The sequence below is a fragment of the Sulfuritalea sp. genome (assembly GCF_031426875.1).
Taxonomy (GTDB): domain Bacteria; phylum Pseudomonadota; class Gammaproteobacteria; order Burkholderiales; family Rhodocyclaceae; genus Sulfuritalea.
This window is the reverse complement of the sequence record NZ_JASJPC010000058.1, coordinates 1-45,830: the sequence shown is the minus strand read 5'-3', so window position 1 is coordinate 45,830 and position 45,830 is coordinate 1. Positions and strand designations below refer to the sequence as shown.

General features: G+C 63.9%; 39 protein-coding genes and 1 pseudogene. 15 read left to right on the top strand and 25 right to left on the bottom strand.

Going from position 1 to position 45,830, the window contains the following annotated elements; genetic code table 11:
- Positions 1 to 138: 138 nt before the first annotated feature.
- Genes RMO95_RS21145 through RMO95_RS21135 form a run of 3 tightly spaced genes read right to left on the bottom strand, consistent with a single transcriptional unit; the run spans position 139 to position 2,126 of the window.
- Positions 139 to 567: a universal stress protein gene (locus tag RMO95_RS21145; protein WP_310452665.1), complete on the bottom strand. Its 429-nt coding sequence runs from the start codon at positions 565 to 567 to the stop codon at positions 139 to 141.
- Positions 564 to 1,280 (bottom strand): TerC family protein, encoded by a 717-nt coding sequence (locus RMO95_RS21140; RefSeq protein ID WP_310452664.1) that lies wholly within the window; start codon positions 1,278 to 1,280, stop codon positions 564 to 566. The genes RMO95_RS21145 and RMO95_RS21140 overlap by 4 nt, the downstream gene beginning before the upstream one ends.
- A 51-nt stretch (positions 1,281 to 1,331) precedes the next feature.
- A complete protein-coding gene (locus tag RMO95_RS21135) occupies positions 1,332 to 2,126 on the bottom strand; it encodes a FadR/GntR family transcriptional regulator (RefSeq protein ID WP_310452663.1) in 795 nt (264 codons plus the stop codon).
- Positions 2,127 to 2,282: 156 nt separating this feature from the next.
- Here RMO95_RS21135 and RMO95_RS21130 point away from each other — a divergent pair, with 156 nt between their 5' ends.
- The 6 genes from RMO95_RS21130 to RMO95_RS21105 all read left to right on the top strand — a co-directional run bounded on the left by RMO95_RS21130 (position 2,283) and on the right by RMO95_RS21105 (position 9,001).
- Complete coding sequence (locus tag RMO95_RS21130) at positions 2,283 to 3,449, top strand: C4-dicarboxylate ABC transporter (RefSeq protein WP_310452662.1); 1,167 nt, start codon at positions 2,283 to 2,285, stop codon at positions 3,447 to 3,449.
- Positions 3,450 to 3,540: 91 nt separating this feature from the next.
- Positions 3,541 to 4,197: a TRAP transporter small permease subunit gene (locus RMO95_RS21125; protein WP_310452661.1), complete on the top strand. Its 657-nt coding sequence runs from the start codon at positions 3,541 to 3,543 to the stop codon at positions 4,195 to 4,197.
- Positions 4,194 to 6,257, top strand: a complete 2,064-nt coding sequence (locus RMO95_RS21120) for a TRAP transporter large permease subunit (protein ID WP_310452660.1) — start codon at positions 4,194 to 4,196, stop codon at positions 6,255 to 6,257. The genes RMO95_RS21125 and RMO95_RS21120 overlap by 4 nt, the downstream gene beginning before the upstream one ends.
- Positions 6,258 to 6,269: 12 nt before the next feature.
- Positions 6,270 to 7,244, top strand: a complete 975-nt coding sequence (locus RMO95_RS21115) for a D-glycerate dehydrogenase (protein WP_310452659.1) — start codon at positions 6,270 to 6,272, stop codon at positions 7,242 to 7,244.
- A gap of 120 nt (positions 7,245 to 7,364) precedes the next feature.
- Positions 7,365 to 8,633 (top strand): MFS transporter, encoded by a 1,269-nt coding sequence (locus RMO95_RS21110; RefSeq protein WP_310452658.1) that lies wholly within the window; start codon positions 7,365 to 7,367, stop codon positions 8,631 to 8,633.
- Positions 8,630 to 9,001 carry a CbiX/SirB N-terminal domain-containing protein gene (locus RMO95_RS21105; RefSeq protein WP_310452657.1) on the top strand — a complete coding sequence of 124 codons (372 nt, stop codon included), beginning with the start codon at positions 8,630 to 8,632 and terminating at the stop codon, positions 8,999 to 9,001. Before RMO95_RS21110 ends, RMO95_RS21105 begins: the two co-directional genes overlap by 4 nt.
- A gap of 151 nt (positions 9,002 to 9,152) precedes the next feature.
- On the opposite strand, the gene RMO95_RS21100 is transcribed toward RMO95_RS21105, so the two are convergent.
- Together RMO95_RS21100 and RMO95_RS21095 are read right to left on the bottom strand one after the other, a co-directional pair.
- On the bottom strand, positions 9,153 to 10,865 hold the full coding sequence (locus tag RMO95_RS21100) for a nitrite reductase (protein WP_310452656.1): 1,713 nt from the start codon (positions 10,863 to 10,865) through the stop codon (positions 9,153 to 9,155).
- 63 nt (positions 10,866 to 10,928) lie between these two features.
- Entirely contained in the window at positions 10,929 to 11,312 is a 384-nt protein-coding gene (locus RMO95_RS21095; protein WP_310452655.1) for a hypothetical protein, read from the bottom strand.
- Here RMO95_RS21095 and RMO95_RS21090 point away from each other — a divergent pair.
- From RMO95_RS21090 to RMO95_RS21075, 4 genes are all read left to right on the top strand, one after another.
- A complete protein-coding gene (locus RMO95_RS21090; protein WP_310452654.1) occupies positions 11,301 to 12,209 on the top strand; it encodes an efflux RND transporter periplasmic adaptor subunit in 909 nt (302 codons plus the stop codon). The two genes, RMO95_RS21095 and RMO95_RS21090, sit on opposite strands and share 12 nt — an antisense overlap.
- Positions 12,210 to 12,315: 106 nt before the next feature.
- A complete protein-coding gene (locus RMO95_RS21085; RefSeq protein ID WP_310452653.1) occupies positions 12,316 to 13,590 on the top strand; it encodes an FAD/NAD(P)-binding oxidoreductase in 1,275 nt (424 codons plus the stop codon).
- A 131-nt stretch (positions 13,591 to 13,721) separates the two neighbouring features.
- Positions 13,722 to 16,907: an efflux RND transporter permease subunit gene (locus RMO95_RS21080; RefSeq protein WP_310452652.1), complete on the top strand. Its 3,186-nt coding sequence runs from the start codon at positions 13,722 to 13,724 to the stop codon at positions 16,905 to 16,907.
- A gap of 118 nt (positions 16,908 to 17,025) precedes the next feature.
- Positions 17,026 to 17,253, top strand: coding sequence for a DUF2892 domain-containing protein (locus tag RMO95_RS21075; RefSeq protein WP_310452651.1), 228 nt, complete (start codon positions 17,026 to 17,028; stop codon positions 17,251 to 17,253).
- Here RMO95_RS21075 and trpC read toward each other — a convergent pair.
- From trpC to RMO95_RS21020, 11 genes are all read right to left on the bottom strand, one after another.
- Positions 17,250 to 18,050, bottom strand: coding sequence for an indole-3-glycerol phosphate synthase TrpC (gene trpC / locus RMO95_RS21070; protein WP_310452650.1), 801 nt, complete (start codon positions 18,048 to 18,050; stop codon positions 17,250 to 17,252). The genes RMO95_RS21075 and trpC overlap by 4 nt on opposite strands.
- Positions 18,050 to 19,075, bottom strand: coding sequence for an anthranilate phosphoribosyltransferase (gene trpD, locus RMO95_RS21065; protein WP_310452649.1), 1,026 nt, complete (start codon positions 19,073 to 19,075; stop codon positions 18,050 to 18,052). Before trpD ends, trpC begins: the two co-directional genes overlap by 1 nt.
- A 2-nt stretch (positions 19,076 to 19,077) precedes the next feature.
- Positions 19,078 to 19,644: an aminodeoxychorismate/anthranilate synthase component II gene (locus tag RMO95_RS21060; RefSeq protein WP_310452648.1), complete on the bottom strand. Its 567-nt coding sequence runs from the start codon at positions 19,642 to 19,644 to the stop codon at positions 19,078 to 19,080.
- Positions 19,645 to 19,732: 88 nt separating this feature from the next.
- Positions 19,733 to 21,220, bottom strand: coding sequence for an anthranilate synthase component I (trpE, locus tag RMO95_RS21055; RefSeq protein ID WP_310452647.1), 1,488 nt, complete (start codon positions 21,218 to 21,220; stop codon positions 19,733 to 19,735).
- A gap of 198 nt (positions 21,221 to 21,418) precedes the next feature.
- Entirely contained in the window at positions 21,419 to 22,105 is a 687-nt protein-coding gene (locus RMO95_RS21050; RefSeq protein WP_310452646.1) for a phosphoglycolate phosphatase, read from the bottom strand.
- A gap of 94 nt (positions 22,106 to 22,199) precedes the next feature.
- Positions 22,200 to 23,264, bottom strand: a complete 1,065-nt coding sequence (locus RMO95_RS21045) for a diguanylate cyclase (RefSeq protein ID WP_310452645.1) — start codon at positions 23,262 to 23,264, stop codon at positions 22,200 to 22,202.
- Between the two features lie 259 nt (positions 23,265 to 23,523).
- On the bottom strand, positions 23,524 to 24,396 hold the full coding sequence (locus tag RMO95_RS21040) for a 3-keto-5-aminohexanoate cleavage protein (RefSeq protein ID WP_310452644.1): 873 nt from the start codon (positions 24,394 to 24,396) through the stop codon (positions 23,524 to 23,526).
- Entirely contained in the window at positions 24,357 to 26,453 is a 2,097-nt protein-coding gene (locus tag RMO95_RS21035) for a biotin carboxylase N-terminal domain-containing protein (RefSeq protein WP_310452643.1), read from the bottom strand. Before RMO95_RS21035 ends, RMO95_RS21040 begins: the two co-directional genes overlap by 40 nt.
- Positions 26,450 to 27,598 (bottom strand): acyl-CoA dehydrogenase family protein, encoded by a 1,149-nt coding sequence (locus RMO95_RS21030; RefSeq protein WP_310452642.1) that lies wholly within the window; start codon positions 27,596 to 27,598, stop codon positions 26,450 to 26,452. Before RMO95_RS21030 ends, RMO95_RS21035 begins: the two co-directional genes overlap by 4 nt.
- A gap of 158 nt (positions 27,599 to 27,756) precedes the next feature.
- Positions 27,757 to 29,460 (bottom strand): acyl-CoA carboxylase subunit beta, encoded by a 1,704-nt coding sequence (locus RMO95_RS21025; RefSeq protein ID WP_310452641.1) that lies wholly within the window; start codon positions 29,458 to 29,460, stop codon positions 27,757 to 27,759.
- Entirely contained in the window at positions 29,460 to 30,338 is an 879-nt protein-coding gene (locus tag RMO95_RS21020) for an SDR family oxidoreductase (protein WP_310452640.1), read from the bottom strand. The genes RMO95_RS21025 and RMO95_RS21020 overlap by 1 nt, the downstream gene beginning before the upstream one ends.
- Before the next feature lie 177 nt (positions 30,339 to 30,515).
- Here RMO95_RS21020 and RMO95_RS21015 point away from each other — a divergent pair, with 177 nt between their 5' ends.
- The 4 genes and pseudogenes from RMO95_RS21015 (at position 30,516) to RMO95_RS21005 (ending at position 33,047) form a co-directional block, all read left to right on the top strand.
- Positions 30,516 to 30,995 (top strand): MerR family DNA-binding transcriptional regulator, encoded by a 480-nt coding sequence (locus RMO95_RS21015; protein ID WP_310452639.1) that lies wholly within the window; start codon positions 30,516 to 30,518, stop codon positions 30,993 to 30,995.
- An 85-nt stretch (positions 30,996 to 31,080) separates the two neighbouring features.
- A pseudogene (locus RMO95_RS23155) lies at positions 31,081 to 31,290 on the top strand (Ada metal-binding domain-containing protein); the annotation flags it as partial.
- Between the two features lie 72 nt (positions 31,291 to 31,362).
- Entirely contained in the window at positions 31,363 to 32,568 is a 1,206-nt protein-coding gene (locus RMO95_RS21010) for an AlkA N-terminal domain-containing protein (RefSeq protein WP_310452638.1), read from the top strand.
- Positions 32,565 to 33,047: a methylated-DNA--[protein]-cysteine S-methyltransferase gene (locus tag RMO95_RS21005; RefSeq protein ID WP_310452637.1), complete on the top strand. Its 483-nt coding sequence runs from the start codon at positions 32,565 to 32,567 to the stop codon at positions 33,045 to 33,047. Before RMO95_RS21010 ends, RMO95_RS21005 begins: the two co-directional genes overlap by 4 nt.
- A gap of 16 nt (positions 33,048 to 33,063) precedes the next feature.
- On the opposite strand, the gene rpe is transcribed toward RMO95_RS21005, so the two are convergent.
- Positions 33,064 to 33,753, bottom strand: a complete 690-nt coding sequence (rpe, locus tag RMO95_RS21000) for a ribulose-phosphate 3-epimerase (protein WP_310452636.1) — start codon at positions 33,751 to 33,753, stop codon at positions 33,064 to 33,066.
- 122 nt (positions 33,754 to 33,875) lie between these two features.
- Between rpe and galE the strand changes: the two genes are divergently transcribed.
- Positions 33,876 to 34,886 carry a UDP-glucose 4-epimerase GalE gene (galE, locus tag RMO95_RS20995; RefSeq protein ID WP_310452635.1) on the top strand — a complete coding sequence of 337 codons (1,011 nt, stop codon included), beginning with the start codon at positions 33,876 to 33,878 and terminating at the stop codon, positions 34,884 to 34,886.
- Between the two features lie 30 nt (positions 34,887 to 34,916).
- Here the strand turns inward: galE and RMO95_RS20990 are convergent, their stop codons facing one another.
- From RMO95_RS20990 to RMO95_RS20955, 8 genes are all read right to left on the bottom strand, one after another.
- The gene (locus RMO95_RS20990; protein ID WP_310452634.1) at positions 34,917 to 36,122 is read right to left on the bottom strand and encodes an ATP-binding protein; all 1,206 of its coding nucleotides are present in this window, start codon (positions 36,120 to 36,122) and stop codon (positions 34,917 to 34,919) included.
- A gap of 211 nt (positions 36,123 to 36,333) precedes the next feature.
- Positions 36,334 to 37,101, bottom strand: coding sequence for a prepilin-type N-terminal cleavage/methylation domain-containing protein (locus tag RMO95_RS20985; RefSeq protein ID WP_310452633.1), 768 nt, complete (start codon positions 37,099 to 37,101; stop codon positions 36,334 to 36,336).
- On the bottom strand, positions 37,098 to 40,160 hold the full coding sequence (locus tag RMO95_RS20980) for a hypothetical protein (protein WP_310452632.1): 3,063 nt from the start codon (positions 40,158 to 40,160) through the stop codon (positions 37,098 to 37,100). The genes RMO95_RS20985 and RMO95_RS20980 overlap by 4 nt, the downstream gene beginning before the upstream one ends.
- 8 nt (positions 40,161 to 40,168) lie before the next feature.
- On the bottom strand, positions 40,169 to 40,603 hold the full coding sequence (locus RMO95_RS20975) for a hypothetical protein (protein WP_310452631.1): 435 nt from the start codon (positions 40,601 to 40,603) through the stop codon (positions 40,169 to 40,171).
- On the bottom strand, positions 40,600 to 41,211 hold the full coding sequence (locus tag RMO95_RS20970) for a hypothetical protein (RefSeq protein WP_310452630.1): 612 nt from the start codon (positions 41,209 to 41,211) through the stop codon (positions 40,600 to 40,602). Before RMO95_RS20970 ends, RMO95_RS20975 begins: the two co-directional genes overlap by 4 nt.
- Before the next feature lie 31 nt (positions 41,212 to 41,242).
- Complete coding sequence (locus RMO95_RS20965; protein ID WP_310452629.1) at positions 41,243 to 42,793, bottom strand: hypothetical protein; 1,551 nt, start codon at positions 42,791 to 42,793, stop codon at positions 41,243 to 41,245.
- Positions 42,793 to 43,995, bottom strand: a complete 1,203-nt coding sequence (locus tag RMO95_RS20960; protein WP_310452628.1) for a type II secretion system F family protein — start codon at positions 43,993 to 43,995, stop codon at positions 42,793 to 42,795. The genes RMO95_RS20965 and RMO95_RS20960 overlap by 1 nt, the downstream gene beginning before the upstream one ends.
- 34 nt (positions 43,996 to 44,029) lie before the next feature.
- Positions 44,030 to 45,733 carry a GspE/PulE family protein gene (locus tag RMO95_RS20955; protein ID WP_310452627.1) on the bottom strand — a complete coding sequence of 568 codons (1,704 nt, stop codon included), beginning with the start codon at positions 45,731 to 45,733 and terminating at the stop codon, positions 44,030 to 44,032.
- Positions 45,734 to 45,830 lie beyond the last annotated feature (97 nt).

The following is a 45,830-nucleotide window of genomic DNA, read 5'->3' as shown; positions in this document are numbered from 1 at the left end:
GATTCAATGCCTATGATTATAGCATAACATTGGTGAAGTCCGACAGGCTGCTAGGTGTGCGCTGACCACGCGGGGTTCGCGTGGCCGTTTGACGCCGAATCGGCCGGCGACTGCAGCCGGTTTGGTCGGGAGCGGGGATCAGCGGATCAACAGCACAGGTATTTTCGCCCGGTGCACCACTTTCATCGCCACCGATCCCAGCAAGGTGCCCGTGAGTCCGCTGTTGCCGTGCGTACCTATCAGGATCTGGCTGCAGGCGTGGCTGTCGGCAAATTCGGTGATGGTCGATGCCGGGTCGCCCACCATGACGTGCAATTCAGGGCTGAGCCCGGCGGCGACCAGCCGGTCGCGCGCCGCGGCGAGCGCCGCCATGCCGGTTTCGAGATGAAACTCGCGCAGCGTGTCGGCGTTGATGAAGCGGCCGATATCGTTGGGCAGCGTCACCTGGACGTTGATCAGCAGGATCTGCGGCGGCTCGCGGCAATCCGCGGCGTGCTTGATGATCCAGTCTATCGAGTGCAATGCGATCTCGGAGCCGTCGATCGGTACCAGCCATTTTTTGGTCATGATTTCTTATCCTCGGTGGTGAGTTCGACAGCGGCGCGCGGCGTCGAGCGCAGCGACAGCCATTTGCCGATGGCGACCACCAGCGCGGCGCCGATCGTCGCCGCAATCGTCTTGACATAGGGTATGCCGTCGAGCAGCCCGGCCGGCACGGCCGGATCGGAAACCATCATGCCGCCGCCGATCCAGCCGAGCAGCGCGCCGCCGGCATCGATCACGATCGGATAGCGGTCCATCAGCTTCAGCACCAACTGACTGCCCCAGACCACGATCGGGATCGAGACCAGGATGCCGAGGGTGACCAGCAGCATGCTGCCGTTGGCGGCGCCGGCCACGGCGATGACGTTGTCCAGGCTCATCACCGCGTCGGCAACGATGATGGTCTTGATCGCGCCGGCCAGCGAGGTCGATGCGGCGACGTCACCATGGCCTTCATCTTCGGGCAGCAACAGCTTGACGCCGATCCAGAACAGCAGCAGGGCGCCGACGATCTTGAGCCAGGGCATCGCCAAGAGTTGCAGGGCGAAGAAGATCAGCACGATGCGCAGGCCAATGGCGCCCATGACGCCCCAGAAAATGCCTTTTTTGCGCTGCTCGTCGGGCAGTTTGCGACAAGCCAGCGCAATGACTACGGCATTATCGCCGCCGAGCAGGATGTCGATCAGGATTATTTGCAGTACGGCGATCCAGAATGCGGCGGTCGAAATGTCGAGCATGGAGGTGGGGAGTGGGGAGGTGGTTATGCGGGGATGGGCGCGGCCGCCAGTTTAGCGTTTGCGACGGGTTTCTTCCGGCATTGGCGGGTTTCTGTCGAGATCGAGTGCCAGCTTGATGCCGAAGCGGCCGGCGGTACCGCGCAGATGCTCCTGTGCACAGCGGCGCGCCGCTTCGGCGTCGCCGCGCGAAATGGCGTCGAAGAGGGCGCGATGCTCGTTCTGGGCTTCGTGCGGGTGAGCCAATTCGCGGCGCGTTCCCTGCCAGGAGAGCTTGCGCGAATCGGAAAAATGGCGCCCAAGAAATTCCACCAACTGGCTGACGTAGGCATTGTGCGTGGCCCTGGCCAGCGCGATGTGAAAATTGTCGTCCGCTTCCGTTCCGTCGTGGCCGGCGGCCATTGCTTCGTCCATCGCCTGCAGATGTTCGGCCATGGTCTTCAGGTCGCTTTCATCGCGGCGCTGCGCCGCCAACTCGGCCACGGCGCCCTCGACCATGGCCCGCAGTTCGAAGATGTCGCGCAGTTCGTCGAGTTCCGGCCCCGCGCCCTGCCAGAAGCGCAGGTTGATGGTTTTGGGCGCCTCGACGACAAAGGCCCCCGAGCCCTGACGGGTTTCGATCAGACCGTCGGCCTTGAGCCGCGCAATCGCCTCGCGTACCACGGCACGACTGACGCCAAAGGCGTCGCCCAACGCCTTTTCGGTCGGCAGCCGGTCTCCCGGTTTCAGCTCAGCGCGTGCGATACGGCGCTGCAGATCACCGGAAACCTCTTCGGAAAGGCGCAAGGGCCGAGCGATGCGGCTTAGTTCGGAGCCCGGTTCCGTAGTTTTCGGGGGTGTGGTCGGCATGGATAAATATTAATAGTTGTCCTATTGTCAGACAAATTCTCTTTCTGGTAAAGTGCCTTCGTCAGTCGCAGCACCGATGGTTCAAAAACAGGATCGCAGATCGCCGTGGCAATAGCCCAGCGACTGCCAAATCTCAAATTATCCCAGGAGGAGACTATGTCCGATACCAAGCAGACCGAGCAAAAACCGTCCCGCCGCAAGTTCCTAGCTGCTGCCGCCACCGGCACAGTGGGTGCCGTAGCAGCGGGTTTCCCGATGATCGCCGCGGCCCAGGCCGGGCCGATCAGCATGCGCTGGCAGAGCACCTGGCCGGCCAAGGACATTTTTCACGAATACGCGCTGGACTTCGCCAAGAAGGTCAACGACATGACCGGCGGCGACCTCAAGATCGAAGTGCTGCCGGCCGGTGCGGTCGTTCCCGCCTTCGGTCTGCTGGAGGCTGTGTCCAAGGGAACGCTGGACGGCGGCCACGGCGTTCTGGGTTACCACTACGGCAAGCAGAACGCGCTGGCGCTGTGGAATTCCGGTCCGGCCTTCGGCATGGACGCCAACATGTTGCTGGCCTGGCACAAGTACGGCGGCGGCGCCGAATTGCTGGCCAAGCTCTACGCGTCGATCGGCATCACCACGGTGCAGTCCTTCCTCTACGGCCCGATGGCGACGCAGCCTCTCGGCTGGTTCAAGAAGCCGATTACCAAACCGGAGGATTTCAAGGGCCTGAAGTTCCGCACCAACGGTCTGGCGATCGATCTGTTCACGGCGATGGGCGCCGCGGTGAATGCGCTGCCCGGCGGCGAGATCGTGCCGGCCATGGATCGCGGCCTGCTCGACGCCGCCGAGTTCAACAATGCCACCTCCGACCGCCTGCTCGGCTTCGCCGACGTGTCCAAAGTCTGCATGCTGCAGAGCTACCATCAGAGCGCCGAGACCTTCGAGATCATGTTCAACAAGCCCAAGTACGATGCTTTGCCGGCGAAAATGAGGGCGATCATTGCCGGTGCGGTGGAAGCGGCGTCGGCCGACATGTCCTGGAAGGCGATCGACCGCTATTCCAAGGACTACATCGAGCTCCAGACCAAGGACAAGGTCAAGTTCTACAAGACCCCGGATGCGGTACTGCAGAAGCAGCTCACGCTGTGGACCGACATCATGGCAAAGAAGTCGGCGGAAAACCCCATGTTCAAGGAAATCGCTGCCTCGCAGAAGGTGTTCGCCGAGCGCGCGGTGAAATGGGACCAGGACACCTACGTCAGCCGCCGCATGGCCGTAAGCCATTTCTTCGGAGGCAAAAAAGCGGCAGCTGCGCCCAAGAAGAAGGGTTGAGAGAGAAGGGTCGAGAAGTTCCCGTACCATGATCATCCTTCAACCATCCGGACGGGCTCCGGGTGGTTGATTTTTTTCTGCAGGCCAAGCTATGCAAATTCAGAATATTCTGCTGACGATAGACAAGATCAGCACCTTTATTGGCCAGGCCTTTTCCTGGCTGATCGTCTCGCTTACCTTCATGATCACCTGGGAGGTGATCTCGCGCTATGCGTTCGACAACCCGCACCCCTGGGCATTCGACGTCATGATCATGATGTACGGCAGCGTGTTCATGATGGCCGGCGCCTATACCCTGTCCAAGAACGGCCACGTGCGCGGCGACGTTCTGTATGGATTCTTTTCGCCGCGGGTCCAGGCCAGCCTGGATCTGCTGCTGTACTTCCTGTTTTTCATTCCCGGCGTGTTTGCGCTCGCCTGGGCCGGCTACAATTTCGCCGGCGAGGCCTGGGCCATCAACGAGCATTCGAACGTCACTGCCGACGGCCCGCCGGTCTACCCTTTCAAGACCATTCTTCCTGTGGCCGGTGCTTTCCTGCTTCTGCAGGGGGTGGTCGAGATCATTCGCTGCGTTATCTGCATCCGTGAGGGCGAGTGGCCGTCGCGCGAGCAGGACGTCGAGGAAGTCGACGTCGAGAAACTCAAGGAAATGGTGCACGTCAAGGACGAAGATATCGCCGCACTCGACCGCTTCGTCGTCGCCCAGGAAGGGGCTCATTCCTCAGCCCACGGCGGAGCGGCCAAATGAAGATCAGGAAGGAACTCTGGTTCGGTTTCTCGCTGATGGCGGCGATCCTGCTCGTTACCGTCATCTTCATGCCCTGGAGCAACATGCAGAACGGCCATATCGGCCTGCTGATGCTCTCGTTGGTGGTGGTCGCGATCATGCTTGGCTTTCCGACCGCCTTCACCTTGATGGGCATGGGCGTTTTCTTCGCCTGGCTGGCCTATCGCAGCGGGAATCCCGATCTGGCCGTGCGCCAGACGCTGGACCTGATGGTGCAGCGCGCCTATTCGGTGATGTCCAACGACGTGCTGATCTCGATTCCCCTGTTCGTTTTCATGGGCTACCTGGTCGAACGCGCCAATCTGATTTCCAAACTGTTCCGCGCACTGGAACTGGCATTGGCGCGCGTGCCCGGTGCGCTGGCGGTGGCGACGCTGGTGACCTGCGCGATTTTTGCCACGGCTACCGGCATCGTCGGTGCCGTGGTGACGCTGATGGGACTGCTGGCCTTGCCGGCCATGCTCAAGTCGGGCTATGACGTGCGGCTTTCGGCCGGCGTGATCACCGCCGGCGGCTGTCTGGGCATCCTGATCCCGCCCTCGGTGCTGCTGATCGTCTATGGCGCCACGGCGGGTGTATCGGTAGTGCAGCTCTACGCTGGTGCCTTCTTCCCGGGCATCATGCTGGCCAGCCTATATATCGGTTACGTGATCATCGTCGCCAAGTGGAAGCCGCACCTGGCGCCGCCACTGCCGATGGAGGAGCGGCACGTCGACCTGCCGGCGGCCAACGAAAAGATGCGCGATGCGATCAGCCACCGGGTATTGCCGGGCCTGATCGGCGCTTTGAAGGGCTCGCGCAACCTGGGCATCAGTACTGGAGTGATTGCGAAGCAGGGATTCGTAGCGCTGCTGCCGGCGATGGCGCTGGCACTGTTCCTGGGCTTCACCTGGCACCTGGCGACCAAGCCCGTGGTTACGAACGAAGCCGCAGGCCTGGTCGAAATGGGCGGCGGCATCGCCGAAGAGGCGGCCGAGGGAGCCTCCGGGGGGCTCGATGAGCCAAAGGAAGAGGGCGGCCTGGCGGAACCCAAGGAAGAGGGCGGCCTGGCCGAACCCAAGGAAGAGGGCGGCGATCTCAAGGAACCGCCTGCCGATGACGGCCTCAAGGAACCCCCTGCGGACGGCGTCAAGGAACTGCCTGCGGCCAACGCCGCTGCGGAGCCGGTCAAGTCGGCAACTGCCGCCGCACCACCGGCGCCGTCCGCGGTGGATACCGCCCCCGGCCCTGCCGCAGGCATAACTCCTGAAGCCGCAGAGCGTCGGCCGATTCCCATCTGGTACTGGATCGTGCTCGGCGTCAGCGTCACCAGTGCGGTAGGCTTTTACACCATCTTTACCTTCGTTCGCCTCGAAGTGTTCAAGATGCTGTTGGGATCTTTCTTCCCGCTGGCGCTGATGATCCTCGCCGTGCTGGGCAGTATCGTCTTCGGCTTCGCGACGCCGACGGAGGCGGCCGCTCTCGGCTCGGCGGGTGGTTTCATTCTTGCCGCGGCCTACAAGCAGCTCAACTTCGGCGTGGTCAAGGAGTCGGTCTTTCTCACGGCCAAGACCTCGGCCATGGTCTGCTGGCTGTTCGTCGGCTCCTCGATCTTTTCTGCGGCCTTCGCGCTTCTGGGCGGGCAGAATCTGGTCGAGCAATGGGTGCTGTCGCTCAACATGACGCCCCTGCAGTTCATGCTGCTGTCCCAGTTCATCATCTTCATCCTGGGCTGGCCGCTGGAATGGACCGAGATCATCGTCATCTTCATGCCGATTTTCATTCCCCTGTTGCCGCATTTCCACGTCGATCCGCTGTTCTTCGGGCTGCTGGTCGCACTCAACCTGCAGACGGCCTTCCTCTCGCCGCCGGTGGCGATGGCAGCGTTCTACCTGAAGGGGGTGTCGCCGCCACACGTGACGCTTAATCAGATATTCGCCGGCATGATGCCGTTCATGGTCATTCAGGTGTTTGCATTGGCGCTGCTTTACATCTTCCCCGAGATCGGCATGTGGCTGCCCGGTGTGCTCTATGGAAACTGAGCGGGAAGGATCATGAAACCGAAAATTCTGGTAGCCCGCGAAGTCTTTCCCGAAGTGCTGGAGCGTCTGCGCCAGCATTTCGAAGTCGATGACAATCAGGCGGATGCGGTGCTGGGTGTCGAAGGACTCAAGGCGCGCCTGGCCGGCAAGGCCGGCGCCCTGACTGCGGCCACCGATCCGGTCACGGCCGAGGTTATCGCCGCAGCGCCGGGTCTGAAAGCGATCTGCAATTTCGCGGTCGGCTACAACAACATCGACCTCACCGCCTGCTCAAAAGCAGGCGTGATGGCGACCAACACGCCCGGCGTGCTTGACGACACCACCGCCGATCTCGCCTGGGCGCTGCTGATGGCCAGCGCGCGGCGCCTGCCGGCGGCGGAACGCTGGCTGCGCAATGGCGAGTGGAAAGGCTGGCAGTTCATCCAGTGGCTGGGCTCCGACGTGCATCACGCCACGCTCGGCATTCTCGGCATGGGGCGCATCGGCCAGACCGTGGCGCGCCGCGCGCTGGGCTTCGACATGAAGGTGATCTACCATAAGCGCACGCCGCTGCCCGCGGAGCGTGAAGCCGAATGCCGCGCCACCTGGGTGGACAAGCAAACCCTGTTGCGCGAGTCTGACTTTCTGGTGCTGCTGCTGCCCTATTCGCCGGAAAACCATCACACCATCGGCGCCGCCGAACTGGCGCTGATGAAACCCACGGCGCACCTGATCAATGTCGCGCGCGGCGGCATCGTCGATGACGAGGCGCTGATTTCGGCGCTGCGCCAGCGCCAACTCTCGGGCGCCGGGCTCGACGTGTACGAGGGCGAGCCGAAGTTCAATCCGGGCTTCCTCGAACTCGACAATGTTGCGCTTACGCCGCATATCGGTTCCAGTTCGCGGGCGACGCGCATGGCGATGGCGATGACGGCGGCTGACAATTTGATTGCGGCGCTTGCCGGCCAGCGGCCGCCCAACCTGCTCAATCCCGACGTCCTGAAATGACAATGATTGCCTATCCCCCGCCCCCTTTCCCGCGGAAAGGGGTGACGTCGGTTCGATGGCTTCGCCATCTCCGGAGGATTGGCTTCAGCCTCCCTTGGGGCGGCCCGGCAGGAGGCTGAGATGAATCCCACCCGGCCGGCCGTGCTGCTCGGCCTCGGGGTGGCGATTGCTGCCTACCTGCTGTCCTTCTTCCACCGCGTCGCGCCGGCGGCGATCTCTGGCGACCTGCAGGTCAGCTTCGCCATCGGCGGCGCGCAGCTCGGCACGCTGGCGGCTACTTACTTCTACGTCTACACGCTGATGCAGATTCCCACCGGGGTGTTGGCCGACACCCTGGGGCCGCGCCGCATCCTCTGGTGGGGTGGGCTGGTGGCCGGCGTCGGTGCGATCCTGTTCGGTCTGGCGCCGAGTTTCGAACTTGCATTCGTCGGTCGCACCCTGGTCGGCCTCGGTGTCTCGGTGACCTTCATCGCCATGTTGAAACTGTTGGCGATCGGTTTCGACGAGCGCCGCTTCGCCACGCTGACCGGCCTGTGCATGCTGATCGGCAATCTCGGTTCGATCCTGGCCGGGGCGCCGCTGGCCTGGGCAACGCAGGCTGCGGGCTGGCGCCAGGTCTTCGTCGTGGTCGGCCTGCTGTCCTTCGCGCTGGCCTTCGCCAGCCGCGCCTGGGTCATCGAAACGCCGGCCGGCAAGGTCGATCGCACGGCCTGGCTGTCCGGCCTCGTTTCGGTGCTGAAAAACCGCGCGACCTGGCCCGGCTTCTTCGCCAACGCCGGGCTGTCCGGCGCCTTCTTTGCCTTTGCCGGACTCTGGGCGGTGCCCTACCTGACCCAGATGCACGCCATGTCGCGCGCCGTCGCCTCCAGTCATGTGAGCATTTACTTCCTCGGTTTTGCCATCGGCTCAGCGCTGTGGGGCCGCGTCTCCGACGCATTGGGGCGGCGCAAGTCGGTGGCGCTGGCGGTTTCCGGCCTGCACGTACTCGGTTGGGGTGTCTGGCTGTGGGCGACCTGGCGGGCCGATGGGGCCTTGCCGCTGGCGGCGAGCTATGGCTTGTGCCTGATGATGGGCCTGGCCACGGCCGGCTTCACGTTGTCCTGGGCCAGCGCCAAGGAAGTCAATCCGCCGCAGCTTTCCGGCATGGCCACCAGCGTGGTCAATGTCGGCATCTTTCTCGGTCCGGCGATCCTGCAACCGATGGTCGGCTGGCTCATGGAGCGCACCTGGGATGGCAGAATGGAGGCCGGCGTGCGTATTTATTCGGCGGGCGACTGGCGCAACGGCATGCTGTTATTGACGGCTGCTGCGGTCGCCGGATGGATCGCGACGCTGTTCGTCCGGGAAACCGGCTGCCGCAACATCTGGAAAACTGAGGACGAGAAGTGAAGGCAATCCTGCTCTATGGCCATGGTGCCCGCAATCCGGAATGGGCGCAGCCTTTTCATCGCATTCGCGATGCGATTCTCGCGCGGAATCCGCAGGCCCTGGTCGAGCCGGGCTTTCTCGAACTGATGCGGCCGAGCTTCGACGAGGGCGTTGCCAGCCTCGTGGACCAAGGCGCAACGGCGATCGTCGTGGTGCCGATTTTCATGGCCGCCGGCAGCCATGTGAAGAAGGATCTGCCGCAACTGGCAGCGAATGCCATGGACCGTCACCCAGGCCTGGTCATCGAACTCGCCGCGCCGGTGGGCGAGGCGGAATCCGTGCTTGCGGCGATGGCCGACTATGCGCTGACGGCCCGACCCGGCGAGTAAATTCCGCGCCGCAGCATCCCACCGGGGGATACCGTCCGCGCCTCCGGCGCGGACATACCCCACCAGGGGGTACCGTCTCCGCGTCCCGCGGAGACATAATGAAAAACGGGGGCCCGCGGGCCCCCGTTTCACTTGTGGCAGGTGGACCGACTCAATACACGTCGTGCTGCGTGTTGTGCACGTTGAACTTGCCGGTCGGCGTGACCAGCTTCGGATCCTTGATCACGGCCTTCAGCTTGCGCGTCTTGTCGTCGACCACGACCAGTGCGGAGGTCTTGTCCTTGGCGCTCCACACCGAGAACCAGACTTCGTCGCCGTCCTTGTTGTATTCAGGCTGAACGATGCGACGCGCGCCGTCGTCCTTGATGCCGGCCCAGTCGCCGATCGGCAGCACTTCGAAGCCCTTTTCCAGGTTGTTGATGTCGAACACGGCGATCGACTGGCTGACCTTGGCTTCCGGATTCAGCGGCGTATCGATCCAGAGGTTCTTCGACTTCGGATGGGTTTTGATGAACAGCGAGCCGCCGCCCTGCGCCTTGAGCGTCTGCACCACGCGCCAGGCCTGGTCCTTGTGCTTCTTCGGATCGGTGCCGATCAGGCTCACCGTCTCGTCGCCGAGATGGCTGGTGGCCCAGACCGGACCGAACTTCGGATGGACGAAGTTGGCGCCGCGACCCGGGTGCGGAATCTTGCCGACGTCGACCAGCGCGGCCAGCTTGTCTTCCTTGGTGTCGACCACGGCGATCTTGTTCGAGGCGTTGGCGGCGACCATGAAGTAGCGGCCGGTGGAATCGAAGCCGCCGTCGTGCAGGAAGCGCGCCGCGTTGATGCTGGTGACCTTGAGGTTGTTGAGGTCCTTGTAATTGACCACCAGGATCTTGCCGGTTTCCTTGGCGTTGACGATGAACTCCGGGTTGTAATGCGAACCGACGATGGCGGCGACGCGCGGTTCCGGATGGTATTCCTGGGTGTCCACCGTCATGCCGCGGGTCGATTCGATCTTCAGCGGCTTCAGCGTATCGCCTTCCATGATCACGAACTGCGGCGGCCAGTAGGTGCCGGCGATCGCGTACTTGTCCTCGAAGCCCTTGTACTTGGAGGTCTCCACCGAGCGCGCTTCGAGGCCGACCTTGATTTCGGCGACATTGGTCGGTTCCGGCATCCACAGGTCGATCAGGTTGATGCGGGCATCGCGGCCGATCACATAGAGGTAGCGGCCGGATTTCGACATGCGCGAAATGTGCACCGCGTAGCCGGTCTTGAGGATCTTCACGATCTTCTTGCTGGCGCCGTCGATCAGGGCGATTTCGCCGGCGTCGCGCAAGGTGACCGAGAACAGGTTGGCCAGATCAAGCTTGTTCATCTTCTTGGTCGGGCGCTGGCTCGGCGGCACGCTGACCTTCTGCGAGGCGAGCATTTCCTTCATGCCCCATTCCGGCGGTGTCGGCGGTTCCTGCTGCACGTAGCGCGCCATCAGGTCGACCTGGGGGTCGGTCAGTTCGCCCGAAGTGCCCCAGTTCGGCATGCCCGCGGGCGAGCCGTACTTGATGAAGACCTTGAGATATTCGGTACCGGAGGCCAGGGTCTTGTCCGTGGTCAGCGGCTTGCCGGTGGCGCCCTTGCGCAGCACGCCATGACAGCCGGCGCAGCGCTGGAAGTAGATTTCCTTGGCCTGTTCGAACTCGGCCTTGGTCATCGGCGGCGCCTTGGGATTGATGTTCTGGTGCATTTCCACCTTGCCCAGCGGCGAGTCGCCAGCCTGGTATTTCATCTCGGTGTCGGTCACGCCGGGTTTGGCCTGATCCTGGGCGCTGGCCACGCTCAGTGGCAGCGTCAGCGCCACGATCAGTCCAAGTTTGCGCAAGCTTATGTAACTTTCTCTCTCCATACTTTTCTCCCCTTTTGGCTATTGATCCATCGATAGAATTTATCGTGAGCGCGGACCATGCCCGACATCGGGTGGAAAGTCCTTGATGCGTGACAGTTCGCGCTGGCAGGCGACAAGTTCATGATATTGATCGAATTTCGCAACAGTTGAAGTTGAAATGGGTTTGGTTCGATGCATTTCCGGCGAAGCGAGGCGCAGAGCCAGGGACGGCGCATTTGCCAGAAACTTCTGGCTACGCTGCTTGATTTTTTCGAATATAAGCATATACTGATATTTACGATGACACAGCCAAATACGCGTTTCCTCCACAAGGGTCTTCTCCTCCTCCTGACGGCCCTTGTTTCCTCGCTCGCCGGCCTGGTGCCGGCGAGCAGGTCTTTCGCTGCCGACGCCGTGGCGAACAGTGTTTTGGTGCAATTGCATGATGTCGATCTGAGTTTCCCGGTCGAAGCGACGGTCGAAGCCGTGCGCCAGGCCACGGTGGCCGCTCAAATTCCCGGCCGCGTGCTTGAGGTTCGTGTCGATGCCGGGCAGCGCGTGAAACAGGGCGAACTTCTGATGCGTCTCGATGCGCGCGAAGCTGCGGGTTCCGACGCCAGCGCCCGGGCCACGCTGGCGCAGGCCGGTGCCGCCTATGAACGGAGCAGAAACCTGCATACCCAGAAATTCATCAGCCAGGCCGCGCTCGATCAGGCCGCGGCTGCCTTCAAGGCTGCCCAGGGTGCGGCCGCCGCCACCGGGGCCGGCGCATCGCATGGCGTGGTGACGGCCCCCATCGCCGGCGTGGTGGCGCAACGCCATGTCGAGCCTGGCGAGATGGCGACGCCGGGGCTGCCGCTGATTACGCTGTTCGACCCCAAGGGCATGCGCGTGATTGCCAGCCTGCCCCAATACAAGCTTGCCGAACTCAGAAAGGCCGGTCGCGCCCGCGTCGAGTTCCCCGAAACCGGAAAGTGGATCGACGTGCAGCGGGTCGAAATCCTGCCGACGGTGGACGCGCGCAGCCGCACCGCTACGGCGCGGCTCTACCTGCCGGAAAACCTGGAAGGCGTGGTACCCGGCTTGTACGCGCGGGCGCATTTCACCATCGGCCAGGCCAAGAAGCTCACCGTGCCGGCGGCGGCGGTCCTGCGCCGCGGCGAGGTGACCGCGGTCTATGTGCTGGACGACAAGGGCGCTGCGAGCCTGCGCCAGGTGCGTCTCGGCGAGTCGATGGCGGGCGGAGAACTAGAAGTGCTGGCCGGCCTCAATTCCGGCGAGCGGGTCAGTCTGGTGCCGCTGAAAACCGGCATCGACCTGAAGACCCTGGCCGCCCACTGACCCCATAAATTTTAGTCATGCCTGCAATCGCGGGAGTAATGACCATGTCAGCGACGTGGTTCGATAATTGGTCTCTTTTTCACAAGAACAATCAGGAGGAGAAACCATGGCTCACATCGTAATTCTCGGCGCCGGCATCGGCGGCATGCCTGCTGCGTATGAAATGCGCGAACTGCTGCGTTCCGGCGACAAGCTGACGGTGATTTCAAATAATCCGAAGCACCACTTCACGCCCTCGAATCCCTGGGTTGCCGTCGATTGGCGCAAGCGCGATGCGATCGAAGTGGAAATCGCCCCCCTGCTGGCGAAGAAAGGCGTCGACTTCATCCCGGTCGGCGCCAAGCGGGTCCATCCGGACAAGAACCAGATCGAGCTCGACGACGGTCGCAGCATCGACTACGACTATCTCGTCATCGCCACCGGGCCCAAGCTGGCTTTCGAGGAAGTCGAAGGCCTGGGACCGAAGGGACATACGCATTCGATTTGCCACGTCGATCATGCGGTCGAGGCCGAGGTCGCCTGGCAGGAATTCGTCAAGGACCCGGGCCACATCGTGGTGGGCGCGGTGCAGATGGCTTCATGCTACGGTCCGGCCTACGAGTTCGCCATGATCATGGATACCGATCTGCGTCGGCGCAAGATCCGCGACAAGGTGCCGATGACCTTCGTCACCGCCGAACCCTACATCGGGCACCTCGGCCTGGGTGGCGTGGGCGACTCGAAGGGACTGATGGAATCCGTCATGCGCGACCGCCACATCAAATGGATCTGCAACGCCAAGACCACCAAGGTCGAGGCCGGCAAGATGTACGTCACGGAACACAATGACGACGGCACGCCGAAAAAGGAACATGTGCTCGAGTTCAAGTACTCGATGATGCTGCCGGCTTTCAAGGGTATCGACGCCGTCATCGGCATCGAGGGTCTGACCAATCCGCGCGGCTTCATCCTGATCGACGCCTTCCAGCGCAATCCGAAGTTCAAGAACATCTACTCGGTCGGCGTCTGTGTCGCCATTCCGCCGGTGGAGGCAACTCCGGTGCCGACCGGCGCGCCGAAGACCGGCTACATGATCGAGTCGATGGTCAATGCCACCGTGCATAACATCCGCGAAGCGCTGGACGGCAAGGAGCCGAGCCACAAGGCGACGTGGAATGCCGTGTGCCTGGCCGACTTCGGCGACAACGGCGCGGCTTTCGTCGCCCTGCCGCAGATTCCGCCGCGCAACGTGAGCTGGTTCTCCCAGGGCAAATGGGTGCACCTGGCCAAGATCGCCTTCGAGAAGTTCTACATGCGCAAGATCAAGAAGGGCACCAGCGAGCATGTTTTCGAGAAGATGGTGCTCAATTCGCTGGGCATCATGAAGTTGAAGGACAAGTAAGCAGGCTGCCGGCGCAAGGACGAGAACACCGCGGATAGACAAGGAGAGGCCTGACCGAAACGGACCCTGACTCCCTGCTGCCTCCGCATCCTTGCGCCGGTATTTTTTCGGTAGTTTCAGATGAGGTCATAGTGGGGATATCGGGTCGCATTGCGGAATACTTTCTCAGGAATTCGCTGACGCCGCTGGTCGCATTGATCGCGCTGCTGCTGGGCATCGGCGCGACCTTGATCACGCCGCGCGAGGAAGAACCGCAGATCAACGTCACCATGGCGAATGTCTTCGTGCCCTTCCCGGGCGCGTCGGCGCGCGATGTCGAGGCGCTGGTGGCGCGCCCGGCCGAGCAGGTGCTGTCGCGCATCGCCGGCATCGAGCACGTCTATTCCGTCTCGCGCCCCGGCATGGCCGTGATCACGGTGCAGTACGAGGTCGGCGAGGACCCGATCCAGGCGCTGGTTCGCCTCTATGACACGATCAATTCGCACCGCGACTGGCTCTCGCCCAACTTGGGCGTCATGGAGCCGATCGTCAAGCCCAAGGGCATCGATGACGTGCCCATCGTCACGCTGACCTTCCACAGTTCCGATCCCGCGAAGTCGGCCTTCGAGATGCAGCAGGTGGCGCGCGCCGCCGAGATCGACTTGAAGCGCATCGCCGGCACGCGCGATGTCGCCACCATCGGCGGTCCCGGCCATGTCATCCGCGTCGTCATGGACGCCGACCGGATGAACGCGCACGGCATCACCGCGCAGGACCTGAAGGCCGCCTTGCAGGTGTCGAACGCCTCGCAGCCGGGCGGCGCGCTGGTTGCCGGCAACCGCGAGATCCTGGTGCAGACCGGCACCTACATAGAGTCCGCGGCCGACGTGAAGCGCCTGGTGGTAGGCGTCTTCGAGAAGAAGCCGGTGTATCTGGCCGACGTCGCCCAGGTCGTCGACGGCGCCGACCAGCCGTCGCGCTATGTCTGGCACGGCGACCGCAAGGCAGAGTTTCCGGCGGTGACCTTGTCGGTGTCGAAGAAGCCCGGCGTCAATGCCGCCGATGTCGCCGAAGCCGTGATCGCTCGCGCCGAGGCGCTCAAGGGCACGGTGATCCCCGAAGGAGTCCAATTCACGGTCACGCGCAACTATGGCGCGACGGCGACCGACAAGGCGCAGAAGTTGATCGGCAAGCTGGTCTTCGCCACGGCCTTCGTCGTGCTGCTGGTGTTGTTCGCGCTGGGCCGGCGCGAGGCGGTGATCGTCGGCACCGCGGTGACCCTGACTCTCGCGGCAACGCTGTTCGCTTCCTGGGCCTGGGGCTTCACGCTGAATCGCGTCTCGCTGTTCGCGCTGATCTTCTCCATCGGCATCCTGGTCGACGACGCGATCGTGGTGGTCGAGAACATCCATCGCTGGCATTTGCTGGAGCCGGACAAGCCGCTGTGGCAGATCATCCCGCCCGCCGTCGATGAAGTCGGCGGGCCGACCATACTCGCTACCTTCACCGTGATCGCAGCCCTGCTGCCGATGGCTTTCGTCACCGGCTTGATGGGCCCCTACATGAGCCCGATCCCGATCAATGCCTCGATGGGCATGTTCATTTCGCTGGCGATCGCCTTCGTCATCACCCCTTGGCTGGCGCTCAAGATGATGAAGCCGGCCGGCCACGGCGGCGGTGCACACGCCGATCCGCTGACGGGCAAGCTCGACCGCTTCTTCCGCCGCCTGATGACGCCGCTGCTCGATCCGCGTACCGGCAGGGCCGCGCGGCGCAAGCTGTGGATCGGCATCCTGGTCGCGATCCTGGCCTCGGTCAGCCTCGGCTTGTTCAAGCTCGTGGTGCTGAAAATGCTGCCCTTCGACAACAAGAGCGAGTTCCAGATCGTGCTCGACATGCCGGTCGGCACCCCGCTCGAGGAAACGGCGAAAGTGCTGCGCGAAATCTCCGCCGAGATCGCGCAAGTTCCGGAAGTCGCCGACTACCAGGCCTATGCCGGCACCGCCAGCCCGATCAACTTCAACGGCCTGGTGCGCCAGTACTACCTGCGCAGCGCGCCGGAAATGGGCGACATCCAGGTCAATCTCGTCGACAAGAAGCACCGCGATCGGCAGAGCCATGAGATCGCCGTGTCGGTGCGCGATCGCGTGGTGGCTGTGGCGAAAAAGCATGGCGGCAATGTCAAGGTGGTCGAAGTGCCGCCCGGCCCGCCCGTGATGTCGCCGATCGTCGCCGAAATCTATGGTCCGGATTACGCCGGTCAGATTGCGGTGGCCAAGCAGGTGCGCGCCGCATTCGAAAGCACGGCAGACATCATCGGCGTCGACGATACCGTCGACGAGGACGCCGACAAGCTGGTGCTGCGCGTGTCCCAGGCCAAGGCGGCGCTGCTCGGCGTGGCGCAGAAGGACATCGTCGAGGTGGTGCGCATGGGCCTCTCCGGCGAGGATGTGACGCCCGTGCATGACGGCGACGCGAAATACGAAATACCGGTGCGCATCGTGCTGCCGGCCGAGCGCCAGAACAGCATCGACCAGTTGCTCAAGCTCAAGCTGCGCGGCCGCGACGGCACCCTGGTGCCCGTCTCGGAAGTGGTCGAGGTCAAGCGCACGCTGCGCGAGAAGGTCATTTATCACAAGGATTTGTTGCCGGTCGTCTTCGTCACCGGCGACATGGGCGGCAAGCTCGATTCGCCGCTCTACGGCATGTTCGACATCCGCAACAAGCTGGCCGGGATTGCATTGCCGCAGGGCGGCACGCTGGGCGAATACTTCTTCAAGCAGCCCAAGGATCCCTACGCGCAATACTCGCTGAAATGGGACGGCGAATGGCAAGTGACCTTCGAGACTTTCCGCGACATGGGCGCCGCTTATGCGGTCGGCCTGATCCTGATCTACCTGCTGGTCGTGGCGCAGTTCAAGTCCTACCTGGTGCCGCTGGTCATCATGGCGCCGATTCCGCTCACCATCATCGGCGTGATGCCCGGCCACGCGCTGTTCGGCGCCCAATACACGGCCACGTCGATGATCGGCATGATCGCGCTGGCCGGCATTATCGTGCGCAACTCGATCCTGCTGGTCGACTTCATCAATGAACAGGTCGCCGACGGCATGGACTTCGCCGAAGCCGTGATCCAGGCTGCGGCGATCCGCGCCAAGCCGATCGTGCTGACCGGGCTGGCGGCCATGCTCGGCGCCTTGTTCATCGTCGACGACCCGATCTTTGCCGGCCTCGCGCTGTCGCTGATTTTCGGCATCTTCGTCTCCACCCTGCTGACGTTGGTGGTGATCCCGGTGCTGTACTACGCCGCGATGAAAAATCGAATTGGAGTCCCGTAGGAGCGAGCTTGCTCGCGAAACACCCGCGCATCGCCAGCAAGCTGGCTCCTACAGCAGCCAAACGCAATATCGAATCCAGCCGGCCTGAACCTCAAACCCCCATCAAGGAGCACTACAAATGACCGTCAATCAAATCGTCCGCATCGTCGCCGGCTTTTTCATCATGGCTTCGCTCGCGGCCGCGTATGCCACAGGCCAGGTCGACATGAGCCAGTTGTCCTGGCTATGGTTCACCGCCTTCGTCGGCGCCAACCTGTTCCAGAGCGGCTTCACCAAATTCTGTCCGCTGGATTCGATCCTGAAGAAGCTGGGCGTGCCGGAATCGACCGGCAACAGCTGCGCCTAAGCGAAAAGTCTGGCGAGTTCCGCGCCCGGCGAGGGAGCGCGCATGAAGGCCTCGCCGACGAGGAAGGCATGCACGCCATGGCTGCGCATCAACGCGACGTCGGTCGGGGCGAGGATGCCTGATTCGGTCACCACGATGCGCCCGGCGGGAATGCGGCCGAGTTGAGACAGCGTGGTGTCGAGGCTGACTTCGAAAGTGCGCAGGTTGCGGTTGTTGATGCCGATCAGCGGCGTCGTCAGTTGCAGCGCGATGTCCAGCTCGGCGGCGTCGTGGCATTCGACCAGCACGCCCATGCCCAAGGCCTGGGCAATGGCTTCCATCTCCTGCATCTGCGACAGCGACAGTGCGGCGACGATCAGCAGGATCGCGTCGGCGCCCATGGCGCGGGCTTCATAGACCTGGTAGGGATCGACCAGGAAATCCTTGCGCAGTACCGGCAGCGAACAGGCGGCGCGCGCCTCGCGCAGGTAGGCTTCCGAGCCCTGGAAGAAGGGCTGGTCGGTCAGCACTGAGAGGCAGGCGGCGCCGTGCTTTTCGTAATCGGCGGCGATTTCAGCCGGGCGGAAGTCGGGACGGATCACGCCTTTCGAGGGACTGGCCTTCTTGATTTCGGCGATCACCGCCGCGCATTTTGCCGTGTCGCCAGCGCCAACTCTTGCCCTTATCGCGCCGACGAAATCGCGCGCTGCCGGCTGTGCTTCGGCTGCCGCGCGGACGACCGCCAGCGGTTTGGCAGCGGAAGCCGCCGCCACTTCCTCGCGCTTGACGGCGAGGATCTTTCTGAGAATGTCCGACATCAGGCGAACTTCGAGGTGAAGGCGACGAACTCGGCTAGCTTCTTGCGCGCCGCGCCGCTGACGATCGCCTCGCGTGCGCGGGCGATGCCGGCGCCTATCGAGGCTTCCAGGTTGGCGGTGTAGAGCGCGGCACCGGCATTCAGCGTGACGATCTCGCGCGCCGTGCCGGGCTTGTTTTCCAGCGCCTCGATCAGCATGGTTTTCGATTCGGCCGCGTCGGCAACACGCAGGCTGCGGTTGGAGACCATGGCCAGGCCGAAATCCTCCGGATGGATTTCGTATTCGGTGATCTTGCCGTCCTTCAGTTCGCCGACCAGGGTCGCGGCGCCCAGCGATATCTCGTCCATGCCGTCCTTGCCCCAGACCACCATGACGTGATCGGCGCCCAGGCGCTGCATGACGCGCACCTGGATGCCGACCAGGTCGGGATGGAACACGCCCATCAGGGTGTTAGGTGCGTCGGCCGGGTTGGTCAAGGGGCCCAGGATGTTGAAGATGGTGCGCACGCCCATTTCGCGCCGCACCGGGGCGACGTTTTTCATCGCCGGATGATGGTTGGGCGCGAACATGAAGCCGCAGCCTATGGTCTCGATGCATTCGCCGACCTGCTGCGGGCTCAGGGTGATCTTGGCGCCGAGCGCTTCGAGCACGTCGGCCGAGCCGGATTTCGACGACACGCTGCGGTTGCCGTGCTTGGCCACCGTCGCTCCCGCCGCGGCGGCGACGAACATCGAGGCGGTGGAAATGTTGAAAGTGTGCGCGCCGTCGCCGCCGGTGCCGACGATGTCCACGAAGTGCGGGTTGTGCGGCGTGTCGACCTTGGTCGACAGTTCGCGCATGACCATGGCAGCGGCGGAAATCTCGCCGAGGGTTTCCTTCTTCACGCGCAGGCCGGTAAGGATGGCGGCGACCATCAGCGGCGAGATGTCGCCCTTCATGATCTGCCGCATCAGGTGCAGCATTTCGTCGTGGAAGATTTCGCGGTGTTCGATGGTGCGCTGGAGCGCTTCTTGTGGCGTGATCATGATCAGGCTTCCTTCAAGAAATTTTTAAGCAGCTCATGGCCGCATTCGGTCAGTATCGATTCGGGGTGGAATTGCACGCCCTCGACATTCAGTTCGCGGTGGCGCACACCCATAATTTCGCCGTCTTCGGTCCAGGCCGTGATTTCGAGGCACGCCGGCAGCGTGTCGCGGCGGATCGCCAGCGAGTGGTAGCGGGTCACGGTCAGCGGATTGGGCAGGCCGGCGAAGACGCCCTTGCCCTCGTGAAAAACCGCCGAGGTCTTGCCATGCATCAGTTGCTTGGCATGCACGATCTCGCCGCCGAAGGCCGCGCCTATGCTCTGGTGTCCAAGGCAGACGCCGAGTAACGGGATCTTGCCGGCGAATTCCCTGATCGTCGCCACCGAGATGCCGGCTTCGGCCGGCGAGCAGGGACCGGGCGAGATCACGATGCGCGCCGGGTTCATCGCGGCGATTTCCTTCAGCGTGATCGCGTCGTTGCGATAGACGCGCACGTCCTCGCCGAGTTCGCCGAAATACTGCACCAGGTTGTAGGTGAAGCTGTCGTAGTTGTCGATCATCAATAGCATGGCGATGACTCCCGAAGGGCCGTCCCGAGGGAGGCATAGCCCCCTTGGGGGGCAGCGAACATAGTGAGTGTGGGGGCCATATATTTCCCTAGTCGAAACGCGTATCCAGTCCGGCTTCGGCCATCTCGGCGGCGCGCAGTTGCGCCCGCGCCTTGCTCAGCGTTTCCTGCCATTCCGAATCGGGATCGGAGTCGGCGACGATGCCGGCGCCGGCCTGGACATGAATCTGCCCGTCCTTGATCACCGCAGTGCGGATCGCGATGGCCAGGTCCATGTCGCCGTTGAAGCCGAGGTAGCCGACGCTGCCGGCGTAGATGCCGCGCTTCGAGGGTTCCAGTTCGTCGATGATTTCCATCGCCCGCACTTTCGGCGCGCCGGACACCGTGCCGGCCGGGAAGGTGGCCTTGAGCACGCCGGGCGCACCCTCGTCGTCCTTCAGTTCGGCCTCGACATTGGAGACGATGTGCATCACATGCGAGTAGCGTTCGATGATGAACCGGTCGGTGACTTTCACGGTGCCGGTTTTGGCAACGCGGCCGATGTCGTTGCGGCCGAGGTCGAGCAGCATCAGGTGCTCGGCGCGCTCCTTCGGGTCGGCCAGCAGGTCGGCGGCCAGCGCCTCGTCTTCGGCGGCCGTGGCGCCGCGCTTGCGCGTGCCGGCGATCGGCCGCACGGTGACGCGCTTCTGTCCGTCCTGATGTTCGAGCCGCACCAGGATCTCCGGCGAGGCGCCGACGACGTGAAAATCCTCGAAGTTGAAATAGAACATGTAGGGCGAGGGATTCAGCGTGCGCAGCGCGCGGTAGAGCGCCAGCGGACTCGCCGCGAAGGGCTTGCTCATGCGCTGCGAGAGCACCACCTGCATGATGTCGCCATCGACGATGTATTGCTTGGCGCGGCGCACGGCGGCCTTGAATTCCTCTTCGCCGAATTCCGAAACGGCGGGCGCGGATTGCGTCTGCACTTCCGGCGGAATTGCCACCGGCGCGCGTAGCTTCACCAGCAGCTCCCTGAGCCTTGCCTGCGCCTGTTTCCAGGCGCCGGGGAAGCCCGGTTCGGCATACACCACCAGCGAGAGCTTGCCCGAGAGGTTATCGACGATGGCGATTTCCTCGGACAGCAGCAGCAGGATGTCGGGCACGCCGAGCGGATCGGGCAGTTTGTTTTGCGCCAGTTTGGTCTCGATGTAGCGCACCGTGTCGTAGCCGAAGGCGCCCACCAGTCCGCCGCAGAAGCGCGGCAGGCCCGGCAGGTCGGGCACCTTGAAGCGCGCCATGAACTCGGAAATGAAGCTCATCGGGTTGGTGTGGTCGCGCCGCTCGGCGACGCGATTACCGCTGAGCACCATGATGGCGCCGTCGACCACGGCGATGCGAGTGCTGGCGGCCAGGCCGATGAAGGAATAGCGGCCGAAGCGCTCGCCGCCCTGCACCGATTCGAGCAGGTAGGAGTAGGGATCGTTGGCCAGCTTGAGGTAGATCGACAGCGGCGTGTCGAGGTCGGCGAAGGTTTCGAGCGTCACCGGGATGCGGTTATAGCCCTCGGCGGCGAGCCGGTTGAAATCGGATTCGGTCATGGGGAAACTCCACGGATACGGGTGCTGCAAGGACAAAGTGCGCGGATCGAAAACTCCGGCGCGGTGGAAATCAGGCGCTCAAATAGCGCAGGCGAGCCAGGGCCGCCAGGGCCAGGCCTCCGCCCCGAGGGCGTGTTTCCTTGTCATTTGCAGGTTGCGGTGGAGCATGGTGCTTAGGCGATCTTTCGAAAGTTCCCTTTAGGGACGCACAGCGCCAGTGCCGGGAAAGTTGGTGCTGGCGATACGGCGCGCTGCCTCCGCCAGCGACGCGACTATAGCATCGCAGTCGATTCCTTGCACATCCTCGCCCTCGTTGTAGCCGTAAGGCACGAGGAACACCGGACAGCCGGCGGCGCGCGCCGCGGCGGCGTCGTGGCGCGAATCGCCGATGTGCAGGTTCTCGGCGGGCGTGGTGCCCAGGCGCTGGCAGGCGTGCAGCAGTTGCGCGGGATGCGGCTTCTTGTGCGGCAGGCTGTCGCCCGAAACGGCGAAATTGAACCAGATTCCAAGGTTCGTGGCGACCAGCAGCGGTTCGGTGAAGGCGGTGGCCTTGTTGGTGATCACGGCCAGCGGCAGGCCGGCCGCATGGAAGGCCTGCAGGCCTTCGAGCACGCCGGAAAACAGTTGCGAGCGGCGGCCGTTCTCGATTGCGTAGTGGCGGCGGAACACGACCTGCGCTTCGTCGATCGCAGCGCCGTCGAGGTCGGGCAAGCAGCGCGCGACCAGTTTGGGAATGCCGCGACCGATGAAGGCCGCGATGGTGGCCATCGGATACTCCGGCCGGCCCAGTTCGCGCAACATCGCGTTGGCGGCGGCGGCAAGGTCGGGCACGGTGTCGAGCAGAGTGCCATCGAGGTCGATGGTGACGGAGCGTATGCGGTTCATGCCGGCGACGATAGCATGGCTTGCGCCACGGTCCGCAAGCGGTATCGATGCGGGCATTTCGCGGGCTTATCTGGCCGAAGGCTTTGGCCCCGGCTCATGCGCTGATCTCGACGCGGTTGCGCCCCGCGGCCTTTGCCCGGTACAGCGCGGCATCCGCCCGCCTGACCAGCGTGTCGGCATCGTTGGCGTCGCGCGGCGCCTCGGCCAGGCCCACCGAAATTTGCACCGAGAAGGGACGACCGTCGACTTCGAGCGACAGTGCGCCGACCGTGTGCCGAATCTCCTCGGCTCTTGCTTTCGCCGTGTCCAGGGGCATGTTGGGCAGCAGCAGCAGGAACTCTTCGCCGCCGTAGCGGCAGGCGATGTCGCCTGCCCGCAGCGAATCGCTCAAGGTCGCGGCCACGGCGACCAGGACTTTGTCGCCGAACTGGTGGCCGTGGGTGTCGTTGATCTGCTTGAAGTGGTCGATGTCGGCCATCATCGCGCTCAGGGGCGAGCCGTCGCGCAGGCATCGCGCCAGTTCGCGGTCGATGGTGGCGGCAAGATAGCGGCGGTTATAGAGCCCCGTGAGGTGGTCGCGGTCCACCTGCTCCTTGAGCTGGGACTGGAGCAGCCGGATTTCGAACAACTGGGATTGCAGCGCGATTTCGTTTTCACGCAGCTTCTCGCGCACCTGATGCAGCTTGAGCGTGCGGCGGTGGGTGCTTATGCCGTACATCACCAGGTAGGTCAACAAACAGAACATCGACAGGAAGGCCACGGCCAGGCTGCTGTCGGGCAGGAAGCGCAGCCCGGCGAAGGGCAGGGCGACCGCCATGCCCAGGGCATGGGCCGCCGTGACCTTCGCCACGCCCTTGCCGCCTTCGAAGGCGGCCAGGTTGATGCTGACGCTGACAAAGAAGATGAAAGCGATCCAGAGGGGGAAGCCCATGCCCGCCGACCAGATGCCGAAGCAGAACGAATCGAGCAGCATGTTGCCGATCTCGCTCTGCAGCGGATCGCGGGCCAGCCGTGCGCGCCAATATACGAGGTGGGGATAGACCAGGAATTGCAGCACCAGGGCCGCCCAAACCCACGACGGGCCGGCCTGTTGGTAAAGGTGGACGGCCACCACAAGGAACAAAATCACCCACGACGCCGAACGGTTGCGGTAGTTCATCAGAACCGCCCAATGGAGCCGTTCTCGCGGCGGTGTCGTTGCGTTTGGCGTCAAGGTCTTGCTACCAGTAGGGCCGGGAGCCAGTTCAAAAGGGCCTTTCCGGAAAGAGGTCTGCCAGTGGTTCCTCAGTTCATTGGCCTATTTTAAGACCTCAACATCTTCTGGGTAAAGTAAAGACGCTGCCGCCGCCGGAAGGCGGAGGATGGGTTACGGTTCGTGCCGGGACGATCGGGCGCGGCAGGGCCGCGATGGCATCTGCTCAGGCGGCGCGGAGCCCGAGCATGGCGCGCGCGTCGGCCGGGTTGGCGACTTCTCGCCCCGCGTTGCGCGCGCAGGCAGCCAGCGCTTCGATCAGCGCGCCGTTGCCCGCGGCGCGGCTGCCGTCGGGCAGGTAGAAGCTGTCTTCCAGTCCCGTGCGCAACATGCCGCCGAGTTCGGCGACGCGCTGGTGCAGCGGCCATATCTCCTGGCGGCCGATCAGCGTGGCCTGCCAGGGCGAACCCGGTGCCATCCAGCGCAGCAGCAGTTGCAGCAGGTCGGCGTCGACCGGCATGCCCGAGGCCACGCCCATGACGAAGTTGTATTCGGCCTGGTTCGTCATGCCGGCCTTCTGGTACATGGCGACTGAACGCACGATGCCGACGTCGAAGCACTCGAACTCGGGGCGGGTGCCGGTCTCGTGCATCACGTCGAGGAAGGCCTGCACCTTTTCCACCGGATTGTCGAAGACCATCGGCGGCCAGGCCCAGCGGCCGTCCTCGCGCAGCTTCAGGTAGTTCAGCGTGCCGGCGTTGCAGGCGGCGATCTCCGGTTTGACGCGGCGGATGCAGGCCGCGGGGCCGGCGATGTCGGCGCCGATCACGCCGGTGGTCAGGTTGATGATGACGCCGGGGCAGGCGGCGCGGATCGCGTCGACAATCTCGGCCGCGACGTCGGGGTCCCAGGAGGGCAGATGGCCTTTGCCGGGTTCCTGCTGGCGCAGATGCACATGCATGATGGATGCACCCGCGTCATAGGCTTCGCGCGCCGAGGCGGCCATCTGCGCCGGCGTGACCGGCACCGGATGCTGTTTTGGATCGGTCAGTACGCCGGTCAGGGCGCAGGTGAGGATGGCTTTGTCGTGGGTAGGCATGGAAGTTCCTCGATGCTGAGTTCGACCAGTATGGCGCCGGCCTCGACCTGCTGGCCGAGCAGGACGCGGATCGCGGCGACCGTGCCGGCGGCATTCGCCGTCACGCGCATTTCCATTTTCATGGCTTCGATCACGGCCAGGGTCTGGCCGACGCTCACCGTGTCGCCGGCGCCGACTTCCAGTCGGGCGATGGTACCGGCGACGGCGGCACGCGCCGTGAGCGGATCGTGGCGGGTCTTGGTCGCGGGGAAGGGCGAAGCTTCGCGGAAGACGAAGACGGCGGCCTCGCGCGCCAGGTGCAGCGTATCGCCGTCGTGGTGGACGATGGCGTGGCGCGTGATGCCGTCCATGGTGTAGCGCAGCCGGCCATTGTCGTCGATGCGCCATTCAATCGCCGTTACCTGCCCGCGAAGCGGCGTTCCAGGTACGCAAGGCGAGCCAGCGCCAACTCTTACGGGACTTCGATTCGCTCGGTTGTAGTAGGAGCCAGCTTGCTGGCGATGGGCGCTTGTTTCGCGAGCAAGCTCGCTCCTACCTGTGTCATCCGTGGACTCAATGCGCAGCGTGCGCGTTTCGCCACCGCAGGCCAGCGTCAGGCCGAAGCCGGCGACGCTTGCTGCGCGCCAGCCGGGTTGTCCGGCGAACAGCGCTGCGGCAAGCTGCCAGTCGGCCTCGCTCGGCTGCGGGCGCTGCAGGATGTCTTCACCGTCAGTCGCCCATTCGTCGAGCAGCGTCGTGTGCATTTGCGCGGCGCGAAAACTTTCATGGTCGACGAGGTCGCGCAGCAAGCGGCCGTTGGTCGGCAGGCCCAGCAGCGGTGCGTCTTCGAGCGCCGCCATCAGGCGGCGGATCGCGTCGCTGCGGTCGCGGCCGTGAGCGATCACTTTCGCCAGTAGTGGGTCATAGTAAGGCGACACGGCGCCGCCCTCGGCGATGCCGGCGTCGATGCGGATGCCTGTGCGCAATGCGGCCTCGGGCCGGAAATGCAGCACCGGACCGGTCTGCGGGACGAAGCCCGCGTAGGGATCCTCGGCATACAGCCGCACCTCGATGGCATGGCCGCGCCAAACGATTTCATCCTGCTTGAGCGGCAGCGGCTCGCCGGCTGCGACGCGCAGTTGCCATTCGACGAGGTCCAGTCCGGTGATCATTTCGGTGACCGGATGCTCGACCTGCAGCCGCGTATTCATTTCGAGGAAGTAGTGACGCAGTTCCCGGTCGACGATGAACTCGACGGTGCCGGCGCCGCGATAGCCGACGGCCAGCGCGGCGGCCACGGCATCGCGTCCCATGGTTGTGCGCATGGCCGGCGTGACGATGGGCGAGGGCGCTTCCTCGATCACCTTCTGCCGGCGGCGCTGCGTCGTGCAGTCGCGCTCGCCCAGATGCACGGAATTGCCGTGGGCATCGGCGAAGATCTGGATCTCGATGTGCCGGCCCTGTGGGATCAGGCGTTCCAGCATCAGCGTGGCGTCGCCGAAGGCGGCCAGCGCCTCGCGCCGCGCGCCGGCCAGGGCCTCGGGCAGCTCGGCGGCGTTCTGCGCGAGGCGCATGCCGCGCCCGCCGCCGCCGGCGACGGCCTTGACCAGCAGCGGGTAGCCGAGCTTCTGCGCCTCGGTCGCAAGTGTCGCGTCGCTCTGGTCCTCGCCCAGGTAGCCGGGTACCGTCGGCACGCCGGCGGCGGCCATGCGCCGCTTGGCGCCGGCCTTGTCGCCCATCGCGGCGATGGCTGCGGCCGGCGGGCCGATGAAGACTAGTCCCGCTTCGATGCAGGCGCGGGCGAAGCCGGCGTTTTCGCTGAGGAAGCCGTAACCTGGATGGACAGCATCTGCGCCGGTTTTCCGCGCTGCCGCGAGCAGCGCAGCGATGTTCAGGTAGGACTCGGCGGCCGACGCCGGCCCGATGCGCACGGCTTCGTCGGCCATGGCTGCATGCGGCGCCCCGGCATCGGCGTCGGAATACACCGCGACGGTGCGATAGCCCAGCGTGCGCGCCGTGCGCATGATGCGGCAGGCGATCTCGCCGCGATTCGCAACCAGAATCTTGCTGAAGCTCATGGCCGAGGAAGTGTCCCTTCCAGTTTGGCGATGATCCCGAGCATGACCTCGTCGGCACCGCCGCCGATCGACACCAGACGGCCGTCGCGCCAGGCACGCGAAACGGGATTGTCCCAGGTGTAGCCCATGCCGCCCCAGTACTGCAGGCAGGAGTCCGCCACTTCGCGGTCGAGCCGGCCGCACTTGAGCTTGGCCATCGAGGCCAACCGCGTCACGTCCTTGCCGGCCACGTATTCCTCGACGGCGCGGTAGGTCAGGGCGCGCAGCGCCTCGACCTCGGTGCGCAGTTCGGCGAGGCGGAAATGCACCACCTGGTTGTCGAGGATGGATTTGCCGAAAGCCTGGCGTTCGCGCGTGTAGGCGATGGTCTGGTCGATCGTGTTGTCCATCATGCGCAGGCTGCTCGCCGCGCCCCACAGTCGCTCTTCCTGGAACTGCAGCATCTGGTAGGTGAAGCCCATGCCTTCCTGGCCGATGACATTGGCCTGGGGTACGCGCACCTCGTCGAAGAAGATCTGCGCAGTGTCGGAGGCGTCCATGCCGATCTTGATGATCTTCTGCCGGCTGATGCCGGGTGTGTTCATCGGCACCATGATCAGCGACTTGTTCTTGTGCGGCGCGCCTTCCGAGGTGTTGGCCAGCAGGCAGCACCAGTCGGCCTGCATGCCGTTGGTGATCCACATCTTGCTGCCGTTGATTACGTAGTCGCCGCCGTCCTTGCGCGCCGTGGTTTTCAGCGCCGCGACGTCGGAACCGCCGCCGGGTTCGGAGACGCCGATGCAGCCGACCAGGTCGCCGGCGATCGCCGGGACAAGGAACTCCTGCTTCAGCGCTTCGGAGCCGAAGCGCGCCAGCGCCGGTGTGCACATGTCGGTCTGCACGCCGATGGCCATCGGCACGCCGCCGCAGGCGCAATCGCCGAGCGCCTCGGCCATGACCATCGAATACGAGAAATCCAGCTCCTGGCCGCCATACTCGGCCGGATACTTGAGCCCGAGCAAGCCGAGGTCGCCGAGCTTCTTGAACACCTCGTGCGAAGGAAACTGCTCGGCCTCTTCCCACTTGGCGACGTGCGGATTGAGCTGCTCGCGCACGAAGCGGCTGACGGTGTCGGCGAGCTGGCGGTGTTCGGCGGTGAATTGCATGGCTGTTGCTCCTTTCTAGCCCGAAAATTTCCCAAAAAATGCCGCCCTCCCCGTAGGAGCGAGCTTGCTCGCGAAAAGCTTCGGCGGTACGTCGGCCGCATGCTTCGCGAGCAAGCTCGCTCCTACGGGGCTTGGCCAGAATTGATGCAACATTCCGGCTAAAGCCTGGCGACGCCGAAGGTATTCGGCCGCAGTGTGCGCGCCGCGCCTTCGGCGGCGATATCGAGGCAGAGTCCGAGGATGCGGCGTGTGTCGCGCGGGTCGATGATGCCGTCGTCCCACATGCGTGCGGTGCCGAACAGCGCGGTCGATTCCTGTTCCAGGCGCAGCCGCAGGCCTTCGCTCATGGCTGCCAGCGCCGCTTCGTTGGCCGGCTGGCCGGCGCGTTCGAGCTTGGCGCGGCCGACGATCTCCATGACCTTGGCGGCCTGCGCCGCGCCCATCACGGCGGTGCGAGCCGAGGGCCAGGCGAAGATGAAGCGCGGGTCGAAGCCGCGGCCGCACATGCCGTAGTTGCCGGCGCCGTAGGAGCCGCCGAGGACGATGGTGAGCTTGGGCACGCGGGCGTTGGCCACGGCCTGGATCATCTTCGAGCCGTGCTTGATCGCGCCGGCGCGTTCGGCGACCGAGCCGACCATGTAGCCCGTGGTGTTCTGCAGGAAGATCAAGGGCGTGTCGCTCTGGTCGCAGAGCTGGATGAACTGCGCGGCCTTGGTCGAGCCATTGGGCTGGATCGGGCCGTTGTTGCCGAGTATCCCCACGGTATGTCCGTGCAGGCGGGCGTGGCCGCAGATCGTGTCGCTGCCGTAGGTGGCCTTGAATTCGAGGAAGTCGGAAGCATCGACCAGACGCGCGATGACTTCGCGCACGTCGTAAGGTTCGCGCTCGTCGGCGGGGACGAGACCCAATAGTTCCTCGGCCGGATAACAAGCTTGTTTGAAAGTTGGCGCTGGCGGTACGGCGTCGGGAGTTCGCAGAGCACTGCTCTGCGCCGACGCCGGTCGGCCGCTGTGCAAAGCGGCCGAGGGCCCCGAACAGGGGCCGGCGCCCGCCGAATCCCAGTTCAACTTGTCCATGACTTCGCGCGCCATGGCGATCGCATGGGCGTCGTTCTCGCACAGGTATTCGCCCAGCCCTGTGACGCCGGCGTGGGTCTCGGCACCGCCCAGTGCTTCCTCGTCGACCTCCTCGCCGATCGCGGCCTTGACCAGCGGCGGGCCGGCGAGATAAATGCTGGAACGTCCGCGCACCAGGATCACGTAGTCGGACAGTCCCGGCAGGTAGGCGCCGCCGGCCGTGGAAGCGCCATGCACGATGGCGATCTGCGGAATCCCCGCGGCCGACAGCCGCGCCTGGTTGGCGAAGCTGCGGCCGCCCTCGATGAAGATTTCCGACTGATAGATCAGGTTGGCGCCACCGCTCTCGACCAGGTAAATCAGCGGCAAGCGGTTGTCGCGGGCGATCTCCTGCGCGCGCAAGCTCTTCTTGAGGCCCATCGGCGGAATCGTGCCGCCCTTGATCGCGCTGTCGCTGGCCATCACCACGCAGCGCTTGCCGCTGACCGTGCCGATGCCGATGATCGATCCGCCGCCGAGCACCGACTTGTCGCCGTCGTCGTCGTGCATGCCGAGGCCGGCCAGCGTCGCGAACTCGATGAAATCGCTGCCGCGGTCGATCAGGCGCGCGACGCGCTCGCGCGGCAGCAGCTGGCCGCGTTTTTCGAACCTGTCGCGCTTGGAAGCCGACTCGTCCCGCACTTTCTGTTCGAGAGCGCGCACCTCGGCCAGCCGTTCGGACATGCGCGCGACGTTGGCAGCGAAGGCGGCCGAGCCGGTATCGATGGCCGATCTCAGCGGTGGCATCAGGTTTCCTTCAGCACGTCGGGCATCACGCTGCGATGGAAGCCATCGAATGCTTCGGCACGTCGGTGGTCGGGAATCGGGAACAGCGGCGTGTCGAGCGGCGCGCCGCCGTCGATCGCCAGCGTGACGCCGGTGATGAAGGAAGCGCCTTTCGACAGCAGGAAGCATATCGTCGCGCTGACTTCGGATTCCGTGCCGAGGCGGCGCAGCGGCACATGCTGCTTCAGCCGCGGAATCATTTCGCGCACCGGACCTTGGTAAGTATCGAGCCCTGCCGAGGCGATCCAGCCCGGCGCGACGGCATTGACGCGGACGCCGCTGGCCGCCCATTCCACGGCGGCGGTCTTGGTCAGGTTCGCCATGCCGGCGCGCGCGGCACCCGAATGGCCCATGCCGGGCATGCCGTTCCACATGTCGGCGGTCATGTTAACGATGGCGCCGCCGTGGGTCTGCATCGATTGCAAGTAAAGCTCGCGCATCATCAGGAAGCCGCCGGTCAGGTTGTTGGCCAGCACCGTCTCGAAACCCTTCTTGCTGATGGCGGTGAGCGGCGAAGGAAACTGGCCGCCGGCGTTATTGACCAGGCCGTGGATGCGTCCGTGGCGTGTTACCGCTTGCTGCACGGCATTCTTCAGCGCATCTTCGTCACGGATGTCGAATGCGGCAATCTCGGCGCGGCCGCCGTCTTCGGCGATCTCGGCAGCCACCCGTTGCAGCTTGTCGGCGCTGCGGCCCGTCAGGATCACGTTGGCGCCGAGCGAGGCCAGTTCGTGGGCGACGCAGCGGCCGATGCCGCTGCCGCCGCCGGTGACCCAATGCACTTCGTCGGCGAACAAGCCGGCGCGTAACACGCTGCTGTAATGCTTGCTGCTGCTCATCGGCACTCCTTCGCGCATCGCCATTCCGAATCGGCAAGTTCGCGACGATGCTACCGGCAGCTTCCGTTAACGTCAACATGATTGCGTTAAGGAAAGAATTATCTTGAATGCGCGAATAGCACTTGCTAGGATGGCGGCGCACCATCGATCGATAACGGACGCAAAGGATAGCGGCGCGTGACGAAGCCAGGCAGAGTTGCAACGAAGAATGCGGCGGCGTTTGTCGCCAGCCATCGTCCGGCGGCGGACGGCGAATTGTTCGGCATCACCGAACTGTCGCGCGAGTTCGGCATTTCGCTGCGCGCGATCCGTTTTTACGAGGATAGGGGCCTGCTCGCGCCGCGCCGGATCAATGGCGGCCGCGCCTATTCGCGGCGCGACCGGGTGCGGCTGGGGCTGATCCAGCGCGGACGGGCGGTCGGCATGTCGCTGGCGGAAATCGAGCACATCCTGTCCTTGTACGGCGATCATGGCGAAGGTCACGCGAAGCAGCTCGATTACCTGATCGGGCGCATCGACGAAGCAATGACGGAACTCGATACGCGGCGACTTAACATCGAGACGATGCTGGCTGAGCTGGATGTGGTCCGCGGCGAATTGCAGCGCGAACTCGCGGCGAAACGCCGCAACGGAAAGAAGATCGGCAAAGCTGCCTGAACCAACCGGGCGTCGTCCGCGCCGGCCCCGATCATGAGGGCCGAAAACGGCGAGTTTCCGCGCCTATCGTGGCTAAACTGCAGCCATGCAATTCACACAGCTCGATCCCCGGGCCTGCTACCAGGCGATGAAAGCGCACGATGCGCGTTTCGATGGGCATTTTTTCGTCGGCGTTGCGACCACCGGCGTGTATTGCCGTCCGATTTGCCGCGTACGTTTGCCGAAACCCGAAAATTGTACTTTCCATCCGAGCGCCGCCGCGGCGGAAGCGGCCGGATTTCGTCCTTGCCTGCGTTGCCGGCCCGAACTCGCTCCCGGTTTCGCGGCGACCGAAGCAAGCGCAAAGCTGGCGCGGACTGCCGCCCGGATGATCGAGGACGGCATCGCCACGGATGTCGATCTCGCGTCCGTCGCGCGGCGTATCGGCGTCAGCGACCGACATTTGCGCAGGATATTCGCCGCGGAATTCGGCGTCGCGCCGATTCAGTATGCGCAGACGCATCGCTTGCTGCTGGCGAAGCGGCTGCTGACCGATACGCCGCTGCCGGTTGTCGATGTCGCATTTGCCAGCGGTTTTTCCAGCGTCCGGCGCATGAATGCGCTGTTCGCGCAACGTTACGGCTTCAGCCCGACACGGCTGCGCAAGGAAGGCGGTAAGCATGATGCCGCCGTCGATGAGCATGCGCTGAGTTTCATCCTGCCGTACCGGCCGCCTTACGATTTCCCGCGCCTGCTGGCGTTCTTCGGCATGCGGGCGATGCCGGGCGTCGAATGCGTCGACGAAGCTGCCTATCGCCGCGTCGTCCGGGTCGCGTCGAATCCCGCGACGATCGGCTGGCTCGAAGTGAGCCAGGTTCCGCAGCGGCACGCATTGCAATTGCGTTTTTCCGCGACGCTCGCCGCCGCGAGCCAGGAATTGCTGTCGCTTACCCGCCAGGCCTTCGATGTCGGCGCCGATCCGCAGGAAATCGCCGCCGTGCTCGGAGCGCTGGCGCAGGGTGCCGAGGGATTGCGTCTGCCCGGCGCATTCGACGCGTTCGAACTCGCGTTGCGGGCGATCCTCGGCCAGCAGGTGAGCGTGAAGGCGGCACGCACATTGGCGAGCCGTTTTGTCGAGGCCTACGGCGAACCGGTGGCAACACCGTTTGCGGATCTGACGCGGGCTTTTCCGTTGCCGTCACGCGTGGCGGCATTGCGGCGCGACGAGATCGCCCGCCTCGGCATCGTCGGTCAGCGCGCCGACGCGATGATCGCGCTTGCCTGCGCGATGCTTGCCGGCACGCTGGTGCTGGGCCCTGCCTGCGAAGCGGAAGAGACGATCGAGAGCTTGCGCCGCATCCGCGGCATCGGTCCGTGGACCGCCCATTACATCGCCATGCGCGCGCTGGCGTGGCCCGATGCCTGGCCGCCGCAGGACGTGGCTTTGCTGGGCGCCCTGCAACTGCCGAACACCACGCAAGGCCAGCGCGCGGCCGACGCGATGGCAGAAGCGTGGCGCCCGTGGCGCAGCTATGCCGTGCTGCATGCCTGGCGCAAACTGGAAACGGTCGAACGAGCGAAGGAGCAGCGATGACAAAATATTATCAATGGCATCAATCGCCCTTGGGCGAACTCTTGCTGGCGGGCAGCGGCGAGGCGATCACCGATGTGCATATGCGCGCCGGAAAATACCTGCCGGAAATTCGGTCCGATTGGGTGCCCGGGCCGCACGACGCAGTGCTGAACCAGTTGCGGCGCGAGCTGGATGATTATTTTGCCGGCCGCCTGCGCCGCTTCGGCGTTGCGCTGGCGGCACAGGGCACGGCATTTCAGAAGCAGGCCTGGGCCTTTCTCGCCGCGATTCCGTTCGGCGAGACGCGCAGCTATCGCCAGCAAGCTTTCGCGATCGGGCGGCCGAACGCGGCGCGGGCGGTCGGCGCGGCGAACGGCAGGAACCCGATCGGTATCGTCCTGCCCTGCCATCGCGTGATCGGCGCCGATGGCAGCATGGCCGGCTACGCCGGCGGTATCGACAGCAAGGAGTTCCTGCTGAAACTTGAAGGCTTCCTCTGAGCGCTTGCGGCCCGCTTCAGACCTTTTCCAGTTCGGCGCGCAGCGCGGCGATCACGGTGTCGTAACGGTGCGGGTCGGCATCGCGGCCGGCGCCGAATACGGCGGAGCCGGCGACGAAGGTATCGACGCCGGCTTTTGCCACTTCCAGGATGTTCGCCGGACCGACGCCGCCGTCGATTTCCAGGCTGACGTTCAAGCCGCGTGCGTCGATCATCTGGCGTACCTTGCGCGCCTTGTCGAGCACGTAGGGAATGAACTTCTGGCCGCCGAAGCCGGGGTTGACCGACATCAGCAGCACCATGTCGAGCTTGTCCAGCGTGTATTCGAGCACGTCGAGCGGCGTCGCCGGATTGAACACCAGGCCCGGCTTGCATCCGCATTCGCGGATCAGGCCTATGGTGCGGTCGACGTGTTCCGAAGCTTCCGGGTGGAAGGTGATGTAAGTGGCGCCGGCCTTGGCGAAGTCGGGGATGATGCGGTCGACCGGCTTGACCATCAGGTGCACGTCGATCGGCGCCGTGACGCCGTGCTTCTTCAGCGCTTCGCAGACCAGCGGGCCGATCGTCAGGTTCGGCACGTAATGGTTGTCCATGACGTCGAAATGCACGATATCGGCGCCCGCGGCGAGCACGTTGTCGACTTCCTCGCCGAGCCTGGCGAAGTTGGCGGAAAGAATGCTGGGGGCGATCCTGAACGTCTTGGACACGGCGTACTCCCGAAAGTGGATCGAAAGATTCTACCGTTGGCGTGGCGCGGCGGATTCAGGATTTGTGATGGCAGCCATAAGCGCGGCTAGAATCCCGGCCATCCATCCACGGGAATGCATAGATGATTCTGCTGACAGGCGGTGCGGGTTACATCGCGCTGCACACCGCCGCGGTGCTGATCGAGACGGGCCACGACGTGGTGCTGTTCGACAACTTCTGCAACAGCAAGCCGCTGGCGGTAGAGCGGCTGGCGGCGATCGTCGGCCGACCGGTGCCCTGCGTGAAAGGCGACGTGCGTTCGCGCTCCGACCTCGACGGCCTGTTCGACCAGTATTCGATCGATGCCGTGATCCACTTCGCCGGGCTCAAGGCGGTCGGCGAATCGGCGGCCGAGCCACTGCGCTACTACGACAACAACGTCAGCGGCAGCCTGGTCCTGGTCGATGCGATGCAGCGGGCGGAAGTCAGGCGCATCGTCTTCAGCTCGTCGGCCTGCGTCTACGGCGAGCCGGACGCCAGCCCGATTGCCGAATCGGCCGCGCTGCGCCCGGCCAACACTTACGGCCGCACCAAGTTGATGGTCGAGGAAATCCTGCGCGACCTGCAGCTCGCCGCGCCCGACTGGTCGGTCGCCTTGCTGCGTTATTTCAATCCGGTCGGCGCGCATCCGTCCGGGCTGATCGGCGAAGATCCGAACGGCATTCCCAACAACCTGATGCCCTTCGTCACGCAAGTCGCAGTCGGCCGCCGCCCGGAACTGCAGGTTTTCGGCGGCGACTACCCGACGCCGGACGGCTCGGGCGTGCGCGACTACATCCACGTCATGGATCTGGCGGATGGCCACCGGGCGGCGCTCGACTGGGTTCTGCGCGATCCGCGCGAAGTGCTGACGGCGAACCTCGGCACCGGCCAGGGCTACAGCGTGCTGGACGTGGTGCGGAGTTTCGAGCAGGCCAGCGGACGGGCAATTCCCTACCGCATCGTGGCGCGCCGTGCCGGCGACGTTGCCGCTTATTGGGGCGATCCTTCACTGGCCCGACAGCGCTTGGGCTGGACCGCGCAGCGGACGCTGGAAGACATGTGCCGCGATTCGTGGAACTGGCAAAGCCGGAATCCGCAGGGCTTTGCCTGACGCGAGTTACCGGGTCGCCAGCGCCAACTTTCAGCGGGCGCCTGCCGGCGACTCTCCGTGCGTGAGGGCCGCCGGAAAATCAGACAGCGACACCAGCCACACGCCCTCCCTCGTCGCGTTGAGCGATCCGCCGTGCACCAGCATGCGGATCCCGGTGGCGCCTGGATCCAGCGCTGCCAGGCGGTGGAGCGAGGACAGCATGTCGCCGGACACCGTGGCGCCGGACTTGATCTCGATGGCCAGCGAATGGACTGGACGCTCAATCAGCAAATCCACCTCCAGTCCGCCCGAGTCGCGGTAGAAGCTCAATTGCGGGCGCCGGCCGCGATTGAAGTGCCATTTCATCGCCTCGGAAATCACCAGATTCTCGAACAGTTGGCCGCGCAGGGGATGCGTCGCCAGTTGCGACTGCTGGTTGATGCCGAGCAGAAAGCTGGCCAGTCCGACGTCATGAAAATACAGCTTGGGCGAGCGGGTCAGCCGTTTGCGCAGATTTGCGTGACGGGGCTGGAGCTGGAAGACGATGTAATTCGCTTCGAGCAGGGTCAGCCAGGCGCGCGCCGTGGGTTGCGAGACTCCGGTATCCGCGGCGAGGTTGTTCAGGTTCAGCAACTGACCAATGCGTCCGGCGCAAAGGCGAACGAAGCGCTCGAACAGGGCGAGATCGCGGATCTGCGCCAGTTGGCGCAGGTCGCGCTGGACAAAGGTTTCGAAGTAGTCGGCCAGCATTTGTGCCGGATCGAGCTTCAGGGCGTGTATGCGCGGGTAGCCGCCGGCATGCAGCAGACGCTCGGGTGCGGCAGCGATCCCGGCCATGGCGAGTTCCTCGATCGACAGCGGCAGGAGTTTGAGCAAGGCAGTGCGCCCGGCCAGCGACTGGCTGACGCGGCTCATCACTTCCAGTTGCTGGCTGCCGGTGAGGAGGTAGCGGCCCGGCGTCGGCGCCGCGTCGACCAGGACCTGAAGCCAGGAGGGGAGGTCCGGCGCGCGCTGGAATTCATCGAAAATCGCCCCGTCCGGGTAGCGCGCCAGAAACCCCCGCGGATCGGCCAAAAGGTCGGCGCGGGTATCCGGCGCCTCCAGGTTGACGTAGGGCTTGTCGGGAAAAGTCTGCCGCAGCAGCGTCGTCTTGCCGCTCTGGCGAGGGCCGGTCACCGTAATCACGGGATACTGGGCAGCCAGCGCGACGAGGTGTTGGGCGATCAGGCGGGGGAACATGAAAGCACTATAAGTCATGCAATTTCAAAGTTCAATCTTGAAGTTGCATGAATGGGTGGCGGCATGGCGCCCTGTTGGGGCGATCCATCCCTGGCCCGGCAGCGTTTGGGCTGGACCGCGCAACGCAGCCCGGAAGACATGTGCCGCGATTCCTGGAACTGGCAAAGCCGGAATCCGCAGGGCTTTGCCTGGGGCGGCGCCGTGGCGCCAACGCCAACTCTCTTACGGCTCAGGGCAGCCGGCCGGCCGCGACTAGACGGTTGAACAAGATGCTCTTCGACAGCCAGACCAGTTGATCGTCGAATGAACTGCCCTGCTGCGCACCGACGAAGGCCCGGTCGGCGATGGTTGTGGCCTGTGGGTTTGGGTTGTGGGTTTCATCGGTACCGGAGCCGGAGGAAGCAGCGTTCTTTCCCAGCGAATAGATTACCGCGACTGCGTCGGTGGCCAGTGAAGTGTTTGCCGCACAGGATGCCGTGTCGGGAGTCGGAGTGGCCATGCCGGTGCCCGTGGTGCATATCTGCAGGTCAGGCGTCAGCGCAGTCATGCCGGTAGTCTTCATGCCCGATGCGGTGGTGAAGGCGCTTGTGTTTGCCACAGTGATCGAGTAACGCACGCGATTCACAGTCTCGGCGCCCCAGCCGTCTACGAGGTAGCCTTGCGTATCGACGGGCGCCAGACCAAGCGTGGCCGCGGGGAAAAAGCCATCGTAGGGATGGTTGCAGGGGCCGCCGCCGGGGGGGTCTTCCACGCCGTTGCTGGTGCTCGATGCCGGACAGGGCAGGCGGTCGTTGGCCATCGCATAGCCGAGCAGGGCATCACGGGCTTCCGCCAGAATCTTCTGTGTCTCGCCATAGGCGCGAACATCCTGCTGCGCCGATAGCGGCAGCAGCATGCCACCCAGCAGTAGGGTTACGATGAACATTACGATGGCCAGTTCGATCAGCGTGAAGCCACGCTCCACGGAAGTTGGTGCTGGTGATACGGCGAGTTTCATGGCAGCCACGTGGTTGCTCTATCCTTAATCTCGATCAGTTGTCCGCGTGCGGTTCCGCTGGAACTTGCTCTCTCTGCTACGGTAAAGCCGAGCCGAAGATTTCTGAAAGAGGGTTGGTAGCACAAGTTGTCCGAGCCACAGGACTGGCCGTTGGGGCACAGCGGCGCGCTTGCGGCGCAGGCGCCTTTTTGTTCATCGTAGATTGTCGCGGTGTCCGCTACAAGCGGCTTGGCCGTCGCGTCGAGTTCGCTCATCGGGCGTGTTGTATTGGCCAGTGCGGTAGCTCTGGGCGTAAGGGCCTTGGGGGCCGCAATCGCGGGAGCCATATCGCCAGGCTCGTAGTTCAGTTCGAGGCCGAAGCGATAGGAATTGTCAGAAATTTTGGTAATGGTGCGCGTTCCGTTGTACTCCGGAGGGACGGCACCGGAAATAGTGATGATGTCTCCGCTGCTCAAGCCGTGATCGGCGGAGGTCACGGTGGCGCGGTCCGTGCCAAAGTCGATGTCGGCCCAGCTGATGGCGGATATATAACGGCCGGGATTGGCGGTGCCGCTTGGCAGCGTTGCAGTAAAGTGGGTCGCGTCGATCACCGTCACCGGATATTCGCCATTGAAGCCCGTGGGCACTGCATCCTTGATGACGACGGTATCTCCGGTGCTGAGGTTGTGGACGCTGCTGGTGGTTACTGAGAGGGTCGGCGGCGAACCAGCACTATAAGTCATGGCCGATATGTTAGCGGCGGGATGCGCCTCGATCCAGAATTTGACCTGCACGCTTGTCACGCCGTTCTTGGGATCGCTTGGAGCGGTGAAGCTGCGGGTGAGTTCGAGACGGGCATGGAACTCGCGTTGTGACGCATTGGTGCCGCCCATACGGTCGAGTGGTGCGACGCCGGGGATGATGGCTGGATCCGTCACGTAGGGCAGCACCGGTGCCGGATTGCGCGGGCCAGGGCGCGGCGAAGGGTCGCTAGGCATTGGCAGACCGGGCTGGTCATGCACATTGTCGTCCTGCATTGGTTGGGTCAGCGCATCGCCGTAACCCCAATAAACGATGGCGACGTGGCTGCTGTTGGCGAGACTTTGCTGGGTTCCGGGATAAAGTGAGCTACCCGCCCAGCAACCGGTCGTGTAGCACGGATCGTTGCGCCCATTGCTCAAAGTGCTGCCGGTTTCGGTGAAAAAGCATGCGGGATGGCCGCTGGCATCGAATGTGGGTGAATTGCACTGGCGCGACGTGTCGAGTTCGATGGCGAGCTTCGGCGAAGCGATATAAGGAATCAACACGTTGCCGCTGTCGCCCGAGTATCCCAGGTGTTGCCGGGCCGCGCCGCATACGTTGGCGGCATTGCGGTCGCCATCGATCACGGCAAAGGTGAAGCCCTCGCCGACCTTGCGGATACGGAAGCGGAAATAGCTGCGAAAGCCTGTGCCTGCGGCCGCGGCTTCCGGTATCCAGGCGCATGCAGAGAGGTCTGTCGCGCTGGCGCCATAGTTCGAGCCGATGTCTGCACTACCCAGGGTCAAAAGGCTCGTCGCCGGAGTGTAATTTGCCAGCTGGATGTTGCCGGCGCTGGTGGCCACCGTCGGTGCGACAACCGTAAGGCTGGGGCCGGAGGGAATGCAACGTACGATGTCTTGGTTGGCCGCCTGGCTTGCCGATACCAGAGTGAGTTCGGTCGGCCCGGTGAAGTCGAAGCTGCCGTTCGGCGGGCTGAAACTGGCGAGATTGATTCCCTCGAGGTAATTGACCGGTTGATTTCGCTCGGCGGTGATGCTGCGCGACTGGCCGCTGCCGCGCTGGCCGCCGAAAATCAGCGTCGCCGGACAGGTGGCCGAGGTGTCGTCGCCGGCATCGGTCGTGTTCTTGGTGTCGGTCACCGTGAAGTCGTTGGCAATCTTCGTGGCGACAAAGAACTGATCCTGGTAGTGGCTGAAGTAGCCGAGCGGGTGCTGCGTGTCGTCGTAGCAGGTGCTGCTCGGGATACGGCCTACGCTCTTGTCGGTGGGCGCGGTGAAGCCGGTCAGCGTGTCGGGCGTGAAGCCGCTGCCGGCGGCGATCTGGTCGCGTAGGCAACTTGTCATGCGCTCCAGCATGGCATTGATGTCGGTGCGGAAATAACTTGAGCCGCGCAGAGTACGGAACAGCAGTTCACTGGTGAGCGTGGTGCCGGTATCGTTGGCGACCACGGTGCATGCTGATGAGTCGTTGGACGGGCAATTGCCGGCCCACAGCGTTCCGTCGCTGCGGCGGCTTACGGCGCCGCCGGCCGACAGAGACTTGTTAGCGGCAGAAGTGTCGCCGCTTGCACTGTTGGTCGTGCCGGTCAGATAGTTGGTGATGCCCGCGAGGTCTGTGGCAACCACAGGGTCGAGGTAGTTGGTGACAACATAGTTGCCGCCGCATTGCGTAACGGTGTCGGTCGCCGAGGTGCTGCGATCCTGGCCCGACAGCGGCGGCCCCGGCGAGAAAATGACCGCAATCGGGCGCTCATGGGCCGAGCTGATGGCGCTGACCATAGCGGCTGTGCCGTTGGCAACGACAACATCGAGTTGTCCCAGTGTGTCCCAGTTCATTGGAGAAACCAGCAGTTGACGCTGATGACTGCCTGAAACAGCGTACCAGAGACATTCGCCATGGGCGTCCCGGAGCGGTCCGGTACCCAGCGTGCGCCAGGGGAAGCGGCCGATAACCGTAAAGTTGAGGGCGATGCTGCCGGAAGGTGAGGCTAGTGCAGCGTCGCATCCTTCGCCGCTGCAGCCGGCGTTATTGTTTCGTGAATCGCCCAGATCCGGTAGCGGCAGATAGCCATAAACACGATCAAGTTGACCGTCGTTGATCTGGTCCTCGCGGTACCTGATCGCATATCCAATCAACGCTTCGCGCGCCTGGGTGAGGGCTTCGCCGGTCTGTTGTTGGCTGCGGGCCTGCATGAATTCCGGCGACAGATTACTTACCAGGAAATACAGGCCGCCCATAGTCAACAGGATCAGCAGGGCCATCAGCGCAAATCCTTGCGCGCCGGCGCGGCGCGGCAGGGAAAGGCGCGAGCTGCGCATGATCGGGTTCAGCGCCCGCGCTTGGCCGGCGTGCGCACCACGCCGCCGCCGAGCCGGGTATTGCGCTCGCCGGTGGCCCGGTTGATGGTTTCGCCGACATTGAGCTGCGCCGGCGTTTCGTCACCCGGTGCCAGCAGGGCGCTGCCGGGTGTCTTCGGCGACACCACGGCGCTGACGCCGGTGCGCGCACTTTCACCCTCGGTCTGCGCCGTGCGGTTGATCCAGACGGTGGTCTTGCCGCTGGATCGATAGACCACACCGTCCAGGCTCATCGTGGTGCCCTGCAGGGTTTGCGCTTCCTGGATGTTGAAAGTGCGCTGGCGCTCCATCGCGGCACGCCGCTCAGGCGTGAAGAACAGGCGACCCAACTCCTGGGCTCCGACGCCATGGGCCGCCGCCAGCAGAAGCAGACCGCCCAGACCTAGGTGCGACGAGAATCTCATTTGCCTTCCCTGAAGGTAATCCATTCGAGTGTGCATTCGGCCTTGAGCTGGGCATTGCTGCCGCGCCCGGCACTGCCCGGTGCAATCCGCTCCATGGTGCAGCTCCGGATGTGTATTAGAGCCCTTACCGCGTCGCGCAGTTCCGCAAGAAAGTCCAGTAGTTCACCCTCGTGCAGCAACTGTATCTGCAGCCGCATCTGGCTGGACATGATTTCGTAGCCTCCCGCCGCTGCCCCGCCGGGCAATATGCCGCTATCCACGGGCCGTTGTGGTGCGAAGTCGAAATCCAGCTTGAAGATGCGGCGCGCGGCCTTGATCCGGGCGATGGCCTCAATCCAGTCCAGTCGTTGTTCCGGGCCAATATAGCCGCGGCGCTGGAGCGCCTGGAAGCGCCCGATCTTGTCACGCAGCTCCGCCTGTTCCTCACGTGCCCGTGCGAGCTTGCCCTGGATGTCGACGCGTGCGGCCGAGGCTTGCTTGAAATCCCTTTCGCTGCTTTTCTTCAACTGTTGGGTGGTCCATACCGCAGCGCCGCCGATCAGGGCCAGGGCGATCAGGAAGGCGATGGCCCATTGCAGGCGCTTGAAATCCTTGGTGTCGAGCTTCATGCCGGATTCACCCTGTTCGTCACCGGGCGGCTCACATCAGGCGCGCGATGCGCAGCGCGAATTTCGGCACATCCGCGGCCTGCAGTTCGCCAATCTCGCCGGCGCTCTTGAGCGGTTTGTCGGATTCGATGTCGAAGGGCCGGCTGATGATTCTGACATCGGTCTGGGGACTGCGCAGTCGGGCGGCGAAGTTTTCGATCAGGTCGATCTGGGCCCGTTGGTCGGTGACCAGGCCGAGCGGAAGCTGAGCCTGGATCTCGAGGGTCACCCAGCCTTCTGTTGCGGCAGGCGCCGCGGCGCCTGCGGGCTTCGGCTCCGCCGCCGGTTTGCCGCCGGCATCGAGCTGATCGACGATCTTCCAGGTAAGGCGGGTCAGTTCAATGCGCGGGCTGTCGTTCAGTGCCAGGCTCAAATGCGTCAGCAGCGGTTCCAGGGCCGGCGTGCGCTTCTGCAGCGCCTCGAAGCGCCCGATCAGTGCGCGCAGCTTGTCCGGCGTCAGGTCGATCTTCGGCAGTCCTTCGAGAATCGTGTTGTAGCGCTGGACGTCGGCAGCCGCGATGGCCTGGGTGGCTGCGGTCTGTTCACGCAGTTCGTAAATGTTCAGGCCGGTCTTGCCGGAAAACAGCAGGCAGCCGGCAAGCGCTATCCACCCTGCGCTGGTAAGTGCGGAGCGGATCCGCCACAGCTTGTAGAAGCGCCTTTCGTTTGCCGGAGCGAATTGCTGGACGGGCGTCTTGGTCGCCAGACAATGCATGAACAACTGGTCGGCATTGCTGTCGACCGGGACTTCCTTGAGTCCCAACTGGCGCGCCACGGCGGCGATGTCGACGAATTCGAAATTCAGCTCGCCGCTGTTGCGGCAGAAATCCTGCAGGACCGGGGTCTGGGCGGGGCTGGCGAGAACCACGGTGCGCAAGGCGACGCCGCGCGGAACCTGGCGCTGGGCGACGAGGTACTGGAATATCTTGGCCGAGTCGTTGGCGCAGGTGCGGCCGATTTCGTCGAGGTTGCGGGTGGCGAGCTGCGACAACCTCGAAAAATGCAGCTTGCCCTGATCGAAAAAGGTTTGCCGCACGCCGCCACTGGTCACGCTGATGAACAGCACTGGGCCATTTTCGCCCACCATTTGCGGACCGCATCCGGCCAGCACCAGCGGCATCGAATACACCCCGGCAAGTATGGCCTCCGCTTCCCGCACCGTGTCGAGCCAGGGCGCGAAGGTGTCGATGCGGGTGAGGGCGGCGAACAACAGCTTTTCATCACGCCGGCCGCTCGTTGCGCGGCCCAGCGAGATGGCAGTGGATAAGGGTGTGTTGTAGTAGTACTGACTGAGCCGCCGTTGCAACAGCGCGTTGCGGTCGCCGCCCTGGACATAGGGCAGGTCCTCCAGCTGGAAGCCTTCTTCGGCGATATCGGCCAGCAGGTAGAAAAGGCTGGAACGATGTTTCTGCAGATAGGTGGCGAGCGCTTCGAGACCCACCGGTTCGTGGCTGAATTCGCCCTCGACCTTGATGCGACCGGCGCTCCAGTAATGTGCCGTGAGCAGGGGGCCATCCAGCAGGAGAATGCGCTTGGCCGCCATCAGGTCTTCATCTTGGTGATGATGTCGTAGATCGGGCCCAGTACGGCCATCATGATCCAGCCGAGAATCAGTCCGATGGTCACGGTCATGACCGGTTCGATCATGGACTGGACCTTCTCGATCGATTCGCGTACGTCGCGATTGTAGAAATAGCTGACATTGGTCAGCGCCGTATCGAGCGCGCCGGTGTTCTCGCCGACGCGCAGCATGCGCAGCACCAGCGGCGGGAAGATTCCGGCATTCTGGAAGGCCACGGTCACGTTCTGGCCTTCGGCAATCAAGCCGCCGACCTTTTCCAGGCCTTCCCTGATCACCAGGTTGCCGACCACGTCTTCGGTGGCCTTGATCGAGTCGAGGATGGTGATGCCCGACGAATACATCATGGCGAACACCGATGCGAAGCGCGACAGGATGATCTTGCGCAGGATGCTGCCGATATAGGGCAGGCGCAGCTTGACGTCATCGAAACGGTAGCGCGCCGCATGGCTGGTCCTGACCAGGAATACGACGACAACGGCGAGGATCAGCGGCAGGCCGAGCACGACATACCAGTAGTTGACGAAGAAGTCCGAGGTGGCGATCAGGATCCTGGTCTGCATCGGCATTTCCTGGCCCATGTTGCGGATGAAGCCGGCCATCTTCGGCACCAGGTAGATCATCATGAACAGCGTGATGGCGACCACCACCGTACCGAGGAAGGCCGGATACATGATCAGCTTCTTGGTGTGGGCCGCGAGTTCGTCCTGCCACTTGAGCGATTCGAGCAGATTGTTGAGCACTTGCGGCAAGGCTCCGGTCTCCTCACCGGCACGAATCAGGCTGACCATGACTTCGTCGAAGGTCTGCGGATGTTCGGCCAGCGCCTGCGAAAGCGTCTTGCCGCCCTCGATGCTTTCGACCATGCCGGCAATGATTTCGCGAAAGCGCGGATTCTCGATGGTGTCGCGCAGATCGGTGAGGCTTTCGATCAGCGGCACGCCGGCGCGCGCGAGCTGCTCCAGGTGGAAACAGAAGTTGATCAGTTCCGGGCGGCTGATGCCGGCGCGGTTCATCAGGCCGCCTTGCTTGACCGTGTCGCCATTGATGAAATCGAGATCCATGCGCTTGAGGCGCATTTCGAGGTCGATCAGGTTGATGGCTTCCAGACGTCCCAGCACCGTCCTGCCGTGGGTGTTCATTGCCTTGTAGGCATAGAGGGCCATGGTCGATCGGGTCTGTATGCGCGATACGGTGCGGCTACATCCGCTCCGTCAGATCGATCACGCGTCCGACTTCCTCGATCGATGTGGTGCCGTCGAGCACGCGCCGCAAGCCGTCATCCGACAGGGGACGGAAGCCCTTGTCGAGCGCCAGGTTGCGAATCTCGCGCTGGGTCGCACGGCGGGCGATGAGATCATCGATGTCGTGATCGAGGCGCAGCATTTCCATGATCGCAATGCGGCCCCGGTAGCCCTGGTATTCGCAATGGTCACAGCCGGCGGCACGGTACAGGATCGGTGCCGGCTGGCCGCTGACCACGCCGATCAGCTTGCATTCGTGGGCTTCGGCGGGATAGGGCTTGCGGCAATGGGTGCACAGGCGGCGCACCAGGCGTTGCGCGATGATGCCGATGATGTTGCCGGCCATGATGTCGGGCAGCACGCCGATGTCGAGCAGGCGCGGGATGGCGCCCAGCGCCGAGTTGGTGTGCAGCGTCGAGTACACCTGGTGTCCGGTCATGGCGGCGCGAAAGGCCATTTCGGCGGTGTCCGCGTCGCGGATCTCGCCGACCAGGATGATGTCCGGATCCTGGCGCATCATCGAGCGTATGCCGTTGGCAAAGTCGAGCTTGGCCGATTCCGCCACCGAGGTCTGGCGGATCATGGCCATCGGGTACTCGACCGGGTCTTCGAGGGTCATGATGTTCACGCCCTCTTCGTTGATGTGGTTGAGCACCGAGTAGAGCGTGGTGGTCTTGCCGCTGCCGGTGGGGCCGGTGACCAGGATGATGCCCTCCGGGCGCGCCACCATCAGCTTCATCAGGCCCATTTGATGGTCGTCGAGGCCCAGCTTGTCGAGCGGCACGATGCCTTTTTGCCGGTCGAGGATGCGCAGGACGATGTTCTCGCCATGGATGGTCGGTTGCGAGGCGACGCGGAAATCGACGGCGCGGCCGCTGATGTTGATCGAGATGCGGCCGTCCTGTGGCGCGCGGGTCTCGGCGATGTTCATGCCGCTGATCACCTTGATGCGCACCGCCATGGCGGCCCAGTAAGTCTTATGCAGGGCGCGGATCTGGCGCAGGATGCCGTCGATGCGGTAGCGGATGCGCAGGAAGCTGGCTTCCGGCTCGAAGTGCACGTCGGAGGCATCATGCTTGACGGCGTCGGTGAGCAGCGCGTCGACCAGGCGCACCACCGGCTGGCTGTATTCGTCGAGCGACGCCGACAGGCTGCGGTAGTCGATTTCGCCGGTTTCGATTTCGTGCAGGATGCCGTCGATCGACAGCTCATGACCGTAATACTGGTCGATGGCGCGGGCAATTTCCGATTCGCCGGCGAGCAGGGTTTCGATGACCAGTTCCGGATGGATCAGCGTCCGCAGCTTGTCCAGCGCGACGATGTCGTTGGGATCGGCGGTGGCGATCTTGAGCCGTTGTTCGCGCTGCGAATAGCTGAGTGCGAGGAACAGGTGCCGTTTCGCCAATTCGCGCGGCACCATGCGCAGCGCGTCGGGATCGACGATCGAGTTGGCCAGATCGACGGCCTTGTGGCCGAGCGACTCGCCGAGCGCATCGCGCAGCGTGGCCTCGGAGACAAAACCCAGGGAAACCAGCAGCTTGCCGACCGGCTGGTTGGACTTCATCTGTTCCAGCAAGGCGATGCGAAGTTGATCTTCGCTGATCACGCCCTGCGTGATGAGAATCTGGCCAATGGGTCGGCGGGTGGTTGGAGAATTCATACGAGCATCATTATCCTGCATCTGCCTGCGAGGGCAAGTCCCAGCATTGTCCAATGGGGTATGAGTCTGAGCGAGAGACGTGAATCCAACGGGGTAT

What these genes read in the sequence shown, in the direction of transcription:
- RMO95_RS21145 (WP_310452665.1), bottom strand. Translation starts at nt 567, where the DNA reads ATGACCAAAAAATGGCTGGTACCGATCGACGGCTCCGAGATCGCATTG.
- RMO95_RS21140 (WP_310452664.1), bottom strand. Translation starts at nt 1,280, where the DNA reads ATGCTCGACATTTCGACCGCCGCATTCTGGATCGCCGTACTGCAAATA.
- RMO95_RS21135 (WP_310452663.1), bottom strand. Translation starts at nt 2,126, where the DNA reads ATGCCGACCACACCCCCGAAAACTACGGAACCGGGCTCCGAACTAAGC.
- RMO95_RS21130 (WP_310452662.1), top strand. Translation starts at nt 2,283, where the DNA reads ATGTCCGATACCAAGCAGACCGAGCAAAAACCGTCCCGCCGCAAGTTC.
- RMO95_RS21125 (WP_310452661.1), top strand. Translation starts at nt 3,541, where the DNA reads ATGCAAATTCAGAATATTCTGCTGACGATAGACAAGATCAGCACCTTT.
- RMO95_RS21120 (WP_310452660.1), top strand. Translation starts at nt 4,194, where the DNA reads ATGAAGATCAGGAAGGAACTCTGGTTCGGTTTCTCGCTGATGGCGGCG.
- RMO95_RS21115 (WP_310452659.1), top strand. Translation starts at nt 6,270, where the DNA reads ATGAAACCGAAAATTCTGGTAGCCCGCGAAGTCTTTCCCGAAGTGCTG.
- RMO95_RS21110 (WP_310452658.1), top strand. Translation starts at nt 7,365, where the DNA reads ATGAATCCCACCCGGCCGGCCGTGCTGCTCGGCCTCGGGGTGGCGATT.
- RMO95_RS21095 (WP_310452655.1), bottom strand. Translation starts at nt 11,312, where the DNA reads ATGCAATTGCACCAAAACACTGTTCGCCACGGCGTCGGCAGCGAAAGA.
- RMO95_RS21085 (WP_310452653.1), top strand. Translation starts at nt 12,316, where the DNA reads ATGGCTCACATCGTAATTCTCGGCGCCGGCATCGGCGGCATGCCTGCT.
- RMO95_RS21075 (WP_310452651.1), top strand. Translation starts at nt 17,026, where the DNA reads ATGACCGTCAATCAAATCGTCCGCATCGTCGCCGGCTTTTTCATCATG.
- trpC (WP_310452650.1), bottom strand. Translation starts at nt 18,050, where the DNA reads ATGTCGGACATTCTCAGAAAGATCCTCGCCGTCAAGCGCGAGGAAGTG.
- trpD (WP_310452649.1), bottom strand. Translation starts at nt 19,075, where the DNA reads ATGATCACGCCACAAGAAGCGCTCCAGCGCACCATCGAACACCGCGAA.
- RMO95_RS21060 (WP_310452648.1), bottom strand. Translation starts at nt 19,644, where the DNA reads ATGCTATTGATGATCGACAACTACGACAGCTTCACCTACAACCTGGTG.
- trpE (WP_310452647.1), bottom strand. Translation starts at nt 21,220, where the DNA reads ATGACCGAATCCGATTTCAACCGGCTCGCCGCCGAGGGCTATAACCGC.
- RMO95_RS21050 (WP_310452646.1), bottom strand. Translation starts at nt 22,105, where the DNA reads ATGAACCGCATACGCTCCGTCACCATCGACCTCGATGGCACTCTGCTC.
- RMO95_RS21045 (WP_310452645.1), bottom strand. Translation starts at nt 23,264, where the DNA reads ATGAACTACCGCAACCGTTCGGCGTCGTGGGTGATTTTGTTCCTTGTG.
- RMO95_RS21040 (WP_310452644.1), bottom strand. Translation starts at nt 24,396, where the DNA reads ATGCCTACCCACGACAAAGCCATCCTCACCTGCGCCCTGACCGGCGTA.
- RMO95_RS21035 (WP_310452643.1), bottom strand. Translation starts at nt 26,453, where the DNA reads ATGAGCTTCAGCAAGATTCTGGTTGCGAATCGCGGCGAGATCGCCTGC.
- RMO95_RS21030 (WP_310452642.1), bottom strand. Translation starts at nt 27,598, where the DNA reads ATGCAATTCACCGCCGAACACCGCCAGCTCGCCGACACCGTCAGCCGC.
- RMO95_RS21025 (WP_310452641.1), bottom strand. Translation starts at nt 29,460, where the DNA reads ATGCCACCGCTGAGATCGGCCATCGATACCGGCTCGGCCGCCTTCGCT.
- RMO95_RS21020 (WP_310452640.1), bottom strand. Translation starts at nt 30,338, where the DNA reads ATGAGCAGCAGCAAGCATTACAGCAGCGTGTTACGCGCCGGCTTGTTC.
- RMO95_RS21010 (WP_310452638.1), top strand. Translation starts at nt 31,363, where the DNA reads ATGATCGAGGACGGCATCGCCACGGATGTCGATCTCGCGTCCGTCGCG.
- RMO95_RS21005 (WP_310452637.1), top strand. Translation starts at nt 32,565, where the DNA reads ATGACAAAATATTATCAATGGCATCAATCGCCCTTGGGCGAACTCTTG.
- galE (WP_310452635.1), top strand. Translation starts at nt 33,876, where the DNA reads ATGATTCTGCTGACAGGCGGTGCGGGTTACATCGCGCTGCACACCGCC.
- RMO95_RS20990 (WP_310452634.1), bottom strand. Translation starts at nt 36,122, where the DNA reads ATGACTTATAGTGCTTTCATGTTCCCCCGCCTGATCGCCCAACACCTC.
- RMO95_RS20985 (WP_310452633.1), bottom strand. Translation starts at nt 37,101, where the DNA reads ATGAAACTCGCCGTATCACCAGCACCAACTTCCGTGGAGCGTGGCTTC.
- RMO95_RS20980 (WP_310452632.1), bottom strand. Translation starts at nt 40,160, where the DNA reads ATGCGCAGCTCGCGCCTTTCCCTGCCGCGCCGCGCCGGCGCGCAAGGA.
- RMO95_RS20975 (WP_310452631.1), bottom strand. Translation starts at nt 40,603, where the DNA reads ATGAGATTCTCGTCGCACCTAGGTCTGGGCGGTCTGCTTCTGCTGGCG.
- RMO95_RS20970 (WP_310452630.1), bottom strand. Translation starts at nt 41,211, where the DNA reads ATGAAGCTCGACACCAAGGATTTCAAGCGCCTGCAATGGGCCATCGCC.
- RMO95_RS20965 (WP_310452629.1), bottom strand. Translation starts at nt 42,793, where the DNA reads ATGGCGGCCAAGCGCATTCTCCTGCTGGATGGCCCCCTGCTCACGGCA.
- RMO95_RS20960 (WP_310452628.1), bottom strand. Translation starts at nt 43,995, where the DNA reads ATGGCCCTCTATGCCTACAAGGCAATGAACACCCACGGCAGGACGGTG.
- RMO95_RS20955 (WP_310452627.1), bottom strand. Translation starts at nt 45,733, where the DNA reads ATGAATTCTCCAACCACCCGCCGACCCATTGGCCAGATTCTCATCACG.